51 protein-coding genes and 1 tRNA gene (1 of these 52 running past the window's edge) are annotated in these 57,671 nt (G+C 35.5%); 23 read left to right on the plus strand and 29 right to left on the minus strand.

Annotated features, from left to right (window positions below):
• The first annotated feature begins 134 nt into the window (after positions 1 to 134).
• The 3 genes from HGC4_RS05565 (at position 135) to HGC4_RS05575 (ending at position 2,745) form a co-directional block, all read left to right on the plus strand.
• Positions 135 to 971 (plus strand): class I SAM-dependent methyltransferase, encoded by an 837-nt coding sequence (locus HGC4_RS05565; RefSeq protein ID WP_050709143.1) that lies wholly within the window; start codon positions 135 to 137, stop codon positions 969 to 971.
• Positions 972 to 1,193: 222 nt separating this feature from the next.
• Complete coding sequence (locus tag HGC4_RS05570; protein ID WP_050709144.1) at positions 1,194 to 1,394, plus strand: hypothetical protein; 201 nt, start codon at positions 1,194 to 1,196, stop codon at positions 1,392 to 1,394.
• Positions 1,395 to 1,428: 34 nt separating this feature from the next.
• Positions 1,429 to 2,745 (plus strand): tetratricopeptide repeat protein, encoded by a 1,317-nt coding sequence (locus HGC4_RS05575; protein WP_050709145.1) that lies wholly within the window; start codon positions 1,429 to 1,431, stop codon positions 2,743 to 2,745.
• Positions 2,746 to 3,033: 288 nt separating this feature from the next.
• Here the strand turns inward: HGC4_RS05575 and HGC4_RS05580 are convergent, their stop codons facing one another.
• The 8 genes from HGC4_RS05580 to HGC4_RS05615 form a co-directional block, all read right to left on the minus strand.
• A complete protein-coding gene (locus tag HGC4_RS05580) occupies positions 3,034 to 3,648 on the minus strand; it encodes a TetR/AcrR family transcriptional regulator (RefSeq protein WP_050709146.1) in 615 nt (204 codons plus the stop codon).
• Between the two features lie 197 nt (positions 3,649 to 3,845).
• A complete protein-coding gene (locus HGC4_RS05585) occupies positions 3,846 to 5,306 on the minus strand; it encodes a tryptophanase (protein ID WP_050709147.1) in 1,461 nt (486 codons plus the stop codon).
• A 270-nt stretch (positions 5,307 to 5,576) separates the two neighbouring features.
• A tRNA-Pro gene (locus HGC4_RS05590) sits at positions 5,577 to 5,649 on the minus strand.
• A gap of 108 nt (positions 5,650 to 5,757) precedes the next feature.
• Positions 5,758 to 6,372, minus strand: a complete 615-nt coding sequence (def, locus tag HGC4_RS05595) for a peptide deformylase (protein WP_082204080.1) — start codon at positions 6,370 to 6,372, stop codon at positions 5,758 to 5,760.
• A gap of 95 nt (positions 6,373 to 6,467) precedes the next feature.
• Positions 6,468 to 7,241, minus strand: a complete 774-nt coding sequence (argB, locus tag HGC4_RS05600; RefSeq protein ID WP_050709149.1) for an acetylglutamate kinase — start codon at positions 7,239 to 7,241, stop codon at positions 6,468 to 6,470.
• A 93-nt stretch (positions 7,242 to 7,334) separates the two neighbouring features.
• Positions 7,335 to 7,943, minus strand: a complete 609-nt coding sequence (locus tag HGC4_RS05605; RefSeq protein WP_050709150.1) for a hypothetical protein — start codon at positions 7,941 to 7,943, stop codon at positions 7,335 to 7,337.
• Between the two features lie 259 nt (positions 7,944 to 8,202).
• Positions 8,203 to 8,892, minus strand: a complete 690-nt coding sequence (locus HGC4_RS05610; RefSeq protein ID WP_050709151.1) for a NigD1/NigD2 family lipoprotein — start codon at positions 8,890 to 8,892, stop codon at positions 8,203 to 8,205.
• A gap of 99 nt (positions 8,893 to 8,991) precedes the next feature.
• Positions 8,992 to 9,456 carry a GNAT family N-acetyltransferase gene (locus tag HGC4_RS05615; protein ID WP_050709152.1) on the minus strand — a complete coding sequence of 155 codons (465 nt, stop codon included), beginning with the start codon at positions 9,454 to 9,456 and terminating at the stop codon, positions 8,992 to 8,994.
• A 26-nt stretch (positions 9,457 to 9,482) separates the two neighbouring features.
• Here HGC4_RS05615 and HGC4_RS05620 point away from each other — a divergent pair, with 26 nt between their 5' ends.
• Positions 9,483 to 11,024, plus strand: a complete 1,542-nt coding sequence (locus HGC4_RS05620) for a helicase HerA-like domain-containing protein (protein WP_255349823.1) — start codon at positions 9,483 to 9,485, stop codon at positions 11,022 to 11,024.
• Between the two features lie 103 nt (positions 11,025 to 11,127).
• On the opposite strand, the gene HGC4_RS05625 is transcribed toward HGC4_RS05620, so the two are convergent.
• The gene (locus tag HGC4_RS05625; RefSeq protein ID WP_050709154.1) at positions 11,128 to 11,439 is read right to left on the minus strand and encodes a hypothetical protein; all 312 of its coding nucleotides are present in this window, start codon (positions 11,437 to 11,439) and stop codon (positions 11,128 to 11,130) included.
• Between the two features lie 148 nt (positions 11,440 to 11,587).
• On the minus strand, positions 11,588 to 11,833 hold the full coding sequence (locus HGC4_RS05630) for a hypothetical protein (RefSeq protein ID WP_050709194.1): 246 nt from the start codon (positions 11,831 to 11,833) through the stop codon (positions 11,588 to 11,590).
• A gap of 111 nt (positions 11,834 to 11,944) precedes the next feature.
• Here HGC4_RS05630 and HGC4_RS05635 point away from each other — a divergent pair, with 111 nt between their 5' ends.
• Entirely contained in the window at positions 11,945 to 12,370 is a 426-nt protein-coding gene (locus HGC4_RS05635; protein ID WP_050709155.1) for a hypothetical protein, read from the plus strand.
• Between the two features lie 98 nt (positions 12,371 to 12,468).
• On the opposite strand, the gene HGC4_RS05640 is transcribed toward HGC4_RS05635, so the two are convergent.
• From HGC4_RS05640 to HGC4_RS05655, 4 genes are all read right to left on the minus strand, one after another.
• Positions 12,469 to 13,530 carry a tyrosine-protein phosphatase gene (locus HGC4_RS05640; RefSeq protein ID WP_050709156.1) on the minus strand — a complete coding sequence of 354 codons (1,062 nt, stop codon included), beginning with the start codon at positions 13,528 to 13,530 and terminating at the stop codon, positions 12,469 to 12,471.
• 216 nt (positions 13,531 to 13,746) lie between these two features.
• Positions 13,747 to 16,407: a transglutaminase-like domain-containing protein gene (locus tag HGC4_RS05645; protein ID WP_050709157.1), complete on the minus strand. Its 2,661-nt coding sequence runs from the start codon at positions 16,405 to 16,407 to the stop codon at positions 13,747 to 13,749.
• Between the two features lie 134 nt (positions 16,408 to 16,541).
• Entirely contained in the window at positions 16,542 to 17,555 is a 1,014-nt protein-coding gene (locus HGC4_RS05650) for an FKBP-type peptidyl-prolyl cis-trans isomerase (protein WP_050709158.1), read from the minus strand.
• A 250-nt stretch (positions 17,556 to 17,805) separates the two neighbouring features.
• A complete protein-coding gene (locus HGC4_RS05655) occupies positions 17,806 to 18,852 on the minus strand; it encodes a bifunctional transcriptional activator/DNA repair enzyme AdaA (RefSeq protein WP_050709195.1) in 1,047 nt (348 codons plus the stop codon).
• Between the two features lie 502 nt (positions 18,853 to 19,354).
• On the opposite strand from HGC4_RS05655, the gene HGC4_RS05660 reads away from it, so the two are divergent.
• A complete protein-coding gene (locus HGC4_RS05660) occupies positions 19,355 to 21,187 on the plus strand; it encodes a DEAD/DEAH box helicase (protein ID WP_050709159.1) in 1,833 nt (610 codons plus the stop codon).
• 182 nt (positions 21,188 to 21,369) lie between these two features.
• Here HGC4_RS05660 and HGC4_RS05665 read toward each other — a convergent pair whose 3' ends face one another.
• From HGC4_RS05665 to HGC4_RS05700, 8 genes are all read right to left on the minus strand, one after another.
• The gene (locus tag HGC4_RS05665) at positions 21,370 to 22,053 is read right to left on the minus strand and encodes a helix-hairpin-helix domain-containing protein (RefSeq protein ID WP_050709160.1); all 684 of its coding nucleotides are present in this window, start codon (positions 22,051 to 22,053) and stop codon (positions 21,370 to 21,372) included.
• Positions 22,054 to 22,116: 63 nt separating this feature from the next.
• Complete coding sequence (locus HGC4_RS05670) at positions 22,117 to 22,701, minus strand: non-canonical purine NTP diphosphatase (protein ID WP_050709161.1); 585 nt, start codon at positions 22,699 to 22,701, stop codon at positions 22,117 to 22,119.
• The gene (gene gldN, locus HGC4_RS05675) at positions 22,701 to 23,759 is read right to left on the minus strand and encodes a type IX secretion system ring subunit PorN/GldN (RefSeq protein ID WP_050709162.1); all 1,059 of its coding nucleotides are present in this window, start codon (positions 23,757 to 23,759) and stop codon (positions 22,701 to 22,703) included. Before gldN ends, HGC4_RS05670 begins: the two co-directional genes overlap by 1 nt.
• A 114-nt stretch (positions 23,760 to 23,873) precedes the next feature.
• Entirely contained in the window at positions 23,874 to 25,412 is a 1,539-nt protein-coding gene (gene gldM / locus HGC4_RS05680; RefSeq protein ID WP_082204081.1) for a type IX secretion system motor protein PorM/GldM, read from the minus strand.
• Between the two features lie 137 nt (positions 25,413 to 25,549).
• On the minus strand, positions 25,550 to 26,722 hold the full coding sequence (gene gldL / locus HGC4_RS19035; RefSeq protein ID WP_050709164.1) for a type IX secretion system motor protein PorL/GldL: 1,173 nt from the start codon (positions 26,720 to 26,722) through the stop codon (positions 25,550 to 25,552).
• 105 nt (positions 26,723 to 26,827) lie between these two features.
• Complete coding sequence (locus HGC4_RS05690; protein WP_050709196.1) at positions 26,828 to 28,252, minus strand: T9SS ring complex lipoprotein PorK/GldK; 1,425 nt, start codon at positions 28,250 to 28,252, stop codon at positions 26,828 to 26,830.
• A gap of 64 nt (positions 28,253 to 28,316) precedes the next feature.
• Positions 28,317 to 29,261: a PorP/SprF family type IX secretion system membrane protein gene (locus tag HGC4_RS05695; protein WP_050709165.1), complete on the minus strand. Its 945-nt coding sequence runs from the start codon at positions 29,259 to 29,261 to the stop codon at positions 28,317 to 28,319.
• A 149-nt stretch (positions 29,262 to 29,410) separates the two neighbouring features.
• The gene (locus HGC4_RS05700) at positions 29,411 to 31,267 is read right to left on the minus strand and encodes a 4-hydroxy-3-methylbut-2-en-1-yl diphosphate synthase (protein WP_050709166.1); all 1,857 of its coding nucleotides are present in this window, start codon (positions 31,265 to 31,267) and stop codon (positions 29,411 to 29,413) included.
• 386 nt (positions 31,268 to 31,653) lie between these two features.
• Here HGC4_RS05700 and HGC4_RS05705 point away from each other — a divergent pair, with 386 nt between their 5' ends.
• The gene (locus tag HGC4_RS05705; protein WP_050709167.1) at positions 31,654 to 33,318 is read left to right on the plus strand and encodes a mechanosensitive ion channel family protein; all 1,665 of its coding nucleotides are present in this window, start codon (positions 31,654 to 31,656) and stop codon (positions 33,316 to 33,318) included.
• 68 nt (positions 33,319 to 33,386) lie between these two features.
• On the opposite strand, the gene HGC4_RS05710 is transcribed toward HGC4_RS05705, so the two are convergent.
• The 3 genes from HGC4_RS05710 to rpsO all read right to left on the minus strand — a co-directional run bounded on the left by HGC4_RS05710 (position 33,387) and on the right by rpsO (position 36,202).
• Positions 33,387 to 34,286 carry a hypothetical protein gene (locus tag HGC4_RS05710; protein WP_050709168.1) on the minus strand — a complete coding sequence of 300 codons (900 nt, stop codon included), beginning with the start codon at positions 34,284 to 34,286 and terminating at the stop codon, positions 33,387 to 33,389.
• A gap of 101 nt (positions 34,287 to 34,387) precedes the next feature.
• Positions 34,388 to 35,800 carry an MBOAT family O-acyltransferase gene (locus HGC4_RS05715; protein WP_050709169.1) on the minus strand — a complete coding sequence of 471 codons (1,413 nt, stop codon included), beginning with the start codon at positions 35,798 to 35,800 and terminating at the stop codon, positions 34,388 to 34,390.
• A 132-nt stretch (positions 35,801 to 35,932) separates the two neighbouring features.
• Positions 35,933 to 36,202 (minus strand): 30S ribosomal protein S15, encoded by a 270-nt coding sequence (gene rpsO, locus HGC4_RS05720; RefSeq protein ID WP_050709170.1) that lies wholly within the window; start codon positions 36,200 to 36,202, stop codon positions 35,933 to 35,935.
• A gap of 343 nt (positions 36,203 to 36,545) precedes the next feature.
• Here rpsO and pta point away from each other — a divergent pair, with 343 nt between their 5' ends.
• The 6 genes from pta (at position 36,546) to HGC4_RS05750 (ending at position 43,168) form a co-directional block, all read left to right on the plus strand.
• Entirely contained in the window at positions 36,546 to 37,556 is a 1,011-nt protein-coding gene (gene pta / locus HGC4_RS05725; protein WP_050709171.1) for a phosphate acetyltransferase, read from the plus strand.
• Between the two features lie 43 nt (positions 37,557 to 37,599).
• Positions 37,600 to 38,565 carry a 3-hydroxyacyl-CoA dehydrogenase family protein gene (locus tag HGC4_RS05730; protein WP_050709172.1) on the plus strand — a complete coding sequence of 322 codons (966 nt, stop codon included), beginning with the start codon at positions 37,600 to 37,602 and terminating at the stop codon, positions 38,563 to 38,565.
• A gap of 10 nt (positions 38,566 to 38,575) precedes the next feature.
• Positions 38,576 to 39,772: an acetate kinase gene (locus HGC4_RS05735; RefSeq protein WP_050709173.1), complete on the plus strand. Its 1,197-nt coding sequence runs from the start codon at positions 38,576 to 38,578 to the stop codon at positions 39,770 to 39,772.
• 233 nt (positions 39,773 to 40,005) lie between these two features.
• The gene (locus tag HGC4_RS05740; RefSeq protein ID WP_050709174.1) at positions 40,006 to 41,052 is read left to right on the plus strand and encodes an agmatine deiminase family protein; all 1,047 of its coding nucleotides are present in this window, start codon (positions 40,006 to 40,008) and stop codon (positions 41,050 to 41,052) included.
• A gap of 18 nt (positions 41,053 to 41,070) precedes the next feature.
• Positions 41,071 to 41,946 (plus strand): carbon-nitrogen hydrolase, encoded by an 876-nt coding sequence (locus tag HGC4_RS05745; protein ID WP_050709175.1) that lies wholly within the window; start codon positions 41,071 to 41,073, stop codon positions 41,944 to 41,946.
• Between the two features lie 67 nt (positions 41,947 to 42,013).
• Positions 42,014 to 43,168, plus strand: coding sequence for an MraY family glycosyltransferase (locus HGC4_RS05750; RefSeq protein WP_082204082.1), 1,155 nt, complete (start codon positions 42,014 to 42,016; stop codon positions 43,166 to 43,168).
• Here the strand turns inward: HGC4_RS05750 and HGC4_RS05755 are convergent, their stop codons facing one another.
• The 3 genes from HGC4_RS05755 to prmC are packed head-to-tail and all read right to left on the minus strand — an operon-like array spanning position 43,169 to position 45,169.
• Positions 43,169 to 43,861: a ComF family protein gene (locus HGC4_RS05755; protein ID WP_199327769.1), complete on the minus strand. Its 693-nt coding sequence runs from the start codon at positions 43,859 to 43,861 to the stop codon at positions 43,169 to 43,171.
• Complete coding sequence (locus tag HGC4_RS05760) at positions 43,830 to 44,324, minus strand: regulatory protein RecX (RefSeq protein WP_050709177.1); 495 nt, start codon at positions 44,322 to 44,324, stop codon at positions 43,830 to 43,832. The genes HGC4_RS05755 and HGC4_RS05760 overlap by 32 nt, the downstream gene beginning before the upstream one ends.
• Positions 44,321 to 45,169: a peptide chain release factor N(5)-glutamine methyltransferase gene (gene prmC / locus HGC4_RS05765; RefSeq protein WP_050709178.1), complete on the minus strand. Its 849-nt coding sequence runs from the start codon at positions 45,167 to 45,169 to the stop codon at positions 44,321 to 44,323. Before prmC ends, HGC4_RS05760 begins: the two co-directional genes overlap by 4 nt.
• A 183-nt stretch (positions 45,170 to 45,352) precedes the next feature.
• On the opposite strand from prmC, the gene ribD reads away from it, so the two are divergent.
• The 10 genes from ribD (at position 45,353) to HGC4_RS05815 (ending at position 56,921) form a co-directional block, all read left to right on the plus strand.
• Positions 45,353 to 46,414: a bifunctional diaminohydroxyphosphoribosylaminopyrimidine deaminase/5-amino-6-(5-phosphoribosylamino)uracil reductase RibD gene (ribD, locus tag HGC4_RS05770; protein ID WP_050709179.1), complete on the plus strand. Its 1,062-nt coding sequence runs from the start codon at positions 45,353 to 45,355 to the stop codon at positions 46,412 to 46,414.
• 78 nt (positions 46,415 to 46,492) lie between these two features.
• Positions 46,493 to 47,890: a DUF6242 domain-containing protein gene (locus HGC4_RS05775; RefSeq protein WP_050709180.1), complete on the plus strand. Its 1,398-nt coding sequence runs from the start codon at positions 46,493 to 46,495 to the stop codon at positions 47,888 to 47,890.
• Between the two features lie 61 nt (positions 47,891 to 47,951).
• Positions 47,952 to 48,674, plus strand: a complete 723-nt coding sequence (locus HGC4_RS05780; RefSeq protein WP_050709181.1) for a type IX secretion system protein PorG — start codon at positions 47,952 to 47,954, stop codon at positions 48,672 to 48,674.
• A gap of 102 nt (positions 48,675 to 48,776) precedes the next feature.
• A complete protein-coding gene (locus HGC4_RS05785; protein ID WP_050709182.1) occupies positions 48,777 to 49,514 on the plus strand; it encodes an isoprenyl transferase in 738 nt (245 codons plus the stop codon).
• A gap of 22 nt (positions 49,515 to 49,536) precedes the next feature.
• A complete protein-coding gene (locus HGC4_RS05790) occupies positions 49,537 to 52,203 on the plus strand; it encodes a BamA/OMP85 family outer membrane protein (protein ID WP_050709183.1) in 2,667 nt (888 codons plus the stop codon).
• A 94-nt stretch (positions 52,204 to 52,297) separates the two neighbouring features.
• Positions 52,298 to 52,813 carry an OmpH/Skp family outer membrane protein gene (locus HGC4_RS05795; protein ID WP_050709184.1) on the plus strand — a complete coding sequence of 172 codons (516 nt, stop codon included), beginning with the start codon at positions 52,298 to 52,300 and terminating at the stop codon, positions 52,811 to 52,813.
• A 61-nt stretch (positions 52,814 to 52,874) separates the two neighbouring features.
• The gene (locus tag HGC4_RS05800) at positions 52,875 to 53,372 is read left to right on the plus strand and encodes an OmpH/Skp family outer membrane protein (RefSeq protein ID WP_050709185.1); all 498 of its coding nucleotides are present in this window, start codon (positions 52,875 to 52,877) and stop codon (positions 53,370 to 53,372) included.
• Between the two features lie 105 nt (positions 53,373 to 53,477).
• A complete protein-coding gene (locus tag HGC4_RS05805; protein ID WP_050709186.1) occupies positions 53,478 to 55,097 on the plus strand; it encodes a DUF4836 family protein in 1,620 nt (539 codons plus the stop codon).
• Position 55,098: 1 nt separating this feature from the next.
• Positions 55,099 to 55,743, plus strand: coding sequence for an ATP-binding cassette domain-containing protein (locus HGC4_RS05810; RefSeq protein ID WP_050709187.1), 645 nt, complete (start codon positions 55,099 to 55,101; stop codon positions 55,741 to 55,743).
• Positions 55,740 to 56,921, plus strand: coding sequence for an FtsX-like permease family protein (locus HGC4_RS05815; RefSeq protein ID WP_050709188.1), 1,182 nt, complete (start codon positions 55,740 to 55,742; stop codon positions 56,919 to 56,921). Before HGC4_RS05810 ends, HGC4_RS05815 begins: the two co-directional genes overlap by 4 nt.
• Before the next feature lie 122 nt (positions 56,922 to 57,043).
• On the opposite strand, the gene corA is transcribed toward HGC4_RS05815, so the two are convergent.
• Positions 57,044 to 57,671 carry the 3' portion of a magnesium/cobalt transporter CorA gene (gene corA / locus HGC4_RS05820; RefSeq protein WP_050709189.1) on the minus strand. 317 nt of this gene lie beyond the right edge of the window, so only the last 628 of its 945 coding nucleotides appear in the window; the start codon falls outside the window, past its right edge — the gene reads right to left on this strand; the stop codon is at positions 57,044 to 57,046.

Raw genomic sequence — 57,671 nt, forward strand, 5'->3', positions numbered from 1 at the left:
AAGATACAATATTGTAATATTTATTTACTTTTGAAAACGATCTTAAATTTTAAATATATAAGATATAGCTGTTCTTTTTTAGCTTATTATTACGGATACAACGACGATAAATATTTACTAAACTTCTACAAATTATGAATGAGGACCTTGTAACGACTTATGACTTTAATTCGGATGAACTAGTTGAATTATTAGATGAACTACCTTTTTGGGCTGCCCCATTTGGTATTAAACTACTCGAAAACATAAAAATAAAAAAGCACAGTACTATTCTTGATATTGGGTTTGGAGCAGGATTTCCTCTTACCGAATTAGCCATGAGATTTGGTAATACAAGTAAAGTATACGGGATAGATCCTTGGGAAGCTGCAATTAAAAGGACTGAAAAGAAAATAGCTTTTTATGGAATAAAAAATATAGAAATTATTCGTGGTGTAGCCGAAAATATACCTCTTAGCGATCATTCAGTTGATTTGATAACAAGTAATAATGGCTTAAATAATGTATCCGATTTAGATAAATCATTGAGTGAATGTTCGCGTATTATGAAGAGTGGGGGACAATTTATTCAAACTATGAATTTGAATAGAACCATGATTGAGTTTTATGATATAATGGAAATTGTATTGAATAAATTGAATATGAAGCCAGAAATAAAGACTATGCGAGAGCAGATTTATACAATGCGAAAACCAGTGGACGAAATAACTCAACTAATTGAAAAACATGGCTTCTCGATAAATAGAATTATAGAAGATAAGTTTAGCTATACTTTTGCCGATGGAACAACTATGTTACAATACTACTTTATAAGATTAGCTTTTTTAGATAGTTGGAAAAGTATTATTCCCAAAGACAAACAAACTGAAGTTTTCGGAGCCATAGAAGAGCTAATAAATAGAGAGGCAGAGCGTAAAGGCTATTTTGAGTTAACTGTGCCTTTTGTTGTAATTGATTCCATGAAAATATAAGAATCTGCTCAATTGATTTTATAGTTTATATTAATCCTTAACTTTTAAGAGATAGAGTAGGGGGAAATAATTGTTTTTATAATTATTTCTCCCTATTTCGTTAAATGAATTTTCGTTCTTGTTGATTTATATTTTAAGTTTTATCTTTCGCTTACTTTATTATTTAAAGTATTTTATAATAGAACTTTATAACACACAGACATTTTACAAATCTAATTTATTATGAAACTTCAATACTTAATTTTATCCGTCATTTTATTTAGTTGCATTACTATTTTCTTTACTTCTTGTTCCGAAGATGAGATGGATCAAGGTGCTACTGCGGGGATGAAAGATCCTGATAGTGCTGTTCGGTCAACTAAAAGCCAGTCATGGACAGAATTAAATGATACTATTACTCCCCCCGACTTTACTAAAGACTAATAAGAGATTCTCTTTATAACCAAACTCTCTACTAATGAAAATTTTAACAAGCTTTCTTATACTAGTTTTTTTGTGTCTATTTTTTTCTTGTAAACAAGACACTGCTTCCGTCAATTTATTAAGACAAGCCCAAAATATAGCCGAAAGTAGTCCTTACGATGCTTTAATTCTTCTTGATTCCATTCATAATCCTGAAAATATGGATAAGGATAATTATATGCAGTATATTGTAGCCTCTGTACAAGCAAAACAAAGAGCGAAGCAGGATATTACAAAAGATACTTTGATTTTTGACGCAAAACGATATTTTGAGAAGAAAAATAATTCAGAACAATCAGCATTAGCTCATTATTATGCAGGTAGAATATATCGTACCCAAAATATACCTGATAAAGCTTTAAAATGCTTTTTACAAGCAACAACATATGCCAATCAATCGGGTAATAATACATTAGCAGGTAAAAGTTTACAAATTATGGGTAATTTATATTTTGAACAAGGAATTGTAGATACAGCTATTGTTTTTTATAAGAAAGCACTAGATTATTATAATAAAGAAGAAGAAACAGATATATATAAATTACAAGTTATTACTTCAATAGGAATCTCTTATGATGAAATTAAAAATATAGATAGCTCTTATATTTATTTTAAAAAAGGACTTGAAGAAGCAAATAGACTTGGAAATAATGAATTTAAGGCGGATTTATCCAATAACTTAGGATATACCTATTTTTTGAAGAAGGATTACGATAAAGCTTTATATTACTTGAATAGGTCACTGTTACAAACTTCAGATGTAAAGACTTCTACCAAAGCATACCTTACTTTATCCTTCTTGTATAATTCTAAAAATCAATTAGATTCAGCTAAATATTATATTAATCTTTCAGAGAAACAATTGGCTGAAATAACAGATAACCAAACACTGAAATATTTTTATACTAATTTCTTTAATTATTTCAAAAAAGCAGGCGACTATAAGCAAGCATTACATTATAAAGAACAGGAAGATTCAATTAAAGTACTGATTGCAAAAAATCAGCGCCCTTTATCCTTGTTAGATGCAGATAAAAACTTTTTTTTGGCACAGAAAGACAAAGAATTCGATCAAATACGTGTAAAAAATTATTTATTTTTAGGAATAGGAGCTATTTTAATTGTTGCAATATTTATACTAGTAGGAGTATTACTTTTTAGAAGTAATAAAAAAGACAAAGAGGAAATCAAATTGCAAGAAGCGAAATTCCGAAATATTAAAGATCAGCTTATTGCTATGGAATCAAGATACAAAGAAATAGAAGCCGAGATAGCTGCTATGCTGGAAGATGATGAAGACGACAATAAATAACGACCAATAATTAATAAAAGATAGGGCATAGTTAATCATTTAATTATGCCTTATTTATTTTAATAACTTGGTGATGATTTTATTTAGGAGTATGATTAAAAACACAGGTATCCGAATTTTTGTAATTCGAAATCAACTTTCTGAAATTGTTATTTATGCAAAAGGGTAGGAGGTAGTATCTCCTTTGGAGTATTTGAAGAAAGAGAAGGAGATCTATTCTGATAATTTAAAACCTTAGCAACCTCTCTTAAGATTATCGAATAGAGAACTTATCAGAGGATGTGTATTTTATATAAATCCAGGTTTTTTAAGCATACTGTAAAACCGAAGATAAGCCGTTCGTAAATCCTTTGTATTTATATTAATATAATTACTGAAAGCCGAAAAAACTCCCAATCCAAGTGGAATAGTCATAAAAGATTGTGCTACATAATCAAGATCAATATCCGATCTTATTTCGCCTGTTCTCATAGCTAATTGAATACAATTTCGCCATCCATTGAATTCTTTTTCCGATAATACATTTATCTTTTCAGTAAAGTCTTTACAATGTTCCGAAGCCTGAAAAATAAATTTGAAGAAATAAAAATCGACCAACTTAAATGAAGTTACTTCTTTGAGTAGGTTTATATGGCTTTGGCGGCTTTTAATGGATGCATATATCATATTTTGCAAAGACGATTTATCATCTTCCTGAATCATCGAATAGGTAGAAAATGCAGGTATAAGGTACTCGTTTACAATCTCTTCAAAAATTTCTTCTTTACTCTTGAAATGATGATAAATTGCTCCTCGTGATACACCCGAGGCATTTTGTATTCGTTGCATTGATACGGAGCTGTAACTTTCGGTGAGAAAGAGGTTAAATGCATTCTCCAGTATTTTCTTTTTAGAGGGATTCATTTATCAATTATGGGTTATATAGTGTGTCTACACTACAAAAATAAGAATTATTCAATAGAATACACCATATGTTAATTAAATCTGATTCATTAAAAATAGAATCAGGGCATTGATCGGATCTATAGTTTGAATGATAAAATAGAGAAAAGCATACCTTAAGTTGTGTAAGGCATGCTTTTAGGATATCTAATCTTCAATTATAGACTATCTCCAAAGTCTTGCCTGAATTTTGCCATTAGTTGTTGGGGCCAATCGTTGATAGGCTCGAGCCCTCCCATAAAGAAGCGGAGTACAGGTGGCTCATAAACAAATTTAAGTCCGCCTATTAAGTGACGGTTATCAAACAACCATGTGAGGCGATCTTCAACATATTTGATTTGCGACAGTGTAAATACTCGGCGAGGAACAGCCAAACGCAATAGTTCCATATCTGCATACGTTTCATTACCATATTCGTCACGCTGATTGGACACGGATCCTCGTTCCATACCACGTACACCCGAAATGAGAAAGAATGCAGCGGCTAATGCTCCTGCCGGATATTGAGATTGAGGAATGTGCGCACATATTTGCATTGCATCTACGTGACAACCCAATACTCCTGGAGGGGTAACTACAGGAATACCTTTGCTTTCTAAAGCGTTCACTAGATAAGCTATAAACTGTGGGCTTTGACAAATCATACTTTCGTCAAGCGTTTCGTATAATCCTACTGCAATAGCTTCTACTTCTCGTACCGACATACCTCCATAGGTAAGGAAGCCTTCGAAAAGAGGTACCAGGGGCTCTAATTCTCTATAAATAGCTTGGTTGTTGGTACAAATACCTCCACCTCGAGAAGAACTTAATTTACGAGCCGAAAAATAGACCAAATCGGCAAGATCGGTCATGCAAAGTAAAATATCAGCCATCGAAGCTTCTTTAAATTCCTCCTCACGTTGTTTTACCAACCAAGCATTTTCTCCAATCAAACTGGCATCCAATACTAAAGGTATTCCATATTTGTCGGCAATAGCACGTACACCACGCAGGTTTTCTATTGAAAACGGTTGTCCTCCAATTAAGTTTGTAGAAGCCTCCATGCGAATATATGGAATTCTGGCAGCAGTATGTTTCAAGATACACTCTTCGAGTTTCTCAAGATTCATATTTCCTTTAAATGGATGCTTACTATTAATAACATAAGCTTCGTCGTACAAAAGCTCTTCAATACGTCCACCGTATTGAGTTATATGTGCCATAGCTGTTGTAAAGTGGTAATTCATAGGTACTACACTACCTTTCTTTACATAAGCATTGGATATTATATTTTCGGCAGCACGTCCCTGATGTACAGGTAGCAGGTATTTTTTTCCTAAGACATCCAATACTGCTTTTTGAAAACGGACAAAGCTTTGCGATCCTGCATACGCATCGTCAGCCATCATCATGGCTCCCAATTGACGGTCGCTCATAGCATTGGTACCACTGTCGGTAAGCATATCCAAAAATACATCTTTAGTATCGAGTCTGAATGTATTGAATCCACCTTCATAAAGGGCTTCAAGACGGCGTTCGATAGGTACTAAATGCAGTTTTTGTACAATGCGTACTTTGTGCAGTTCAAGAGGAATATTTTCCCCACTATAAAATTTAATTTTCTCGTTTTCGTTTAGCATAGTATTATCTTATTTGATTCTTAGAATTTAGGTTTCGTAAACTTAAAAATAATTTGTGAATTGACAAAAAAGATACTTCCTCTAACAAAAAGAAAACTAATTGTTTATGAATAGTATGCCAATTAAATTTTATGAATAGAAAGTAGAGTAGAAAAATATATAAAACGAAAGATTATTATACCCTAATAATAGGGTAGCGTGTACGGTCTTTTTTTGTGTAGCAGATGTTGTTTTATGGTAAAGAAACCAATAAGAAAGTAGAAAATAGTGTCGGGATGAGACGACTCGAACGTCCGACCTCCACGTCCCGAACGTGGCGCGCTACCAACTGTGCTACATCCCGAAATATTGTAATACAAAAGTAAGGTCTCAGACCTTTTACTATTTTGGTGAGTATAACAATTATAGATTACTAAAGTTTCAATCTATTTTATGTTTATGGAAGATCATATTATTCTTTATCCTCAGGACAAAGCTTGTCTATAAAGAGAATCCCTTGTAGGTGATCAAATTCATGTTGAAAAATAATTGCTGTAAAATTACCTGTGCGCGAATATCCTTCTAGTCGTTCTTTTACCAGATTTCCGTTTTCGTCTGTGTATTCTACTTCAACCCACGGGTATCGGATCGAGTTTCCACTGATACCTGGAATAGATAAACAACCATCGCGCTCAAAACAGATAGTTTCTTCGGGATGCTTTACTATTTTGGGGTTTATAGCTACTGTAACAGGATAATTAGGTTGATCGATACGGGTAAAAAGAAATACATTTCTTGCTATACCTACTTGCGGTGCAGCAATGCCTACTCCAGATTCAGAAGCCATAGTTGCTTTTAGGCGATCAATTAATAATTTAAGATCACCTACATTATCTGTATTTTCAATATCAGAACATTTTTGTCGCAGAAAAGTAGAATCTTGCTGATCTGTAATTTTTAAAACTCGAAATGGAGTTTCCGATGTTCCATCGTTTATCAAATCTTTTTCGTATTGTGTAAATTGCGCCATACTTCTTGATGAAAATAACGTAAAACCTATTAGTAATATAGTTGCGAATAATTTCATATAGGTGGAGAGATTAGAATTTGATGTTGTGCCTTAGTAAAGTAATAACTAAATATGTTTGTTATACTTACACAAGCAATAGGAAATCTAAAATTTTAGATAATAGTAGTTCCTTTTCCTTTTCCAATTTCAGAAGCTTGTGTGATTACAACTTCACTTACGCCTTTTTCTATTGATCTGAAAGCATTCTCCAGCTTAGGAAGCATTCCTCCTTGGATAATTCCATCCTTCACATATTTTTGATAGCTAGCCTTGTCTAATTGTGGTATTACACTATTATCGTCGTGCTCATCCATCAATACACCTTTTTTCTCAAAGCAATATACCAAGCTTACATCATAGTATGCCGACATTGCTTGAGCTGTTTCGGCTGCCATAGTATCGGCATTAGTATTTAGCATATTACCTTGCCCATCGTGTGATAGAGGTGCTATAATAGGTACAATATTCTGGTCGATCAGTAGTTTCAAAACATCTGCCTTTACTTTCTTTACATCACCCACAAAGCCATAATCAATGTCTTTAACGGGGCGTTTTTCGGAACGGATTATATCCATATCAGCTCCTGTCAATCCCAAAGCATTTACTCCAAGAGATTGTAGGCCTGCTACAATATTTTTATTAACCAATCCGCCATATACCATGGTAACCACTTGTAGAGTGTCACTATCGGTGATGCGCCTTCCATCTACCATTTTACTTTCTATGCCAAGACGTTCGGCTAATTTGGTCGCAGATCTGCCACCTCCGTGTACTAGTATTTTAGAGCCTTGTATTGTAGAAAAATCGTGAAGTAGTTGCTTAAGTGTATCTTCTTCTTCAACTATTTTACCACCAACTTTTATAATTGTAAGTTTATTTAATGACATATTTCGATGTATAAATTTATTTAAATAATGTATTCGTAAAGTTATGCCTAACTGCGTTTCTTTTATGCTAAAGCCGAGAAAGGTCTGATACTCTTATCTTCTGATATTTACCATGTTGGTTTTAGGCAGTAATCCGTCCATAGCCTCAAAATAATCAAAAGTTCTTTTTATCCCTGTTTTAGTTTGCTCGCTTATGGTGAAAGAAGAGCCATCATTTAATATCACCTGACAGTTTTTCCCACTGCTAAGAGCTTGTAAGAATTTTAAATCTTTATTTTTCACATCATTGTCGTACCAACTTAATGATGCTCCTTCTACAAATCGGTTATCAGAACCTTTCGAGCGGTTTGCTTTATATGTGTATGATTCTCCGTCCACCGTGAATTTGTATATACTGGCATCCCCATATTGAATACGTACTCTTAGGTTTCTGGCAATATCGTCGGGTGCTTGAAAATAAACATATATACCTGCCTGATCGGCAGAAAGTGTATTTTTAATCTGAATCCATTCACCTTCTCTATCAAAGTAATTAGCTAATGATTCTTGTGATGGCTTGTCTATTGTTATTGTATCTTTTTTGTCCTCTACTGTTGAAAGTGAGTCTTTTCCCGACTCTGTTGTTGATATATCTTTAGTTTGAGCATTGTTACATGCAAATCCTACTAATAATATGGCAAATGAAATGATAACCTTTTTCATAATGATATTTTAGGTCTTAGACCTCCTTTTATTGTGATCGTAAATTCTTATTACACTTACAAATATAATAAGTCAGTTTGTAACTTTAAAAATATAATTACAATTTAGGTTATAAAGGGTACAACAGCCAATATGATTTTCGCCTCTAAATGCAAAAAAGAGATCTCTTCACAGGGATCTCTTTTTCAGGAAAATCAAAAAGTAATTATCAAAATACCTGTCTTATTTCATACAGATAAATTTGCAATTTGTTTCTTTCTTAATATTTATAAGTTATCGGGTACTCTTTAGTTTCACCACCGAAGTCTAATACTTTGATGATAAATTTTAGAGAGTCTTTGTTTTCTGTTCTAAAAGGTTTCAAATCGAAAGCAACGTAGTTGTTTACTCCGTATTTTTCGGGATCACCATTTTTATTATGTCTGAATTCTAAAGTAATCGTTCCGTCTTTAGATACAGATGTCTCATCTAATTTATTTTTGACAAGATTAATAAAATGAGCTTTCTCTCCTCCCGTATTATATCCATAACGGATGTTTAAAAAGTTATCTCCAGTCCATAAAGACAAAACCTTTATGGGGTCATTACCTATTTCTTCTTTATTTTCGGGAGTTAAATCAACTACATTTTTAGTAAGTATATTCTGTATTTGATTTATTCTCGCATAGTGGTCGTATTCTCCTATTTTATCAGATAATAAAGTGAAGTCTACAATAACTCTCTGATTATTTTTAGGTACAAAATACGAAGTCGAGCTAACGGGCCATAGAGTCTCGCCATTGTCTAATGTAAGATAATAAGTTCCGGCAACACTATCTATTGGAGTAACCGTAGCTATTTCTACCATGTATTTATCTAAACTATAACCATCGTCATTTGTACATGAGTTGAAGGCTAAAGTTGTAAATAAACCGACTAAAAAAACTAAACTATATTTTACTGTTTTCATTATCTAAAATCCTCCTTATTTTTCTTTTCTATTTTTTAGATGCATTTAATTATAGATTGTTGCATTCAATATATGTGAAAAACCTATAAAAATGTCAATTTAGCTTACTTTTTGCATAAGCATTATCATATGTTTGGCTTGAATACCATTTTCGAAAATGGGTTCGTTGTAATTCTCTATAAAAAAATCTCTTTTTATCTCATATATTTCAAAACCATTTTTTTGATAGAGTGATAGCTGACTTATACTACTATTGGCTGTTCCTATTATCAATTGTAAATAGCCTTTTAAAACAGTTTCTTTTTTAGCGTGGTGTAATAGAAGGGTTCCAATTCCTCTTTTATGAAAATCTTCTGAAACAGCTATGTTTTTTATTTCCATAGTTTGTTCGTCAACAGGGAAAAGAACATAAACACCTATTAATACGTTATTGATGTATGCTCCATATATCAACGATTTATAAAGATATTCATTGATATTGTTTTGTGATGGATCGGCAAGTAAAAGCAACGCAAATAAGTCTTCGGAATAGAGTGTGATAGCTTTTATAATTGGTTCATTCATGAATTTATTCAGAATATTTATTTAATTTGAATTCAGAATTTATAACAAATTGCGACAAAGATATGTTTGATAATGATAAAAACGCGCTAATAGCTCTATCGGAAGGCAAAGAAATTATATTGAACTCTAAAATGGCTAACCGCCATGGGTTGATTACGGGTGCAACGGGTACAGGTAAAACCGTAACACTCCAAAATCTGGCAGAAACATTCAGTAGAATGGGTGTTCCTGTTTTTGCTGCCGATATTAAAGGAGATTTATCGGGAGTTTCAAAACCGGGAGGAAATAAAGAAAGTGTAGTAAAGAGAGTCGAATCTTATCATTTAAAAGAGAAAGGTTTCGATTTTCAGGAATTTCCAGTTCAGTTTTGGGACGTATTCGGTGAACAGGGAGTGCCTGTTCGTGCAACTGTGTCTGATATGGGAGCACTTCTTTTTAGCCGTTTACTATCACTTAATGATACTCAGAGTGCCGTTTTAAGTCTTATTTTTAAAGTAGCTAAAGATGAATCTTTGGAGTTAATCGACTTAAAAGATTTACAGAAGATAATTGAATATGTTGGTAATAATAGCGCAGCCTTTACAACCAACTATGGTAATATATCAACAGCAAGCATAGGAGCCATACAAAGAGGCCTACTTCAACTGGAACAAGATGGCGCAGATAAATTCTTTGGAGAACCTAATCTCAATTTAGATGATTTGATCCAAACCAACGGAAATAAAGGTGTCATTAATATACTTGCTGCCGATAAATTGATGAATGCACCTAAAGTATATTCAACTTTTTTACTTTGGATGATGACTAAATTATTTGAAGTTCTTCCCGAGATAGGGGATCCCGAGAAACCTAAATTGGTATTCTTTTTTGATGAAGCGCATCTGCTGTTTAGTGATTCTCCTAAAGCATTAGTGGATAAAGTGGAGCAAGTAGTAAGACTTATCCGTTCTAAAGGGGTAGGGGTGTACTTCGTTACCCAGAGTCCGGCAGATATACCCGATTCTATATTAGCTCAATTGGGTAATCGTATTCAACATGCCTTAAGGGCATACACACCAAAAGATCAAAAGGCTGTGAAGGTAGCAGCGCAGAGTTTTAGAGCTAATCCTAAATTTGATACAGAAAAAGTTATTTCGGAATTGGAAACCGGCGAAGCTCTCGTTTCTTTCCTTGATGAGAAAGGAGCACCACAACCTGTTGACAGAGCATTTATACTTCCTCCTGAAGGTCAGATAGGACCTATTACTGCAGAGGAAAGAAAAGCGTTAGTAGAGGGGTCGCTATTATATCGTCACTATGGTGAGACAATTGATCGAGAATCTGCTTACGAAATACTTTTAGCTCGTCTTAATAGTGTTCAGCAGGAAAAAGATGCAAAAGAGCAGGCTAAAATAGATGAACAGGCTCGTAAAGAGCAAGAGAAGGCACAACGAGCTCAGGAAAAAGCCGATCAGCAGGCTTCTAAGCAGCGCTCTAAACTTTGGGGGGCATTGGCTACAACTTTGCTTGCACCTGTTGTAAGAGAGGTTGCTAAATCGTTATTTGGAGGAAAAAAAAGCAGGAAATAATCGTAATAATAATTATAATTATATAAAGAAAAGCTACCTGAATATCATTGGGTAGCTTTTCTTGTCATTAATTGATATATAAATAAAAAGTAGTAGTCGAAAATTATATGAGATCTAATTCTCTAAGTAGATCTGAGAATATTTTTATCATTTTTTTGTCAGAGTATCCCGGTTGAGGAACCAAAAGAATCCTATAAACATCGTACTCCGAAGAATACCGTGTAAAATCAGAATCAACCTTTACTATACCCGTTGACTCTATACTATCAATCACATCATAATCAGGCTTAAAAAATAATTCACAAGGGATAGGGTAGCCTTTTGCTGCACATCGGTGATCGAATGAGATAAAGGTCTTAGATGAGTCTACAATAGTAGATGCCTCATTGTATATGATTTGAATTTGAGATCTCATAAAATAGTAGTTTTGTGTTTTAAGGATATTCCTTTAGCAATTTTTATCCTATATAGAGTGTTGAATATCATGTAAATAGTTAGCCATCTTATTGTACTTAAGTATAGCTATAGTATGTCTCTCAAATTTTAGAATGGATAGGTTAATCTCATTTCTCAGAATCTTTTATTTCCCAGATTTTATGGAGGTCATTTATATTGTACTTGTTGAATATAAATTCGATCCCCTCTTTAATATGAGCAGGAATATTTATGTAACAAGCTCTTTTTCGGTAGTAGTCTTGTTTTGAACATCCTAAAAAATCAATAATCTCACCTTGAATCTTACTATAATCAGATTTTGATAGCAGTTCGAGTCCTGGAGTAAAAGAGTAGTATTTCTTTTCTATTGCCATAATATTCACGAATTTGGTTACTTTTGTAACATGTAAAGTTAATGATAATGCAAATTTAGGAAAATTACCACCAATAATCAAATAAAGTGAAAATTTTACGAAAATAATTTTATGACATTTGGAGAAAGACTAAATTCTTTGATAATTGCTTTGGAAGCGAAAAATATAACATCTTTTGAGGATCGGGTAGGAGTCTCAAGAAAGATCTTTTCGAAAGTAATTAAAGAAGGAACTGATACAGGTTGTAAAAATGTACTTAAAATATGGGAAAATTTTCCGAATGTAAATTTGCATTGGCTACTTACAGGTAGTGGTGATATGTTTATTGATGTATCGGATGCAACTAAGCCTTATCCTGAGAATGTGGCTACTCATTCGGTTGTTGCAGAAAGTGATTCTTCTGATTATTTTAGAGAAGAATATATCAAAGAATTGAAAAATCACATTAGTTCTCTTCAATCCGAAAATAAAGATAAGCAGAGTATTATTGAAATGTTTAGAAATGGAGAGATTATCATGGCTCCCAGAGATAAATAATAATTCGATTATCTTTCTATACTTCTATTTGTATTGCAAATCAATTGCTTGTAGTTATCATTGAACAGAAAAATTGCAAAAAGGTATCGTACTACACCTTACTTATAGAGTAATATGGCTCTTAATTTTTCTTTCTTAGCCTCTGTCAATCTAAGTTCTTGCTCCATATATTTATCTACAGAACCACTCTTATTTTCCATACACGATATTGCATATCTTAAGTAAGATATATCGGCTTTGCACACCACAGTAGCAGCTTCCTGCATTTGTTCGGGTAAGTATCTGGCTTCACCCATCACCATTTGTTCGCTGATATATAGATTCGACAATAGGTAATCGTCTTCGTTCGCATCGTTAGGTATACCCAAAGCTCTTAGCAAAAAATAGCTGGCAAGCCCTGTGCGGTCTTTGCCTAAGAACCCATGATAAAGTATAGGGTAATTGTTTTTATCGCTAAGAACCTCAAAGAAACGTGCATATTCTTCCGAATACTTTTCTATCATAGTTCTATACATATCTTGAGTAAAGAGAATGGCATCTCCTCTATAAAAGGTTCCATCCAGAATTTTATCTCTTATATAAGCTCTGTTACCCGAAGCTATGGGAAAATGAATCATATTGGGAGCTGTATATAAATCGGGCGAATTTTCATACTCCCCAATATCTCTGAAATCTATAATCGTTTTTATACCCAGAGATTCAATAATCTTGTAGTCCTTGTTTGTAATTTCAGCTAAATCTCCTGATCGGAATATTTTACCCCATCTAACTTGCTGCTTCTCGTTAGTAAAATATCCACCCAAATCACGCAGATTCTGCATATTATCCATTCTAAAGACGTGATTAGAGATAATACCCGAAAATGTTTTATTTACTTTTAGACGGAAGAATTTTCTTGTTAATGAGTCTTGTACAGGTATATGTGCTACATAATCGCTAACCATAGTTTCCATCACAGGAGGCTCCGAAAATACAGAATCGTTGTCCGACATGTATATCTTGATCTTATCTTCCGGTGAAGTTGGCGATACCTCCCACTTTAAAACATAGTTACCTGCCCTATCCCTATCGCAATAGTAATAGATATCAGGATGTTTGGTACATCCTGTGGTAATTAGCAGGGAGCTAAATATAAAAAATGAGGTTATATCTTTAATCATGCTTCTGTTTACTAACTCTAGGGTCTCAGACCCGTTTTATTCTCTATCCAAGGGTAAAAGCGACTATCAGCTAGTTTCTGAAAGGCGGCATTTCATACTTTCCGTTATCTACTAGGATGCCAATTTATTAAAAAATAGAGAAGGATGAAAGCTTAATGACCTTCATCCTTCTTATTTTATGATTATTTAAAACAACGCTGTGCTTTTCTATAAATCTTATGGATTTTTAGTGGCTGCTTCAGCATTTATTGTTTTCAATATATTCTCCGGAATGCCAATTTGATAGCCTTCGGAAGAATATAAAATACCTCCTATGTCGGATAAATAAATTGTTAAAGGGAAATTGTTCGAAAACTCTATTTGTAAGGCATTTGTTGTAGCATTTAACAATCCACGATTGTTATCAACGCCCCAAACCGATTGGTTGGGTAAATTCTTGAATACCGATGCATCAAAAGCTTTACTAACCTTATCATCGGGTACTATGAAGAGTATTCCTCCGCCCCATTCGTTCAATTCAGCTTGTTGATTAGGAATGTCTTGAAGAACGTGCTTGGTTGGTTCTTTATCGGGGTCTGCAAAACAGATGATGATACCTTTGCCATTAGCTATGTCTTTCAGAGATGTTTCGATTCCGTTTGCAAGCGTTATGCGGCTGTTCATGTCTACAATACCTTGTACCTGAATGCGACCTTCTGTTTTTGGCAAAACTATGTCTAATGCTTTTGTTTCACCTTCATTCAATGAGAAGTATTTAGTTTCTACTGTAACCGATCCGTCATTGGCACGGCTACCTACTATTAAGCGATAATATCCTGCGTCGATAGTAACTTGTCCCGGAAGAGTTTTAAGAGCTGCATCACCTTCAAAATCGAGTGTTACAAAATCTCCATCTACAAATTTGGCTATTGTATAATGGGTAGAATAAGCAGGTTTAACGATGTTAGACGCTGCATTATTAAATATTACTGTCCCTTTTGGATATTGTGCTTCAGAGTCGTCATTTAAGTTTACATTGATCCATTCTCCGTTAGTATAATATTGAGGACGTGATGTTGCTGATTCTATACGGGCAGCAATACCTTCTGCACGGCAGATAGCCACAAATAATGCATTGCGTGAGTCTTTATCAGCACGACCTAGTTCAACAGCTCCTTTAGGAGAAATAGGGCATTTGTAATAGTTCTGAATATCATCAAGAGTAACATTGCTGTTAATGTAATTGATAATTTGGTCAATAGTAGCTCTTTCTTCTTTAGAATATTGAGCATCCATTTTTAATTTTAAGAAAACTCTCCAAGGTCTTATTAGTTCTCTTGATATGCGTGGTGAAAATACCGAACCTGCTACCATATCCTGAGGTATAGTTGACTCAAAGCCTCCTTTTTCTCCAAAGCTCAAGTGGTTTATAAGGTATTTGTAAGGGGTATCGCGTAAATCTTTTGCTGTAAGCGAAGCCAGATAGGGGAACAAATAAGTACTGTTCTTTTCTTGTTGCATGAAATCTTTCACATCGCGCCAGTTACCTTGCGACATTTCCAGATATTTCCATGTATCATCTGGATTTAGACCATTGTCAGCAGCAAATTTACGAGCATCTACTTCGTTTATGAAAGTTTTCATGTAAGCGTTTCTCACTGAATCCTCATAAGCAAGGCGGATAGCATTGGCTGCTATTTTTTCAGGAGAAAGTTCTTTTATTTTTTGAGGAACAGGAGGATTCATTACGAATGTTTCTTCATAAGTTTTGCCTGCTGTTTTATCCAGTACAATTGTTAATTCGGGGCTGTTAGCTTCCGATTTTACATAACCGTAATTAGTTCCGTCGGTTGCCCATACAAATACATCTCCCTTTCCGGTGATAACCGATGCTTTACCATCGGCTGTAGTTTTAGATGAGGTTATCGGGTAAAATTCTGCATAGTTATATACATTAAACTTAACAGTTGCATTTTCTACCGCTTTGCCATTCTTGTTAACTACTTTTACTGTAGCTGTGCGGGTATCTGTATAATTAGATAAAAGGTTGATGATAGAATAAAGGTCTGTTTGAAGATTTTTTTCTTCTTTCCCATTATATACTCCAAATACATTGGTATGTACCATCATGGCTCTTTTGGCAGGTCCGCTAAACCATCCTACATTCAATTCGGGTTCGGGTTCGCAAGCACCCAGATAGTTCCACTTACCATCTATCCATACTTCTACCCAAGCGTGATTATCATCGGTATGTGCCCAACGTGGGGTATAACATTGGCGGGCAGGAATACCTACCGAACGCATTGCCATGGTAGTGAAAGTAGATTCTTCACCACAACGTCCCCATGCTGTGCGTACCAGAGCGAGTGGGGCAGAGGTGCGTCCGTCTGTTGCACGATAGTTTACTTTCTCGTGACACCAGTGGTTTACTTCCAAGGCAGCTTGCTCCATAGTCATGCCTTTAACTCTATCTTTCAGCTCATCGAAGAATACTTCACGAGCGTTATCTAAATCTTCGTTGTTTACTCGGTATACCAATACAAAGTGGCGAAATACGTCTTCGGGTATAGTTTTACCCCAATCGAAATAATCGCGAGCTTTAAATGCTGTGCGTACCTGATTTAAGTAAAACTCGCCATCGTAATCAGCCAGATCCGATAATGGCATATATGCATATAAAAACTCGAGAGCTTCTTTTTCCTGAGAAGTGAGTTTTTGATTGAATACATCAAATAAAGCCTGATTGCGGCTTGCAGCTAATTTCTTTCTTGCTAAAAACTGTTTGTGTACTTGCTGAGAATACGCAGGGTCGGATGTTTTATCATTTGTTGTTTGACTAAATGATGAACAGACCAATGCAAAGCTTAAAGCAAGTGCACTAAAAATTCTTTTCTTCATGAGTATCTATATTGAGATGAATAAGTTAACTTTTCGGATTCTATAGAGAGTCTATTTAAGAATCACTTTCATTTATTGGCAAAGGGTGTATAATTATACACCCCTTACTAAAGCTATAAAAAAGGTCTGAGACCTTATTTTTCTATACCAAGAAGTTCTACTTCAAATATCAGATTCGAGTATGCAGGTATAGGTCCTCCATCTCTGTCTCCGTAAGCAAGGTCGTAAGGAATATAAAGCATCCATTTAGAACCTACAGGCATCATTTGTAGAGCTTGGGTCCATCCCGGAATTACTTGTGTAACACCAAATGTGATAGGTTCGCCACGATCTACACTGCTGTCGAATACTGTTCCGTCAGTTAAAGTTCCGTGATAGTGTACTTTAACTTTGTCTTCGGCAGTAGGAATAGCTCCTGTACCTTGTGTGATTACTTTATATTGAAGTCCATCAGGCAGAGTTACAACACCATCTTTGGTTGAGTTTTCAGCCATAAATTTCTCTCCTGCTGCAATTTTTTCTGCGTTTACTTGTTTCTTTTCTTCTTGCTCTTTTTGTTGTAGAGCATTTATTCTGTTTTGAACCATTTCGTTGCTATTAGCAATAAGTATAGGTTCTTTTTTAATAGCATTTGTTAAACCTAGCAGAATTGCTTGTTTATTTAGTTCTACCGATTCGTCATTACCCAATACTTGTTTCGAAAATTCGGCAGTCATTCTATTTAGTTGATCACCAACTTCCAGACCTTTGCCATATGCGAAGTTTTGTTCTGCTGCTTGAAGACGTTCTCCGATACCTTTAAGAAGCATTTCTATGTTTTGAGTATTGCTAACAAGAGCAGAATCTAATTTAGAACTCAATTCGTTATTTAACCTTACTTTTTCTTCAGGAGTAGCAGCATTAGCTATCAAGGCATTGTACTTTGAGCTTATTGCTGTAGTATCAGTTATTACGTTCAATTGTACCAGATATTGTTCAAGACCTTGCTCGGCAAGGCTTACTCCATAAGCATATAAAATAGAGTCGTTTGCTGTTTGTAAAGAAACCGGGTTTATTTGTTTAACCGCTTCTTTTTTGTTTTTTTTCGCATACACTACAGAAGTGCTTATAGATGCTAGTAGTAAAGCTGATAGAAAGATCTTTTTCATTTTGAATGATTGAGTAAAGTATAACTATTTATTGTTAAATTATTTAATTATAATGTGCTTCGCCGAATGTAGAGACGAACCATTTTTAATTTAGAAAATAAAAATAGATATTTTTTATCAACTATTCTATTTATTAGTTCAAAATAAGGTATTCTTAAGATTGTAAAGCTCTTTTGTTATGTAGATAAATCTTATAGGCACATAATATTATTGCATGCCTATAAATATAATGATGAATGTTTTTATTCTCTTATTGGGGCGACGAGCTTTTAGTCTCCAAATCCAATAACCTTTTCTTGCGCCACAAGCCTCCTCCATATCCTGTTAGAGAGCCATCTGTACCTATTACTCTATGACAGGGGATAATGATAGAAATCTTATTCATACCATTTGCATTAGCAACAGCTCTTACAGCTGCGGGTTTGCCAATGGCTTGTGCTTGTTGCTGGTAAGATACTGTACTTGCATAAGGTATTTTCATAAGCATTTGCCAAACCTCTTTCTGAAAGTCGGTTCCTACTGGATCAAGAGGAATGGTAAACTCTTTTAGGTTTCCTTCAAAATATTTGGCTAACTCTTCTTTCAGTAATTCAAAATGTTGGTTGTGTCCTTGTACGATAGTTGCATTTAAAGATTTTGCCAAATGTTTTAGTTCTGTTTCTAGCATTTTCCGGTCGGTAAATTCTAGGAGACAGATGCCCTTATCGGTGGCACAAGCAACCATTGTTCCCAATGGAGTCTCAATTCGCATTATATCAACAATACTTTGACTCTTACTTTTTGAAGGAGATACTCCAAATACTTTTTTGAAAGACTCATTAAATCCGCTTAGCGACTCGTACCCTGAATCGAAAGCTGTATCTGTAACACTTGTTCCGGTTTGGAATTTTTTAAATGCTGTATTTAGTTTATGCAACCTTTGATAAGCATGGAAAGTAATCTGATGATTTTTCTGAAACCATCGACGAATGGTACTTGGTTCTATTCCCATCTGTCTCAAATCATAATCCTTTAGTTTGATGGATGGATTTTTATCAAGCATTTCCATAATCTCATTTATGTATTCGGGGGTGTCTCCTAAGTTTTCCATCGGGTGGCATACTTTGCAAGGTCTGTATCCTTTTAAGATGGCGTCTTTGGTTGTAGCAAAGAATTCTACATTTTCTTGTTTAGGTTTACGGGCGGTGCAAGTAGGTCGGCAAAATATTCCGGTTGTCTTTACTCCGACAATAAATATTCCTTCGAAAGATTTATCTTTCTCGATTAGAGCTTTATAGTATATATTATCATTGTTCATTGTTGCTATTTTTTCTTGTTCAAAAATATAATTAGAAAATGAAGCAGGCAACCGAAAAATTGACAACTATTTTTCAGTCGCAGATCTTTTTATTGATCTGGTAGTTATAGCATGGGTGATTATATGTCATTATAAAGAATATCATTTTTCATCCTATAACTTATTTTAGGAGTCTGTATACGATTATATATCAAAGTTATGCGTAAATCAAAATAAATTACTACCTTTGCAGCGTTTTAGACGAATAAAGATTCTTTCAATTTACTACAAAGAGAATCGTAAAACAAAATTATCTATCACAAAGATAACAGGGCTAAGGGTCTATATTCCGTTAAGAACGTAATTGAAGGAAAATTTAAACTTGTGAGAGTGGATGGCTTTCCTGATAGGAATATGAATTAAAACATGGGGATCAATTATTTCTCTCTTTTCTTAGTCGTATGTAAAATGGTGGCAGAGGACAGAATAATTGCTTCCACAGCAAATTTTCTAAAAATATTTAATGAAGACATTTGAAGAATTAGGTGTTGCTCCGGAAATCCGTAGAGCGATCGAAGAAATGGGTTATGAAAGTCCAATGCCCGTACAAGAGGAAGTGATTCCTTATTTATTGGACGAGGTTAGAGATGTTATAGCATTGGCGCAAACAGGAACAGGTAAAACAGCCGCTTTTGGGCTTCCTCTCCTACAAAAAGTAGATGTAAAGAAAAATGTACCACAAGCATTGATATTAGCTCCTACTCGTGAACTTTGTTTGCAGATAGCGGGTGATCTTGCTGATTATTCTAAATATATTGACAACTTGAGAGTACTTCCTGTATATGGAGGTTCAAGTATTGACAGCCAAATTAAGACATTGAGACGTGGCGTACAAGTTATTGTTGCGACTCCGGGTCGTCTTATCGACTTGATTAACAGAAGAACTGTTGATCTTGAAAACATCAAATATGTAGTATTGGATGAGGCTGACGAAATGTTGAATATGGGATTCACCGAAAGTATCGACGAGATTCTTTCTAAAGTTCCGGACACTCGTTCTATGTTGCTTTTCTCGGCTACTATGCCTAATGAAATTGCAAAAATTACGAAAAAATACATGCGCGAACCTAAAGATATTACGATTGGTCGTAAGAACGAAGGTTCGGTCAATGTAAAGCATATGTATTACATGGTACATGCGAAAGATAAATATCTTGCATTGAAACGTATTGCCGATTATAATCCAAGTATATATGGTATCGTTTTCTGTCGTACTCGTCGCGAGACTCAAGAAATTGCAGACAAATTGATCCAAGACGGTTATAGTGCAGATTCATTACACGGAGATCTTTCTCAATCACAACGTGATTATGTAATGCAAAAATTCCGTATGCATAACATCCAATTATTGATTGCAACAGACGTTGCAGCTCGTGGTTTGGATGTGGATAGCTTGACTCACGTAATCAATTATGGTTTACCTGACGATATCGAATCTTATAACCACCGTAGTGGTCGTACAGGTCGTGCCGGAAAAACAGGTATATCGATTGCGATTGCACACGTAAAAGAAAAAGGAAAAATTCGTGAGATCGAAAAAATAATGAACAAGAAGTTTGAAGCAGCTACAGTTCCTTCGGGAGATGAGATCTGCGAAAAACAATTGTTAAGCTTTGCTGATAAGATCGAAAAAGTAAAAGTAAACGAGGACGAAATTGCTCGCCTTTTACCTTCAATATATCGTCGTTTAGAATGGCTTGAAAAAGAAGATATTATCAAACGTGTTGTTTCAATGGAATTTAATCGTTTGATCGATTATTACCGTGAAGCAGACGAAATAGAAGCTCCATCTGACAGATATAACAGTCGTGATGATAGAGGTATGTCTCGCAATAGCAGAAGAGGAGAAGATCGTTTCGAATCAAGAGGCAATGGCGGATCTCGTTCAGCTGAAAAAGGATATGCTCGTTTATTCATCAATTTAGGACGCATGGATAATGCTAATCCTGCAACATTGATGGGCTTGATTAACGATTTTGTTCCTGGAAAAGTTAGAATCGGTCGTATCGATTTACTTCCAAACTTCTCATTCTTTGAAGTACCAGAAGGTGATGCTCAACGAGTAATCAGCGGATTGAAAGGCCAAGAGCAAAACGGACGCCGTATTTCGGTAGAAGAGGCTCAAGGTGGTGCTCCAGCAGAACGTCGTGAAGGTAGCAGAAGACCTTCTTTCGGTGGCAGTGGCGGAGACAGAGCTCCGAAGAGACGCGAAGGTGGTAACCCTTCTTATGGAAGTGGTGGTGATGCAGGTAAAAGAGAACATCGTAAAGGTGGTCGCAAACCTAAATTTTCGTAACTAGAAAATAGAAATCATATATAAAAACAGGTTGTCATGTAAATGGCAACCTGTTTTGTTTTGATGCAAATTATATATCATTCTTAGTGAACATAGGGGATAAATTGTTGTATCCTATGTTTTTATTTTAGTCTTAAACGCAGAGATCTTAATAACTTTTAGAGAGAAGAGATAAAATCTCTTTAGTCGAAACTTAAATAAGCAGATAATCGTTCGATATCTCTAGAACTGAAATTTTCGTTGTCAGATAAAGCTGAGATATCTTTAATCTTATTGACTTTTCTTAAGTCGATAATCGTTTGTATCTGTTTTTCTTCAAAGTAGGGGTGACTGATAAGCTGCTCTTCCGGAATTTTGTTTATCCGGATCAGTTTATGTTTCTTTTGCATTACTAAGTAAGGTAATACCTTGCTGAATTTGTTAATTGTAAAGCCTTTTATCTCGTATAATTGCTCAAGAGAAGTAAATCCTCCCAAGGAGTTGCGATATTCGATTATACGCTCTGCAAATGTATTTCCTATTGTGGGGATTCGCATAAGGGTGGTTGCAGATGCTGAGTTAATATCTATAGTTTGACCTAGCTCTAGTTTCTGTTTATTAGTTTTTGGAGACTTTGTGGGAGTGTGCATTCTATTTTCATCTGATCTTTCCTCTTCAATAGCTGGAATCCGCTCCATATCATTTTCGAATTGTACAAAATCCTTTTGCATTTCTTCGTTCTGATCTTGGTAGACGGCATCAGTAAAAGTAAGTTTATTCATGTATATAAAAATACCTCCACTAATAACTATCAAATTTAAAAGGAGTATAATGGCAATTCTGTCGCCTTTCGAAAAATAAAAGAAATCCTTCTTCCATTTCCACATACAAGTTTGTGTTAGGTAGTAAATTGGTTGCTATCCTTAATAGATAACAAAAGGTCTGAGACTTTATTTTCTCAGAAATAAAACCAATTGTTCTACGGCTTTAGCTCTATGGCTTATTCTGTTTTTATCTTCAAGGGTTAATTCTGCAAAAGTTTTATCGTATCCGTTGGCTTGAAAAACAGGGTCATATCCAAAGCCGGATGTTCCTTTTGGTGATGTTGTAATGACTCCTTCTATTGTACCCTCGAAAAGATAACGCTTTCCATCTAAAATGAGAGCAATTACGGTTCTAAATCGTGCCTTCCGATTGTCCTTACCTTCTAATTCTTTAAGAAGTTTCTCTACATTATCTTCCGAGCTTTTGTGTTCACCGGCATATCTTGCAGAATATACTCCTGGAGCATTATCCAAAGCTTCTACTTCTAAGCCTGTATCGTCAGCAAAACAGTTCTTGTGATAAGTATTCCACAAATAGTCTGCCTTTATCATGGCATTTTCTTCCAATGTATCGCCTGTTTCTGGAACATCGGCATCGTCGCCAAGATCTTTTAGACTTAATATATCGTAGTACTTGCCTAGTTTGGCTCTTACCTCTTCGAGTTTATGCTCGTTATTTGTCGAAAATATAAGTGTCTTTATTCTTTTCATTAGTTTCTCTTTCTGTTTCTCATACTACGTGAAGGAGCCGATTGAGATTTTGCCTCTTTCTGAACAGTTGCTCTGGTAGTACTTGTTGTGCTGTTGGCTGTTGGAGCATTCTTTATGCTTGGACCTTTGCCTTTGTTGTTAGCTTGGGTGGCAGCATTATTTGCTGCAATAGAATCATTATACACCCACAGATTATCATTAAATTCTTTCAGCTGAGCTTCGATTTTCTTTTGTGCTTCTTTTCTTTTTGCTTCATCCGGATATTGCTGAGCCAAAGTTAGATCACGCACATTAGTAGTTTTCTCGATAGTCCCATCAAATAGGTGTTTGATGAAGTAATCGTTGATAGTCATGGTTGTTGCATTATTCAGACTCGATAGCATGATAGGCATACGTGATGTATAGGGTCTTATGTTTTCATAAGGAATCCAGAACATCGGATAACGACTTCTATCAACACCAAAATCATCTTGTCTGACAATTACAGGGCATATAGCCAGTGTTTTTATATCTACAATAGAATTATTTTTGTCGAAATACCAAGCTTCTTTTACATAATAACCCAATACTTCGTTGCTAGGCACATCTACATCTTCCACAAGATACTTTCCGTTTTCTTGTTGATGCATTATTTCGAAACGTTCTAATACATCTTTAAAAGTTTCCCTATTTTCTTCATCGAAAACTTCAGTACCATATGGTTGATATTTATAGACAGAGATGTCTCCATCTTGAAGGTGTCTGAATATCAAAGTAAATAGATTGGTACGCTCTCCAATAGGTGTTACAGGATAATAAAGAGTTGCATTTTTTTCTTTTTCTAAGTCGATAAATCGATAAATCTCACGTATCCAAGGAGCATTATCTATCTCCTGAGTTTGCGATTCGTTCATTATTTGGGCTCTGACAGTCAATGGAGGTTTCCCCGAATTGTTCTGCTGATTTTGTCGCTTGGCAATACGCTCACGCAACGACGACTCCTGCTCTTGTGCAGAAAGTGTCTGAGTGATTAGCAAACCACATAGCCCTATAGTAATTGTTAGAAATAATCTTTTCATATATTTTTGTTCTAATCGAATTCCTGTCTTTAAGGTCTGCGACCTTCTTGTATAAATAAAATTTCGCTAATTCTGGTTATTATATCCAGCCGAAACAATAAAAGGTTTGCAACTTTAGTTAATCCTTACCTCAATAGCTGTGAGGTCTCTTTCTACACCGTCTTTTCCTCTTACTTTTACCTCAGTTATAAAAAAGGTTTTTCCTCTCGCCAATTGTCTGATCTGAGTTTTTTGTCTTTCAGAGAAATTACTTCCATCAGATACTTCACGGACAGCATTTCCCATGGCATCAATAAGTACAGTAGTAAATTTCAACACGGCAAATTGTCTGTCCAATAATCCGTCATCAATAGATGCTTTTACTCCGGTAGCATTTACGATAACCGATTTAGAGATTCTACCTCCTTTATATCTTTTCATGTTTCCATCAGCATCGGCATATTCTATGTACGGAGTAGGGTCGGGTAGGAGACGTACTCTGAATTCCTGATCACTTACAAAAGTACTTCCGTTAAATACTGATATTTTCATATTGGTTCCGGCTTTTGCAGGCTTTGCAATCCAGTTCTGTCCCGATTTAGTAATCGCTCCGTTAGTTGCTGTAACACGTAACTGATCGTTTGACATACCCGGAACGGATATCGTGAGCTTATTATCTTCTCCCTGATACAATACATTCGCCTCGGCTACTTGTATAGTAGTCATACGTGGTACAACGTGGTATTCGCTTTTAAACGGACGGGTAATAACCTCTCCATCGGGTGTACTGAGCGTAACCATCCCTGAGAATACTTTATTGATACCAACGCCTCCTGCTCCAATTTTAAATTCACCATTCGCATTAATCGAGGGTAAACTGAATGTTGGACGTTTGGTAGTATCTATTGCAGTAAGTACTACACGACCTTCGTATGTTCCTCCCTCCATTATGAATTCCGATTTGGGAACAACTTCTGCTTGTAAACTATTTACACGAAAATCTTTTGCTCCTATCTGATTATAAAGGTCAGCTAATACTTCGCCTTGTGTGGCGCGTATATCGCTTTGTATTTTAGTTAGCATAGTAACTGTAACTGAAGTAGGCATTTGTTCGAATAATGCTTCTTCCCAGTTTTTATTGTCCAGATTACCCCTTTTCGGATTATCTGTGTTAAGTCTGCTTTTTATAATGTCTTTTCTGGATGTTCCAGTGATTAGATTGATAGCTTGCTCACGATATAGATCTATTGATGATTTCAGCTTTTTAGCCTCATTATCTATACCTACCAGCATGATATCGGTTGAGGCATCAATATTTTCTCGGTTGATTATATTATTCAAATCCCCTTTTTCTCCGTCAGCTTTTTTTACAATACGGGTCTTTAAGTCTTGAATATGGTTATATAATAGATCTGATTGTTGAGAAAATTGAGCAGCAGGAAGATACCATTGTTCTGCTTTTACGGGATTCTGGTTGTTTATATCTGTGAGGCTATTAAAAACGAGTTGGTTTTGAGCCTCCGAACTTTTTATAGTTTGGTTCAATCCTTCGTCTACCATGTCGAAGCCATCAAGTACCTCTTCGGGTAAGTTGATAGCAAGCATAGCGATAAAAACCAGATACATCAGGTTTATCATTTTTTGTCTTGGAGACCTTGGATTAGTTGAAGCCATATAATATTGTTATAGAACGAATATTCTTTGTTGTGTGAAATATAAATAAGGTCTTAGACCTTTTTATTGCTTTGTTTTGCTCTGATTACCTGAGATAATCAAAGCCATAAAATGTTGCAATAATGTTGTTGACATTATCAAGGTTGAGGATCGTTACCTATTGTATTAGGATTAAAGCCTCCGCCCATATTCATGTTACTAGTCATAGCTTGCAGCAAACGTGCATATACCTTGTTCAGTTCGGTAAGTTGCTGAGCCATTTTTTCTGTTTCGTTTTTAAATATAGAGCTATCTACAAGTGATCCTCCATATAATTTTTTGATACGGTCTAAGCCTGCATTAATCTCTTCGATTGTATGAATCTGACCACTTACTCCCTTCAACTGTATTTCGTATATAGTATTTAATCCCGAAATATTACGATTGAGAGTTTCCATTTGAGTAACATATCCTTGAGTATTTGTTCCGATGCCATCCGAATTATCTATAATGGTTTGGAATGAACCTAACAGAGACTCAGATATTTTACCCAACGACTCGGTTACTTGTGCAAACTTAGCCATGTTATCAGACATGTGAGACATTTGATCAACATACTTTGCAGAAGCTTCCACAACATTGGCTCCATCAAGAACCACAGCCCCACCAGTAACTATTGTACCGCCGGATACTGATCCTCCGCCCGTGCTTGAACCTGCTGGTGCATATTGATTTCCTCCGGATACGTTTGAAGAAGTTCCCGAAGAAACAGTACCGTCACCACCTATTATAGTTGTGCCGCCACCTGAGTTTCCTCCTCCATAGTTATTATTTCCACCACTATTTCCACCGCCACTATTACCACTTTGAGGCATATTGTTGTTACCGGTGTTATTGTTGTTATTATTATTAACAGAATTACCCGAGTTTACAGCATTACTTCTGCCACTATTGTTAGTAGAGCCTCCGTTGCCTCCTTGTTGTGAAGGTGTAGATGTTTGTTGTATGGCTGGTCCACTTTGTTGTTGTATTTGTGCTCTTTCGGCTTTTGGGATAAAACCCTCTTCATCCACCAAAGCAGGATACACTTCTTCCCATTTGTATTCCTTAGCAGGTTTTTCGAATGCCGACAATAAGAATACAATAGCCTCGGTTATCATACCGAACATAAGCATCTGATTACCGAAAGGAAGGTGAAGAATCTTGAACATCGCACCCAGAATAACGATAGCAGCACCTACACTATAAACGACATTGAAGAAGCGTTTACCGTTGTTACTGTCTAAATATTTTTCAAGAAAGTTTTTATATCGTCTGTACTTTTTACCCATGGTTGTACTGTTTTTAAGCAAAAGAAAGTATTTAGTTATGTATTTAAATTATAACAGTTTATTTCTGTTATAGTTGATCAAGTAATAAACAGGTATGAAACCTTATTATCTTTTTGATCTGGCAAATCCTATTTGAGTTCTCACACAGCGGAATCCGATGTAGGAACGAGGCTGATTCTGAAATTCAGAATCTCTCATATCACCACGAATAAACCTACCTACATCTTTCCATGAACCTCCTTTTATAACCTTTTTCTTAGCGGCATAAGGGTCTTCTATGGCTGCGTTATATCTATATTGAGGATTAAGATCATTCATTACTTTACTTCCGGCTTCGTTATAAGTTGTAGATGTCCATTCAGAGACATTTCCAGCCATATCGTACAAACCAAATGCATTGGGTGAATAGCTACCCACGCGAGAGGTTATAAGATTACCGTCTTTAGTATAATTACCCTCTCCCGGTTTGAAGTTGGCCATAAAGCATCCTTTTTCGGATTGAGTACTTTCGGAATCCCAAGGATACTTGTTTTCTGATTTTCCACTTCTGGCTGCAAATTCCCATTCACCTTCGGTCGGTAATCTATAAGGTTCTATACTACGTCCTCTGGTTCCCATTCCCATTTTAAAGAACATGGTTCTCCATTCGCAAAATGCCGTAGCCTGCTCCCAAGTTACACCTACTACCGGATAGTCGTTATAACCCGAATGAGAGAAATACATACGCATATAAGGCTCGTTATACGCATTGTTAAAATCGTTCACCCAAACAGTTGTATCGGGGTAAATGTTAACGATTTTGGTATTTAGGAAATCGAATAACGAACTAAGGGGACGGTTGATTGTCATATTAACAGGTTTTCCGTTTTCATCAAGAAAAGCAGTATCCTTAGAAATCATAATCATTTCATTCGGATCAACCTGTATATCAGTATTCAAAACACGTTGAGCAGGGTTTAATCTATTGCGGCGTTTTGCAGCCTCTGTATGATCAAACCATTCGTATCTGAAATTAAATTGTTCGGGATCAAGACCTCTTTCTCCTGTGATAGGATTTACTTCGGTCAAACTCAATATCGCACGTTCTTCGTCTTCATTAGGACGTTTAGGGATTGGTCTTTTCCAATTGAGGTATGGCTTTACAGGGTCTCCATAACGATCTTCTGTAATTTTGTAAGTTTCATCACCTCCGAATGCAGGGTCAGCCAAACGTTCGCGAAGAATGGAGTCACGTACCCAATATACAAACTGACGGTATTCGGAGTTCGTTATCTCTGTGTCGTCCATCCAGAAAGCATCAACCGATACTCCTTTGGCGTTGGCAGTTATACCCCATAAAGAGTCACTGTCGGCAGGTCCCATAGCAATAGAACCACGTGAAACCAGAACCATTCCATAAGGACTGGATTCTGCCCATGATGAACTTCCGATGCCTACCAGTTCACCTCCTACGCTTCCCGCACCTCCCGGTTTCCCGCAAGAGGTTGTAAGCATCAGGACGGCGATAGATGCAAAAAGTAAATTCTTCATATAATTTATTGAGAGTCCGGATCTCTTTGTCATAAAAGTCTTGTTTCTGTATTAGTTATAATCACTAAAGTATTCTCACACTTTTGTGACTGTTTTGTCCACTTTTTGTAAGTTTGATAGGCATGGCATAACGAACAAAAAACTCATGACTTCCTCCACTGGCTTTCGCTATATCGGAATTTGAAAGGTCATAAGCATATCCTGCATCTATACCAAAGATATTTATTCCCAGCAAAAATACAAAACCATCGTCTTTTCTCCAAGTTACGCCTCCGTTAAACATCTTATTGTATACAACTCGTGCTGTTACATCATATTTTACAACTACATTATCGGTTTTTACCAATACCGAAGGTTGCAGTTCATACATCGGATTGCGTAATCTTATATTATATCCTGCTGTAAAATAGTATATTCTAGCGATGGATGTCGCGCCACCTTCATCAATTTCAAAACTAGGTTCGGTGATGTGTGTTGACGACACTCCTATATAATACTTGGGTGCCACCCACGCCAGTCCGATGTTGCCATCAAAAACCTTTGTCTGCTCTGTAGCCGAAGGTATATCTCCCATCTCGCCTTTTTGACCCTCAGGAATACGTATTCCTGAGGCATCGAAGCCAATACTTGTAAATCCTACTTGTACACCTACATTAAGGACATTTTTCTTCCAACGTTTTTTATATACGTACTGTCCGCCTACCGATGCATTCTTAAATAGACCGACCGATTCTGTCATTGCCAATATTCCTACACCATGCTTCCGTCCTAAAAAATTGAGAGGCATGTCTGCCGACATTATAAATGTTTTGGGAGCGTGTTCTACTCCTACCCATTGCTGACGGTGCATAAGGGTTGCTTGTATCGAATCTTTTTCGGCGGCAAAGGCAGGATTAAAAAAAGTTTTAACTTTCCAATATTGACTTACTTGTCCATCCCATTGAGCTTTTAGATCCAAAGAGAAGCAAAAACTAATAAGTAACGCCAGTAAGATATAACCAAATTTCATCAATACCTTTTATAAATCAAATATTTAGCTCGGCAAAAGTACATTTATTATTTAGTATGCCCCAAAAATATGAATAAATCTTAATTCTTTTTCACAATATGCGTGTTAAATAATCACATATAATAAAACACAAATTAAAAATAATTTACTTAAGCCTCGGTTTCTTCGGGTTCTACCCAGTCTCCATGAGATTTGATCAGTTCTACTAATCTTTCTACAGCTTGCTCCGAAGGAATATTTTTCTCTATGAGATCTTGTCTTTTATAGAGTGATATTTTTCCTTTTTCAGCACCTACATATCCATAATCGGCATCAGCCATTTCACCGGGACCATTAACAATACAGCCCATTACTCCAATCTTTAGGTGTTTGAGGTGAGAGGTCGACTCCTTTACTCGTGCAACAGTAGATTGCAGATCAAATAATGTACGTCCACAACTAGGGCATGAGATATATTCGGTTTTGGTTGTACGAACACGTGCTGCTTGCAATACTCCGAAAGTATAGGCGTCGATGTTTTTCTGAGGAATAGTTCCTTCATTTTCTATCATAGCACCATTTCCAAATCCATCAAGAAGTATAGCTCCAAAGTCAATACCTGCTTTTATCTGTATATCTTCTTCTTGATTTTCGTTGTATTTGCGATTGAGTACTATGGGTGTTTTACAATCGTTATTCATCAAAGTATGGATGAATGCACGCTGTTCTCCCACTCCATTTTTATGGTCTGTGGTTATAATAACAACAATACTTTGATCTGCCTTCAAAATAGATATAACCTCGTCCGATAAATCGGGGTAACCTAGTTGAAGAAATTTAATTGCTGCCTTATTATCTTTTATTTTATTGAAATTATCTCTATTGAATAGAGGATAAGTATTCTTTTCTTCTTTCCAACCATCAACATCTATAATTACAGAAATAGATCTTGGAGCTTCGGCTGGCAACTCTTTACCTACATATATATAATCGGGTAAGAAATGAACATTAAACTCGAAATTGCCATTCGACCTATTCGAAATCACAATAGGTAATTTGTCTCCTCCTATATTTTCTACACTATAAGTTTTACGTTTTAAAGTAGAGAATGGTGAGAAATCAGGATTAACAGTTGCTTTTATTTCGGGATGATTGGCACGTTCTAAAACATAATTTACCATCTTTTTGGCAACGGGAACTTCAAATTCGGGGTCTTCACTTAATGATACACGTACCGTATCACCAATGCCGTCCGAAAGTAATGCGCCAATACCAACAGCCGATTTTATACGTCCGTCTTCACCGTCTCCGGCCTCAGTTACTCCTAAGTGTAGAGGGAAAGCCAAACCTTCTTCGTTCATTTTCTGCACCAATAGGCGCACCGCTTTAGTCATCACAATGGTATTGGATGCTTTCATCGATATAGCTATATCAGTAAAATTCTGTTCGAGGCAGATACGAAGAAATTCCATGCACGACTCTACCATACCTTCGGGAGTATCTCCATAGCGAGTTAGAATACGATCTGATAATGACCCGTGATTCACTCCAATGCGAACAGCTGTGTTGTGCTCTTTGCAGATGTTGAGGAATGAGGTTAATTTAGTTCGTATCTTTTCTATTTCGATAGCATACTCTTCGTCGGTAAATTCTTTACCTTCAAAAACTTTTGCTCCATCTACAAAATTACCGGGATTGATACGTACTTTTTCTACGTGTTTTGCTGCAGCTTCCGCTGCACGGGGGTTAAAGTGAATATCTGCAATAAGGGGAGTATTGTATCCTCTTTTGCGGATTTCGTCTTTTATGTTTTTTAGATTTTCGGCTTCGCGGACTCCTTGAGCCGTTAGGCGTACATAATCTGCTCCTGCTTCAATGATGCGAATGGTTTGTTCTACACTATTTTCAGTATCATTGGTGTTGGTGCTTGTCATCGATTGTATTCTGATCGGATTATCGCCACCCAGAGGGGTATTCCCTATTTTTGCTATAGACGATACACGTCTTTTATAATTGAAAAAATCCATTTGAAGTTTTAATTAGTTGAATTAAACTTTAACAAAGGTAGATATTTTTTGTTCTCTCTATTTTATATCTAATGCTAAATAAATGATTCTCTTTTTCTAAAACACTATTGCATACTCTATTGTTGTATATTACAGTGATAAATATATCAAAAATAGTAATAAAGAAACCGTATATATGAATAAACCTTATTTATTGATGCTATTAGGTTGATTCTTATTTGTCTAGATTTTCAGTTTAAAGAGTGTAGCGAGGTTCTTTAATGCTCCGAATTTCTAGATATCCGAATTTAATTATATTTGTATGCTAAGTATTGGCTAATCTTTATTCAGATTATGCGATTTACTGAGTAGAATAACAAAACTTTGTCCTTTATATTTTACAAAATATGCATAAAAGATATTCAATCTCGTACCGCTTAGTCTTTTTGCTGGCATTGATCGTATGCGGAACCTCTGTATTTGCTCAAAAAAAGAATACCAATAAGAAAAAAGCTGTTGAAGTAGTTACCATAGATACTATTCAGATAGCCAAATTGTTTCCGAGAAAAGCTCCGGTAGTGCCTTTCCGCGATACTATATTCTATATATATGGTAGCATGGGATCTTTTACTTCAGAACAAAGAGCCAATGCAATAAGTGAAAGAATAAGAGCCTTATATGACGATCCTCGTTTTGATGACGATTCTATAAAGTTGATAGATATTGATGATAATATCAAGCTTGTATATAAAAATGAGTTGATTGTTAGTGTAGATACTTTGCAGGCTGCATTGGGAGAGAAAACAAAAATAGCACTGGCACAATCCTTTAGAGAGAAGATTATAGCATCTATTCATAAACATCAGGAGGAAAATAGTTTAAGGCGGATTGCTATTCAAGCAGGATGGGTAGGATTAATATTGCTGGTAATGTTTTTCCTGCTAAGAGGTATTTTCTTTGTATATCGTAGGGCTAAAATATTTATAAGGCTGCAAAGAGGAAAACGGATAAAGGGAATCTTTGGGCTTATAGATGCTGATAGGGAGGTACATCTCTTTATCTTTTTGCTTAAACTTCTACGGTTCGTTTTGATAATTATGTCTCTTTATTTGGGTATTTGGGCATTGTTCAAAGTATTTCCTAATACAACAGATCTTTCGGACCGATTATTGGACTATGTTCTTTCTCCTTTAAAATCGATAGCTCGTAGTGTGATCGATTATTTGCCAGAGTTCTTTACAATTCTGGTGATTATGGTTATATTTATGTATATCCGTAAATCTTTCCGCTTTGTTGCCCAACAGATTAGTACGGGTAAGATAACTATCAAGGGCTTTTATCCCGATTGGGCTACTCCTACATATAATATCCTGAATGTGATATTGTATATCTTTATGTTTATACTCATATTCCCTTATTTACCAAAGTCGGATTCTACAGTTTTTCAAGGAGTATCGGTATTTGCGGGTATTATGCTTTCGCTTGGGTCAACCTCTATAATAGGAAATCTTGTTGCCGGATTGGTTATAACGTATATGCGTCCTTTCAAAATAGGAGATCGTATTAAGATGGACGATTGCTTGGGGGATGTTGTCGAAAAAACTGCACTTGTAACACGGGTAAGAACTCTCAAGAATGAGATTATAACAATACCCAATTCGAATGTGATGAACACTAAGACCCTTAACTATTCGGCTTCTGCACGTGAATATGGTTTGATTTTATATATACATGTAACAGTTGGTTACGAAGTTCCATGGGAGCAGGTGCAAGAACTGCTTTTAACCGCTGCTTCGAATACTGATAATCTGATGAAGAAGCAGAAACCCTTTATATTACAAACTTCATTGGATGAATTCAATATAGAGTATCAGTTGAATGTATATACAAAAGAGGCTGGAAAGATGAGTGCAATATATTCTGATTTACGAAAACATGTGCAAGATGCATTTAGAGAAGCAGGTATAAATCTTGTTTCGCCTCATTATATTATAAATCAGAATTTCGATGGGGATAAAAATCAGACGGAAAATGTAGTTGAACCTACTCCTTCTAAACCTTCAGATAAGTAAGGGGCTATTATTAAATATTTCTCTAAAATAAGTCGTAAACCACTGATTTAATAAATAAGTTTGTGACATTACTTTATACTATCCATTTGCTCTTTAAAAAAGAGGCTATACTTTTCAGCGGACGTTCCATCCAGATGAAGACCGTCTGTTGTAGTATATCCGTTACAATCGGGCATATCAATATACTGATACTGATCTCGAGAAAATGTTTTGTAAAATTGATTGCGTATAGCTGTCGGTTTATTCAATCCGCATAATTCATGTTGAATAGGCATTTCAAAAAATACCACAGTTGCGTTGTTTCTTTCAAGAATGTCAACATAATGTTTGAGAAGTTGAATATCTTTCTCCAAGTCTGAGGCATTGGGGATTTGTGATTCTTCTTCTAACAATCGTGGTAAAATTTTAGCAAGCATATCTACTTCTTCTGTTCCATTCTGTTCTCTAGTAACTATTTTTCCTGCAATGGTGTGTAGTATGGTTTGGGAAATATATAATCCATAAGCCGTAACCTTTTCGCCATAGGGTATTGCTATGAATCCCATAGGCTGTTTGCCATCGCGAATAGGCATAAAATACTTACGGAGAAAAGTCATTACTGGATTATTCAACGAAGTGGTAAAGTCAACAGAGGCTTTCCTATCGACCTTATTCATTTCAATAAAAACCTTTTCGGGGTACACTCCTTTTTTAGTTATGGTTTGCAATCCGTCAAAAATACCAAGCCCTCCCATAGATAGATTGTAGACATCGGGTAGATAGCCAATAATAAGTCTGTCTGCTAATGACGATCCTACAATAATATTTTCAACCGAATCGGTATTTGAGTATAGATATTCTTGAGCTTTTATCTGATTATCCTGCCATTGGTGTTCCGATACAAATCGATGAGGATCTGCTACATATGTTACTATAACTGTATAAGCTATAAATATAAGGAGGAATGATAGTAAGGTTTTTTTTACCATAATCCCGATATTTTAAGAAAATAAAAGTACTTGATAATATATTCTAGAGTCATAACAGTCTATCGTTTTGTACCTGATAAGTATAAAATAGGTATGAGACCTTAAAATTGAAAATAAATAAATGAACCACTCGTTCCTGAATTTGTAATTACAAAAAATAAAAGAATTGCATAAAGTATATATTCTTTCTTTTTTAAGATGAACCAAAATTTACTATCTCTATATAAATACAACATATGGTAAATGATAACAGGAATTGAATATAAAATAATATACATATTCAGTTTTACATTACTTTGTATAAAGACATTGTTTGCCATCGACTCAAAGTATTTGATAACATGGCTAAAGTCGGGTAATTTAAATAGTAGCCAAGCCAATGTAACCATCGTAAATACAAAGAATCCTTTAATTACAAGAAGAAATCGGGGGAGCTTTATTTTGATATTGTCGTTTGTAAGTCTTTCTATTGCTAACATTCCTCCATGGAATGCACCCCAAGTAGCGTAGCTCCAACCTGCACCGTGCCAAAGTCCGCCAAGTATCATGGTAAGTAATAGATTGAAATAAGTTCGCCATTTTCCTTTGCGATTACCACCCAAAGGGAAATATAAATATTCCATCAAGAAAGTAGAAAGAGAAATATGCCATCGTTTCCAAAACTCCTTGAAAGATGTAGATATATAGGGGAAGTTAAAGTTCGTTTGAAAATCGTATCCGAATAGTTTAGCCAAGCCTATTGCAATTAATGAATAGCCTGCAAAATCGGCAAAGATCTGGATAGAATATCCAAATAACATTGTAGATAGATCGATTGTAGAATATTTTTCAAAGAAAGGATAACTGATCCAAAAAGTAAAATTCTTAAGATTATCTGCAACAACCATCTTTAAGAAGTATCCAACGATGAGGTTTTTAACCGCACTTTCCCAATTTATCTCTTTGAAGCGTTTATCCATTATTTGAGGATAAAAATCATGAGCCTTCAAAATAGGACCTGCTATAAGGTGTGGAAAGAATGAAATGAAAAACAAAGTTCGCTGAGCGTGTTGTAGTAGCGATGAAGGGATGAATGTTTTAGACTTTTCATTCGCATCTTTATCTCTCCATACATCTATCAATAAGCTTATTCCCTCGAAAGTAAAGAATGAAATACCTATAGGAAGCGGAATCATAAGTAGGAAATGTCCTACTGAGCTATCGGGGGTGAAAAGCGTGGCTGATATTAATGGGCTATACTTGAAGAAAGCCAATCCGAGAACATTAAGAATAACACCTGTTGTAGCAACTACTTTTCTTTTCTGTGGATTACCATATACTACATAATAGCTGGTAGCAATATTCAGTCCCGCAGAAAAAAGTAAAAGGAGTGTAAACCAGGGTTGATCGTATGCATAAAAGATCAAACTGGAAATCACCAATATAGATACCTGATGTTTAGATACCTTGGGTAAATAATACAGGATAAAAGTTATAAGGAATAGAATGAGAAAAGGTACACTTGTAAATAACATTTATAGCGATTGATAAATGATTGGGGTGTAAGTCAACTAAAATATAATAGGCTGTAGTGTGAGTATACTATTAAAGAAAAAAAGTTACTACTCAATTGCTGAGGAGTAACTTTTATGCTTTTGGAAAAGATTTTATTTTCTGATTCCAAGCTCTTTGATGATAGCACGATATCTGTTGATATCTACTTCAATTAGGTAATCTAATAAACGACGACGTTTACCTACCAACATTTTAAGAGCACGTTCAGTGTTATAATCTTTGTGATTTGACTTTAAGTGACCAGTCAAATGCGAAATACGGTACGAAAACAATGCAATCTGCGCTTCAGGTGAGCCAGTATCAGTGTTAGACTTTCCGTATTTAGCGAAGATTTCTTCTTTCTTTTGCGAATCTAAATACATAATTCGTTTTTTATTTTGATTAAAAATTCGGTGCAAAGATAGTAGTTATTTTCTGTCAAACAAATGTTTATGATATTTTTTGCCCCAATAAAGACTGTTTAGAAGAGAGTTTTTATATTTAGTTGGGCTGTGGGAATGAGATATATTCATCAGTTTACTCAACTTTCAAAGCAAAACATTTAATGTTTATTAAATAGAGAATAATTTTGTTGTTTAAAATTGTAAAGTCCATGTTACAATTCACTATATTTGTGTTAACAAAAAAACTAAATAAAAAGATTGATGTTATAACATTCAAAATTAAGTTGTATTCAATCTTTTAAAGACTAATATATAGTAGACTATGGATCTTATTAATGAAATCATTGCCAGAGCAAAAGCAAACAAACAACGCATTGTTTTGCCCGAAGGAACAGAAGAAAGAACAATAAAAGCAGCAGATCAATTGCTTGCTGATGGTGTTGCCGAAATTATTCTGATAGGAAATCCTACCGAAATAAAAAATCTGGCTGTAAAATTTAATTTAACTCATATTGATAAGGCTCAGATAGTTGATCCTAAAGATAATGCAAAGAAGCAAGAGTATGCCGATTTACTTTTCGAATTACGTAAGGCTAAAGGTATGACTCCAGAGCAAGCAGTGACATTGGCAGAAGATCCATTGTATTTGGCTTGTTTGATGATTAAGAATGGCGATGCTGATGGCGAAATTGCAGGAGCTCAAAATACAACCGGAAATGTATTACGTCCGGCATTACAAATTATAAAAACTGCACCAGGAATAAGTGTTGTTTCGGGAGCATTTATGATGTTTGTAAAAGACAACGAATATGTACCTAGTGGAGTATTGGTATTTGCAGACTGCGCTGTAACACCAAACCCAACAGCACCTCAATTAGCAGAAATTGCAATAGCATCAGCACATACAGCAAGAGCTCTTGTTGGTGAAGAGCCACGAGTAGCTATGTTGAGTTTCTCAACAAAAGGAAGTGCAAAAGATCCTATGGTAGACAAAGTAGTTGAAGCTACGGCTTTGGCGAAAAAAATAGACCCAACTGTAGAAATTGACGGAGAGTTACAAGCTGATGCGGCATTAGTTCCATCGGTAGGAAACAGTAAAGCTCCCGGAAGCTTGGTTGCAGGTAAAGCGAATGTGCTTGTATTCCCTACATTGGAGGTAGGTAATATCAGTTATAAGTTGGTACAGCGATTGGCTGGAGCCGAAGCTGTAGGTCCTGTTTTACAAGGTATGGCTGCTCCTGTTAACGATTTATCAAGAGGATGCTCGGTAGACGATATTTATAAAATGGTAGCTGTAACTGCTAATCAGGCAATAGCTGCGAAAAAGAAATAAAAAGTACATACCCTTAATTATTGAAGTTTAAATAACACTAAATATGGCTGAAATAGTAGAACCGATAGAAGGTTACGGATTAAGTAAAAAGGATCAGGAGAGAGCATTATTCTCGAAGATAGGTGTTGTCGGTTGCGGTCGTGATGGACGCAGTATCGTTAATCTGACGGCGCAATCGGGTATGGAGGTAGTATTTATCGAAATATCAGAAGACAAAATACAAGATGCTTTAAGAGAAATAGAGCATAGTTTAGATACAAAAATAGAAAACTGGGGACTGACTCAAACCGAGAAACGTGGTACAATGGGACGTATCACTGGTTCTTTGGATTATTCAGACCTTAGAGATTGCGATTTTGTAATAGAGTGTATTCGTTACGAAGCAAATGGCGAACGTAGTACAACACTGCGTAAAGAAGTATTCAAGAAACTGGAAGAAGTTCTTTCGCCCGATGCTATTATTGCAACCAATGCAACCACAGTTATTATCAGTGAGCTTTCGGCTGACTTGAAATATAAAGAGCGTTGCGTGAGTTTGCATTTTCCTATTCCTCACAGCGATGCAAGATTGCTCGAAATTGTAAAAGGAACGTTTACTTCTCCGGAAGTAGTAGAAAAAGTAATTCGTTTCTCAAACCTAATCAAACACCTGCCAATAGAAGTTCGCGAGAGTAGCGGCTTGGTTAGTATGCGTTTGATGACGGTTATGTTGAATGAGGCGTGTCATATATTAATGGAGAATTTGACTTCGATGGAAGATATCGACAAAGAATTCACTGTTATTTATGGACAACGTTACGGTATATTCGAATTAGCAGATCTTTTGGGTATTGAAAAAATTGTTATGTTGATGGAAGACATGTTCAATGAATATGGAGATCGTAAGTACAAAGCATCGCCAATTTTGTGGAGATTGTATCATTCTAAACAATATGGTGTGCAAACAGGAAGAGGTTTCTATATTTATGATGAAGCCGATAAACGAGTGTCACCTAACAATTTAATTTAAGCAAAAGATCATGAAAATATTAGTACTGAACTGTGGAAGTTCGTCCATAAAATACAAGCTTTTCGATATGGAAAGCAAAGAAGTAGTTGCTCAGGGAGCTATTGAGAAAATAGGATTAAAAGGTTCTTTCTTGAAGTTTCCTTTCAAAAATGACAAAGTTATACTCGAAGGTGAGATTTTGGAACACAAATCGGGTATAGAATATATATTAGGAGTATTGACCAGTGAAAAATATGGCTGTATTAAATCTTTAAGTGAGATTGAGGCAGTAGGTCATCGTGTAGTACATGGTGGTGAAAAGTTCAACAAAAGTGTGCTTATCACTGATGATGTAATGGCGAAAGTGGTAGAGTGTATAGATATTGCACCTCTTCATAATCCACCAAATTTAGCTGGTATTAATGCTGTTAAAGACTTGATGGGTGATATCCCTCAAGTAGCGGTATTCGATACAGCATTCCATCAAACAATGCCTTCAAAAGCATATATGTATGGTTTACCTTATTCGTTGTACGAAAAATATGCAATTCGTCGCTATGGTTTCCATGGTACAAGCCATAGATATGTAACCCGTCGAGCATGCGAATTTTTAGGAGTTCCCTACGAAAGCCAAAAAATAGTATCGGCACACATTGGTAACGGAGGTTCTTTGGCTGCTGTTACAGAAGGAAAATCTGTTGACACAAGTATGGGAATGACTCCCGTTGAAGGTCTATTGATGGGAACTCGTTCGGGTGATGTTGATGCAGGCGTTTTGTCTTTCATCATGGAAAAGGAAAATGTAGGACCTCAAACCATGTCTACTATCGTTAATAAATTTAGCGGTTTGTTGGGTATTTCAGGATTGTCATCTGATATGAGAGATATACGTGCCGGGGTAGATAAAGGCGATAAGAGAGCCGAGCTTGCATTCGATATGTTCACTTATCGTATAAAGAAGTATGTAGGAGCTTATGCTGCCGCTTTAGGTGGTATGGATATACTTATATTCACTGGAGGTATTGGCGAAAACCACTCTATAACAAGAGAGATAGTATGTAAAGATCTCGAATTTATGGGAGTTAAATTAGATTTTGATAAAAACAACGAGATTCATGGGGATGAAGCTGTTATTAGCGCTCCTGATTCGAAAGTTAAGATTGTAGTAATTCCTACAGATGAGGAATTTATGATTGCTTCCGATACAATGGAAATCGTAAGTGCTTAATATGATACTTTCTTATATATAGAGATGCTATGAACTGAATAAGTTAAGTAAAACTTAAAACAAGCCACAATTAAATATTTAATTGTGGCTTGTTTGCATAAGATGCTGCAAAATATGTAATTTTGCATCTCAAATCTAAGTAAACAAAGGTAATTACTGAGATGTTTAAATACATAACAGTTTATCATTGTTATGCTTGTCAAAATTTTAAATAGGTCTGAGACCTTAGGATAATGAAAAAAGAGAAAGAAAAATCATACACTTTGCCCGCAGAGTGGCATCCCCAAAGTGCAATTCAGTTAACATGGCCTCACTATGGAACAGATTGGGATTATATGCTCGAAGAAATAACTACATGCTATATAAACTTAGCACGGATAATTCTTCAATACGAAAAACTAATTATTGTTTGTCGTGATGATGCGGCTGTAAAATTGAGATTGAATGTTGACGAAAGTCTTCTTCAAAATCTTATTTTGGTAGAACTACCAACAAATGATACTTGGGCGCGCGATCATGCAGGGATTTCGGTTTTTGACGAAAACAATAAAAAATACGTATTAGATTTTACATTTAATGGTTGGGGACTTAAGTTTCCATCTAATTATGATAATCAGATAAACAGAGGTTTGTTTGTTACTAAAACTTTTCAATCTGATGTAAAATACGTCAATAAAAAAGACTTTGTACTAGAGGGAGGAGCTTTGGAATCGGATGGAAAAGGCACATTGTTGACAACTTCCGAATGTTTATTATCTCCCAATAGAAACTCAGCCTTCACCAAAGCTGAAATCGAAAATTATTTGATTGATATTTTTGGTCTAGAGAGAGTGTTGTGGCTGGATCATGGATATTTAGCAGGAGATGATACAGATAGCCATATCGATACATTAGCCCGTTTGTGCGATGAGCATACCATTGCTTATGTAAAATGTGAGGATCAGGCTGATGAACATTATGATGCTCTTTTAAAAATGGAGAAGCAGATTAAGAAGTTTCGTGATCTTGAAGGGAATCCTTACAAGTTAATTACATTACCTATGGCTAATAAAGTTATTGTAGATGGACAACGTCTCCCTGCAACATATGCCAATTTCTTAATAATGAATGAGATTGTACTTCTTCCATTCTACAATACAGACAAAGATGTAGTGGCTCTAGAGCAATTGCAAAAGGCTTTCCCAAATCGAAAAGTAATAGGGGTAGATTGCTCTGCTATCATCAAACAGCATGGGTCATTGCATTGCATTACTATGCAGTATCCTGAAGGTTTTGTGTAATCTTAAATAATACGAAAAATGAAAATAGGAATAATACAACAATCGAATACTTCGGATATAGAAGTTAATATAGATAAACTAAAAAATAATATTAGAGATCTTGCTGTAAAAGGTGCTGAACTGATAGTATTGCAAGAATTACATAACTCACTTTATTTTTGTCAAACAGAGAATACAGATGTTTTTGATCTGGCAGAAACTATACCAGGTGCATCGACTGATCAGTTTGGATTGTTGGCTAAAGAATTAGGTGTTGTATTAGTTCTTTCTTTATTCGAGAAAAGAGCTCCCGGGTTATATCACAATACAGCGGTAGTTATAGAAAAAGATGGTTCGATTGCAGGTAAATATCGTAAGATGCATATACCGGACGATCCTGCATATTATGAGAAATTTTATTTTACTCCTGGAGATTTAGGGTTTCAACCTATTGAAACGTCTTTAGGTAAATTGGGTGTTCTTGTTTGTTGGGATCAATGGTATCCTGAAGCTGCACGTTTAATGGCATTAGCAGGGGCAGATCTCCTTATTTATCCGACAGCTATTGGTTGGGAGTCAACAGATTCAGACGACGAAAAAAACAGACAAAGAGATGCATGGGCTATCTCTCAACGCGGACATGCTGTTGCAAACGGTTTGCACGTGGTTTCTGTGAACAGGGTAGGACACGAACCCGATCCGTCAAATCAAACAAATGGCATTCAATTTTGGGGAAGCAGTTTTGTTGCAGGTCCTCAAGGTGAGATACTTTGGAGAGGATCAGATGATAAAGAAGAGAATCAGCTTATAGAGATAGATATAAAAAAATCGGAAGATGTACGACGCATTTGGCCTTTTTTTAGAGACCGTCGTATAGATGCGTTTTCAGAGATCACAAAAAGATTTATTGACTAAATCAACACCAGATTACAATATTTGCAAGATCTGCGCGTTTTTCTTTTGCAGAGCTTAATATCATGTCATGGAAGAAATAAAACTATATAATATCGTAATCATAGTAATTGCGTGTGTAATTGCGATTATCATCGAAATGATGTTATTACCCAGAGTAATTTATATTGCTAAGAAGAAACGTTTATTCGATTTACCTGATAAGAGGAAAAAACATAGTTGTCCAATACCTCGTTTAGGAGGAATTACATTTACTCCCGTAATTCTTTTAGTGGCTTTATTTTCTCTTTTCTTACGATTTAGATTTCAAATTTGGGACGAAGAGCTGTTCTTTTATAGAATACCCGAAATATTACTTCTTGTCTGTGGTTTGCTAGTCATATACTTATTAGGTGCTAAAGACGATTTAGTGGGTGTTGGCTTTAAGAAGAAATTTGCAATACAGTTTGTAGCTTCCCTTTGTATAGTTGGTAGCGGTGTCTATATTGATAATCTATATGGCTTGTTAGGTATATATGAAATTCCAGATATTATAGGAGTTTTATTAAGTATCGGGCTAATCATGTTCACCACGAATGCTATAAATTTAATTGATGGAGCCGATGGTTTAGCTTCAGGAGTGAGCCTTGTTGCTTTAGTTATGTATGGCATATTGTTTGGTCTCTATGGTATGTGGACATATGCAGGCATAGCCTTTATAATGATAGGACTATTGATGCCTTTCTTTTATTATAATTTTTTCCATCCCACTCGTAAAATATTTATGGGAGATACTGGCTCGCTAACATTGGGCTATATGCTTGCTTTTATGATATTGAGATTGGTTAAGTATCCTCCAAGTGTAGATGTTGTGCCATCCGGTTTATTGTTGTTGGTTTTGGTTGCTTTGTTTATTCCATTGTTCGATGCTTTAAAGGTGATGTTTGTTCGTATATCTATGGGTAGAGCTCCTTTTTCTCCTGATAGGAATCATATACATCATAAATTGATTGATCTGGGGATTTCTAAAAAGAGAACTGTATTTGTGATTGTTTTAACTAGTACCTTTCTTATAGTGAGTAATTGGGTTTTACTCAGTTATCTGAACTGTAATATTGTTCTTGTACTCGATTTGGGCTTAGGTCTATTGATAAATATGTTTATTTATAGACGTACCAGACAGATGCAGCAAGTAAAGGGAGACGTGGTTGAGATTGAAGCAGAACAAGTGCTTGAAAAAGAGTAATTATACAGCAAACCCGACAGTAAATATACTTATTTTAGCCTCTGGACATGATGTGATTAGTTTTGCACACACCTCTAATGTTGATCCAGTTGTGATGACATCATCAATGAGTAGGATGTGTTTATCCTTAAATTGATCTTCGTCTTTTATTCCAAATATACCTTCTGTATTTTTCCATCTTTCGAATTTTGAATTCTTAGTCTGAGACGGATTGTCTATAATACGAATCAAATTATCTGTGTTTACGGGAATATTTGTTTGTTTTGATATTCCATTTGCAAGCATTAGAGCCTGATTATACCCTCTGGTTTTTAATCTGTTTTTGTGTAAAGGTATAGGAACTATAAAGTCTACATCTTCAAAATAACTACTTTTTAGAATCTCTCTCCCACATATTTCACCTACATACACAGCTAAGTGAGGATTGTTTTTGTATTTGATTTCGTGAATAATTTTTTGGATATCTCCTCCTTTTACAAAATAAGCGAATGAAACTATACGGACAAAAGGGAAACGTCCGGCAAAAAATACTTCTAATTTGTTATCGGCACTTGTAAGATGGTTTGTCTTGGGTAGTTTGTGTAGACAATTCAAACATATAAATTTTTCACTACTAACAAGCCTTTCTTCACAACAAACGCATAGACGAGGAGAAAAGAGTTCAAAGAAATGATTCAAAATAGTCTTCACCATCGGTATCCAATATTTTTGATAAACATTTCTTTATTTGATCGAAAGAATAGCCTCTGCCCATTGCGAAACGGACTAGTTTAGTCCATTTTTCATAATCGTTAGAAGCCTTTACACTTTTGGTTTTGGTGATGAGTATTTTCATAAGAGGAGTCTCAAAATCTGAACCTTCTATCTCTTCGAAGCAGGTATTGATTGTAGATTCTGAAATACGTTTTTTCTTCAACTCAAATACAATTTTCACCTTGCCCCATTTATTAAATTGTATCTTATCTTTTATGAAACTTCTGCAATAACGTTCTTCGTTCAGAAAGTTTTCTTTTTTTAATCGAGCTACAATTCTTTCACAACTCTCTTCTTCTAATTCCCATCCTTGAAGTTTTTTACGGACATCAGATTCTGCTCTTTCAGCTTTCGAGCAGTAAGCAGCAATCTTGGGTAAAGCTTGGGTTTCGGAGTATCTCATTCTACTTTATGATATTCCGCTTTTACAATGCGGTTGTTACCTGAAATATCCTTAATCAGTTGGGTATTAGAGAAGCCCCTGTCTTCAAGCATTTTTACTGTTTCTTGTCCTTTCATTCTATTTATTTCAAAATAGAGTTTACCGCCATTTGTTAGTAGTTGTGTAGCCACATCAGCTATCCGATTATAAAATACCAAGGGGTTGTTGTCTGCTACAAAAAGAGCTGTATGAGGCTCGTATTTCAATACATTAGTATGCATTTCAGATTTTTCTGAATCCAATACATAGGGAGGATTACTTACAATTATATCAAAAGTTCGTTGATTGGGATATTCGCCAAGTATATCAACTTGAGTAAATAGGACGTTAGCAGAATTGTTTTTGCTATTTAAATTAGCGACTTCTAGCGCTCCTTTTGAAATGTCCCATCCTTCGATAATACTCTTAAGGAGATATTTCTTTAGAGATATTGCAATACAGCCACTTCCTGTTCCTATATCCAGAATTCGGGGTTGATCTGTTTTATTTTCTTTCAGAATAAGTTCAACAAGTTCTTCCGTTTCGGGACGGGGAATAAGTACATTTTCATTTACGACAAAAGGTAATCCGTAGAATTCAGTTTCTCCCAATATGTACTGTATCGGTTCAAAATTTTGTAGACGTTCTACAATCTTGTCTATTTTTAGAAGCTCCTCTTCTGTTATTTTCTTACTTTTGTCTGATAAAAGAGCTGGAATTGATGATTTAGTTACATTTTCGATCAATAGTCGGATAAGTCCTGAAATTTCAGTATCAGGATAAAAATCGGATAGTGATTTTCGGATATTTAGGATTATATCTTGCATAACGGCAAAATTATATAATTTAGAGTAAAAGGCAAGTTTACTTGATGGCTTTCTTATATTAAGGAAATAAAAAATATAAAGAGAGTCATTTAAAGTTGGAGGAGGATATAATGGTTTACTTGCTAATGTATTATATAGGCTTGCAGTTCTAAATAGTATTGGATTTCTAGAAATAATAAAGAGATGTTTACAGACGACAAATATATGAAACGATGCTTGCAGTTGGCTTCCTGCGGAAAAGGGTATGTTGCTCCTAATCCGATGGTTGGCGCTGTGGTTGTACATAATAACAAAATAATAGGAGAAGGCTATCATCGTCAATATGGAAAGGCGCATGCTGAGGTCAATGCTATTAATGCAGTCGAAGACAAAAGCTTATTAAAAGAATCGACCATTTATGTGTCTTTAGAGCCTTGTTCGCATTATGGTAAAACTCCTCCATGCTCACAGTTGATTATAGACTCGGGTATTCCACGTGTTGTAATAGCAACTCTCGATCCATATCACAAGGTATCGGGTAGAGGAGTGAAGATGCTGGAAGAAGCAGGCATTGAAGTTGTAATAGGAGTGTTAGAAAAAGAGGCTCAATATTTAAACAGGGCATTTTTTGTTTCGCAAACTCAAAACAGACCATATATATACTTAAAATGGGCACAGACTAAGGATGGTTTTATTGATAAAAAGAGAGAAGATGGAGTAGTGGCAGAGCCAACCCCAATTTCTAATAACTTAACAAAGACTCTTGTGCATAAATTGCGATCGGAGGTTTCGGCTATTATGATTGCAACAAATACAGCGGTAAACGACAACCCTTCGCTTACAACACGTTTGTGGTTTGGTAAAAATCCTGAAAGAATAGTTCTGGACAGAACCGGACGAATTCCTCGAAATTATCATCTTTTTGATAACAAAGTAAATACAATCGTTTTTACGGAAGGATCAGAAATTGTGCATGATAAAACAAACTTTGTACATGTTTTGTTCGATCGAGATCTCATCCCATCCGTCTTGAAAGAGTTAAATAAAAGAAAAATAGACTCTCTACTTGTTGAAGGGGGAGCCTCTCTATTACAAAGCTTTATTGATAGCGGAGCTTGGGACGAAGCCTATGTAGAAGTTGCTGACAAACGCTTTGTGGAGGGAACAAAAGCTCCCAATATACAAGGTGAAATAGTTGATGATCGAAAAATCATAGACTCCCATGCTATACATTTGATGAACACTCAGAATTATAAAATATTATAAATATTATGTTTCTTCGAGTTTTAGTGGAAAATCTTTCTATTTTTGCACACTGATACTGTATAAAACCGTATAAACAAAATGAATATAAAGTATATAACTTATCTATTTTCGGGTTTACTCCTTTTTTTATTATTTCCCTCTTGTAGTGATAACGACACCACCACAGACTATACTTCTTCTGGATCGAAAGACGCTCAAATTTATTCTTTTTCGATAACAGCAATTGCTCCTATAAGTAAAGATTCTGTTCAAAGAGCACAAGATTCTATTCGTTTTATACGAGTTGGGAAAACTAAATTTGCTATTGACCAAGTAGCTGGAGTTATTTATAATCCGGATTCATTGCTTTATGGTACAGTACTCGATTCGGTAAAAGTTGCTATAACATTTAACCCAAGTTATCAGCCAAGTAAGGTCTTAGTGACTACTCCCGACTCAATCAATGGTTATGTTTGGAACTTGACAGACTCTATAAGTTTTGCTAAACTGCCTGTTACATTTACTGTTACATCGCCAAGTGGAAATCTAAAAACTTATGATATTGATATTCGCACTCATAAGATCGATCCTGATACTATGTTGTGGCAGAAAATGACCTCATACCCAAGTGTTTTTGGAGAATCAAAAACTTTATTAAAAGATAATAGTTTTTACACCTATGCAATCAGCGGCAATTCGACTCTATTGTATTCGAGTGATAAATCTTCGACTTTAAGTTGGGCAAAACAAACTTTATCAGGATTTCCAGCTAATGTGAAACCTGAAAGTATTTTTCTGTTGAATGGAGTTTTTTATGCTTTAGATCAAACAGGAAATTCTTATAAGTCGGCTAATGGTAAAGATTGGACAAAGCTAACGAGCGGAAAAGTGTTAACTTCAATTTTGGGAGTTTTACCGGCAGATGACAGAGCGAATGACCAATTATTGGTTACCTATTATAGAGGGGATGGGTATTATTTTGGAAAGACTAAGGATTTAATCACTATATCAGAGGTGGCAAATATTAGTGTATCTCCTTATGATAATAAAGTTCCATCTAATTTTCCTTTACAAAAAGCCGCTTCTTATACCAGTTTTACAACCAATAAGAATAAGAGAATGCTAATCTTAACCGGTGGTGCAAGCATTACTGGTACAGAGTTGGCTTATACTTGGCTTATTAAAGACTCGAATGATGGATTGGAGATGTCTCCATTTATAAAGAATACTCTTTTTAAAGGAGCGGGTCTTTCTAATTTTGTTTATGGAGATAATTTATACGCATTGAGCAATAACCAGTTTTATATATCTGCTTTATGGGGCGAATCGTGGGTGATAGCTCCCAATAAACAGAAATTTGATTCGGCTATTACAGCACGAACAGGACAAACGGCTATTGTTGATAGCAATAACTTTATCTGGGTATTCGGAGGAGTATCAGCGAACAAAGGAGTATCAGATGTCTGGAGAGGACGTCTAAATAGCCTTATACGTTAAATGTAAGCTGCCTTAAAGAAAATAGAGTTATTCACATATTTATGTAGAACAAGATTATTTGATGAGAAGACGTAAGCATGAAGATAGAAGCAAGATATATATTCTCCTGTTAGTTTTCATGGGACTGATTTCTTCTGCGAATAGCTTTTCTCAAGAGTATCAATACGAAATAGGAGGTATGACCGGAATATCTTCGTATATGGGAGATGCAAATAAGACTAACCCATTTCAGAATCCTAATTTTGCACTTGGAGCAGTATTGAGATATAATAAAAACTTCAGATGGGCTTACAAGGGGAATATTCTGATTGGCGGCGTTTCTGGTGATACCCGTAAATCGGGCAATGTTTTTCCGAATCAGCAAAATACTTCGTTTAAAAGAACGTTTTATGAAGTAGGAGGGCAGATCGAATACAACTTCTTCCATTATAGTGATAAATATCAGTATCTTGGAACGAGGCGGTTTTCTCCTTATATTTTTACAGGATTGGGACTTACGGTTGGTTCGGGAGACGAAACTTTTTTGGGGATGAATTTGCCATTGGGCATGGGCCTTAAATATAAATGGAAAGATCGCTTAAATCTAGGATTTGAATTTTCGTTCCGAAAACTATTTGGTGACTCGTTTGATGTAACTTCTAAAGATGGAGGTTTATCTTTAGATGATCCGTATAATATAAAGAGTAGCTTTTTCAAGAATAAAGACTGGTATATTTTGACTATGTTCTCAGTCACTTGGGATTTTGGTGTACGTAGCAAATCGTGCGTAGATAGTTTATATTAAGTATTTAACGGTACTATTACTTAATACAGCTAAGGGGGCGAATTACTAATAAAAGCATTAAAAAGGTTTAAGACCTTAATTCATATATAAAGAGAAAAATAGATGTCGCTTTTAGAGAAAATAAATAAAGATCGATTACCACAACACGTAGCCATCATTATGGATGGTAACGGACGTTGGGCGAAGCAACGCAACCTTGATAGAACATTTGGGCACAAAGAAGGAGCTGTATCAGTTCGAAAAGTGATAGAAACAGCAGCAAAACTAGGTATCTCATATATTACATTATATACATTTTCGACCGAGAACTGGAATAGACCTGCCGAAGAGGTGGAAGCTCTTATGTCTCTTTTGATTGAATCGGTATCAAGAGAAACACCTGATCTTCTTAAAAATAATATAAGACTACAAGCTATCGGAGATTTAGATCGATTACCGGCTCAAACTCGTGCAGCTCTCGATGGCAGTATTAAAGAAACATCTGTAAGTACTGGTCTTACGCTAGTATTAGCTTTGAGCTATTCTGCGCGATGGGAAATAACAGAAGCTACAAAAAAGATAGCTGCGGCTATAAATTCAGGGGAATTAACTGATGTTGATGAATCTACAATTAGTGATTTTTTGACAACAAAAGGTATTCCCGATCCCGATTTGTTGATTCGTACGGGAGGAGAACTCCGAATAAGCAACTTCCTACTATGGCAGGCGGCTTATTCTGAATTCCATTTTACAGAGACTCTATGGCCCGACTTCCGCGAAGAGGCATTATATGAGGCAGTAGTAGATTATCAATGCCGTGAAAGACGTTTTGGTAAAACAAGTGAACAAATCAACAGTTAATAGAATTAAACAAAAAAAGAATATGCTCAAAAGAGGTTTATTTGCTTTATTATTATCATCTTTTATTTTTAAAATTGACGCACAAGTCCAACAAACGGATAGTGTGGCAATAAAAGCTGTGAATGAAGCAATAGCGAATTCAACTAGTTCTGTTGATAATGGTCCACTTCCTGTAATAACTTATAGTCTTACTCCCAAAAAGTATCAGATAGCAGATATAACAGTGTCGGGTGTTAAGAATTCGATGTATGAAGATTTTGTACTTATAGGGTTTTCCGGATTATCAGTTGGTGATAACATTGAGATACCCGGTTCTGAAATAACAAATGCTGTAAGACGTTTTTGGAAACAAGGACTTTTTTCGGAAATTAAAATTACTGCCACTAAAATAGTTGGTGATAAAATATGGTTAAATCTTGAATTAAAAGATCGTCCTCGTATTTCTGATATCTCTTATGAAGGAATAAAGAAAGGCGAAAGAGAAGATATTGAAAGCAAGCTGGGCATGGTGAAGGGTAATCAGATTACTCCTAATATGGTAGACGGCGCCAAGAAGATAATCAAAAGATACTTTGATGATAAAGGATTTAATAATGCTGTTATTACTATAACACAAGTTGAAGATTTATCGAAAGAGAATCAGATTATTCTGAAAATTACGGTAGATAAGAAAGAGAAAATTAAAGTATATGATGTTACCATAGATGGTAATACTGAGGTTTCTGATGAAACGCTCGAAAAGGCGATGAAGAAAACGAGACATAAACATACTATGTCTGCTAAGGTTCGAAACTTCCTTCGTTCAACAAATTATGTACCCGAAAATTATGAAGCAGATAAACAAAATCTGATTGCTAAATATAACGAATTAGGATATCGTGATGCTCGTATTCTATGGGATACAGTATATAAGTATAACGATAAAAAAGTCCAAATAGATATTAAGCTTGACGAAGGGCAACAATATTTCTTACGTAATATAAATTGGGTTGGTAATACAGAATTCTCAACAGATCAATTGAATGCGGTATTGAATATGAAACCCGGAGACACGTATAATCAAAAGAAATTATCGGCTCGTTTAACAGGAGATGATGATGCTGTGGGTAATTATTACTATTACAACAATGGTTATATATTCTATCAGGCAGATCCAGTAGAGATAAATATTGATAAAGACTCGGTTGACCTTGAAATACGTATTTTTGAAGGACCTAAGGCTACAATACGAAAAGTAATGATTTCAGGCAATGATCGTCTATATGAAGATATTGTTAGACGTGAGCTTAGAACTAAACCGGGAGCATTATTTAGCCGTGAAGACTTGATGCGTTCGTTACGTGAGGTTGCCCAAATGGGACACTTTGACCCTGAAAAGATACAACCGGATGTTCAGCCAGATAGAGAGTCGGGAACTGTGGATATAGCTTATCCGTTGGTTTCTAAAGCCAATGACCAAGTTGAGTTTTCAGCAGGATGGGGACAAACAGGTATATTAGGTCGTCTGAGCTTGAAGTTTACAAACTTCTCTTTGAAGAATTTATTAAATCCAGGATCGTATAAAGGTATTATACCTCAAGGAGAGGGACAAACCTTACAATTGAGTGGACAAACGAATGGTAAGTACTACCAATCTTATTCGGTATCATTTACCGACCCTTGGTTTGGAGGTAAGCGTCCTAACTTCCTTTCAGTTGGAGCATACTATTCTATCCAAACAGGTGTAAACAGTAGTTTCTTCAACAATAGTTATTTGAATAATTATTATAATAACCAATATAACTCAGGATTTTCGGAGTCGTATCTGAATAACTCTCTTGACCCTGATAAGTCTATTAAAACCTTTGGTATATCTGTTGGTTACGGAAAACGTTTAAATTGGCCGGATGACTACTTCCAATTAGAAGGAGGTTTATCATACCAATTATACAGTATGAAAAACTGGGATTATTTCTTGGTTCGTAATGGACAAAGTCACAATATTAGTGCATCTGTAACACTGTCTCGTAACTCTATCGATAACCCTATATATACTCGTAGAGGTACTCAGTTTTCGTTAAGTGTACAAGCAACTCCTCCTTATTCTGCATGGAATGGAGTAGATTATGCTGCCATGGGTAATGATGTTGAAGGGGTTGATGCAGGAGAGAAATACAGATGGGTAGAGTATCATAAATGGAAATTTAAATCTAAGACATTTACATCTTTGATGCCTTCTATACAAAAGACTCCAGTATTGATGACTCGTGCTGAATATGGTTTGGTTGGATATTATAACAAACACAAGAAATCTCCTTTCGAAACATTCTATATGGGGGGTGATGGTATGTCTGGAGCTTCTTCAGGATATGCGACTGAAATCGTTGGACTTCGTGGATACGAAAATGGATCTATCGGATATTATGCAAGTGCATATACTCGTTTAGCTCTAGAGCTTCGTTACCCATTGATTCTTGAGCCATCATCAACAATCTATATCTTGTCATTTGTGGAAGCAGGTAATGCTTGGAGTGATATTAAAGATTTCAATCCATTTGATCTTAAACGTTCAGCAGGATTTGGAGCACGTATCATGTTACCTATGATCGGACTTATCGGTATCGATTGGGCTTATGGATTTGATAAAGTCAACAATAGCCGTCAGTATGGAGGAAGCCAATTCCACTTTATTATCGGTCAAGAGTTTTAATAAATGTTGATTTTAACACTATTTACGTGTTGTGCAGTAAACTAATTAGAGAAATAGTTGTCTTATATATGTATGAAATAAATTTTGAGACATTATGAAGAAATTTATTTTATTATTCGGATTATTTATTGCGTTTGCAGCAAGTGGCTATTCGCAAAAGTTTGCACTTATTGATATGGAGTATATATTGAAAAATATAAGTAGCTACGAAACGGCCAATCAACAATTGGAAGCTATATCAAAAAAATGGCAAACAGAAGTGGAGACCTCTCAGCAAGAAGTACAGAATATGTATAAGACTTATCAGTCAGAAATAGTATTCTTATCAGCAGATCAAAAAACGAAGAGAGAGAACGAAATTGTTGAAAAAGAGAAAGCCGTACAAGAACTTAAACGAAAATACTTTGGTCCCGAGGGCGAAGTTTTCAAAAGACGTGAGGCTCTGATTAAACCTATACAGGATGATATTTATAATGCAGTAAAAGAAATCTCAGATACTAAGGGATATCAATTGGTATTGGACAGAGCATCAGCCACTAGTATTATTTTTGCCTCTCCACGTATAGATATCAGTAATGAAGTTTTATCTAAACTCGGATATTCAAAATAAATTATATACATTTGCGATCAAAGAATTAAAAAAACAATAAAAACAAAGAAACCGAAGCATTATGTTTAAAAAATTAGTAATCCTTTTTCTTATTGTTGCTCCAGTAGGAGTGTACGCACAAGATAAACTAGCCTATATTAATACTCAGGAAGTATTTACTCAAATGCCTGAGATTAAAGATGTAGAGACAAAATTGTCTGCTAAACAAGAAGAAATTCAAAAGAATTTGGCTGCTATACAAGCTGAGTATGATAAAAAACTGGAAGAATTTAAAGCTTCTACTGCAGAAGTAACAGAAGCAGTTCTTACAGATCGTCAAAAACAAATTCAACAAATCCAAGAAAGATATGAAACTTATCACGAAAACAGTGAAAAAGAGTTTCAAGATCTACGTCAACAACAATTGGCTCCTGTTCAACAAAAGTTGCAACAAGCAATCAAATCTGTAGGAGACAAAAACGGATTTACATATATTATCGAAGTAGGAGCAGTTCCTTACGTTTCTACTAGTGCAGTAGATGCAGGTAAATTAGTAAAAGCAGAATTAGGTATCAAATAATTAGATACTGATTGTCTCAAAATATAGGAAGGATGGCTTATCAATTATGCCATCCTTTCGTGTCTTTAATTTAAGAGATTATTTTTTATAAATTATAAATATACAATGACTAGTAAGAATGTATTTTTTGCTGTTTTAATGACTTTGTTCATCTTCACCTCATGTAGCGATTCTAAAGATCCGATAGATGCTATTCCGGCTGGTGCAAATTATGTGGTTTGTGTAGATGCTAAAGCATTGGTAACAAAATCGGAATACGATATTTTTGCCAACCCAATGGTTCAACAGGTTATTGGAATGTATAAGGTTACATTGAAAGATGAATCTGCTGTAAAATTATTGGATAGCTTTCTGAGCGATGCCAATTCTTTAGGAATAAACCTTAAGAACGATTTGTATTTCTATACAGACTATAAAGTTTATGGAGTTGTAGTAGGTGTGAACAATGCTGAAAAAGTAAAAGAAGCACTGGTGAAATTTTCTTTGGTGCAAGAAGAGGATATTAAGAAAGATGGAGGCGTATATACTGTTGCCCCTGAATCTCAAACCTGCTTGGCTTGGAACGGTAATAAGCTATTGTTGTTAGTTGACATTGCTTCGGCATACGGTAATGGTAATGAAGCTGGGGAACCTCTTAATTTAGCTGAACTAGCTAAAGAGCAATTGAAGCAAGGAGCTGATAAGAGTATTAATTCGAATGCAGCTTTTACTGAGTTTTTGAAAAGCAAAAAAGATATTTCTACTTTCTTTTCAATGAAAGGTCTTGATAAATCTCTACCTGATTTAGCAGGTTTAGCTAAAGCAACAGAAGTGACTATTCCATTTAAGAAATTTTTGGCTGATATAGATGGTGTGTCTACAGGCATATATACTTCTTTCGAAAAGGGAGAAGTGAAATTTGAGAATAAGTATTTCTATGATAATGCTGAGGCTGAAAAGAAGTTTAAAGACCTACTGTCTCAGTTGAGTGGTAATATAAAAGGAGATCAATTAAAATACATTTCTAGCGACCCATTATTCTTAGCATCGGCAAATGTAAAAGGAGAAGGTGCTTATTCGTACTTGGAGAAATTAGGGTTTATCGAACTGTTAACGAAAGAACTTCCTGAGAGTGTAGAGCCTGACGAAATCCAAAAGATATTAAAAGATTTGAATGGTGATATAACTCTTGCTATCACATCTAAAACTGCAACTAAAAAGCAAGACGATATTTTTAGCGATATGGGAGCTCCAACTCCTGAGTTTGTTTTCTTTGCAGATATTTCTAATCCTACGGAGGTGATCGATTTTATTAAGCTGCAATTGGCTGGTGGTGAACTTAAGTATACTGAACTATCTCCATCAAACTTTAAGATAAGTAGTAATAATGTAGATGTTTATTGGGGTGCAAATGGTAATACATTCTTCTTCACCAATAATGAGGTTGTGTATAATAACATGAAGGCTTCGAATCTTGCTAATAACTATTCGGAGATCATCAAAGATAAATCTATCGTGATGTTTGGCGATTTGCAGGTTCTGCAATCTTACACGGCAAATAACATTGCGTTCCAATCTTTTGGACCATTCTTAAGTGAGTTTGGTAAATATGAATTTGCAAGTGCAAGTGATCTAACTGGAGTTGGTAAACTAGAGTTGGCTACAAAAGACCAAAATAGTTTGGCTGTTATTTGCAAACAACTAGATCAGTTAATCTCCAGCTTTGGAGGACTATTTGTTAGATGAGATGAATAAAATAACTTTCCGGAATACACTTCCCCTTATTTTTGCTGGCGAAAGAGACTTACAATCGGATATCTGGTTGCAGGATTTTAGTTTGGAAAAAGGCAACAATTATTTGATAGAAGCCAATTCGGGTACAGGAAAAAGCTCGCTCTGTAGTTATATCTATGGCTACAGAGACGATTATTCGGGAGATATTATATTCAACAATGTAAATATCCGCAGATTTAAAGCAAGGCATTGGGATAAAGTGAGGAATACCGAAATAAGTCTCTTATTTCAGGAGCTTTGCCTCTTTCCCGAATTAACAGCTTTTGAAAATGTGTTATTGAAAAATAATCTGACTCGCTACAAAGAGAACAGACAAATTCATGAGATGTTCGATTTATTGGGAATTGGTAATAAAAAAGATTCTTTAGTCGAAAAAATGTCGTGGGGGCAGCAACAGCGTGTAGCTCTTATTCGTTGTTTGTGTCAGCCATTTGACTTTTTAGTGCTTGATGAGCCCATTAGCCACCTTGATGATGAAAATGCTTCTATTGCCGCTGTATTGCTTCAGAGAGAGGCTTCTCAGCAAGGTGCAGGTATTATTGCCACATCTATTGGAAAAGAACTGCCATTGGAGTACACAAAAACATTTGCTCTATGAAACTGATCTGGAAATTATTGCGTGAAAATATAAGTAAATCACAACTGATTGGTTTTTCTATTACGAGTTTGATCGGGATGAGTATTGTTTTACTGGCATTCCAGTTTTACTTCGATATTAATCCGATTTTCTCAGGTAAGGACAAACTGTTAAAGGAAGATTATTTAACCATAACTAAAAAGGTCGGGCTATTAAGTGGGCTTTCATCTAAATCGAATGGCTTTAGCCAAAGCGAAATAGATGAGTTGAAGAGTCAGCCTTTTATAAAACATGTAGGAGCTTTTACTCCTTCTCAATTTAATGTGTTTGGAGGCTTCAATAGTCAAAAGCTGGGTATTGCATTTAATACAGAGATGTTTTTTGAGTCGGTACCCGATGAGTTTATAGATGTAGTATCTAATAGTTGGAGATTCTCTCCAGTGGATAATACTGTACCTATCATTCTTCCTAAAAATTATCTGGATTTGTATAACTTTGGTTTTGCAGGAGCTAGCTCAATGCCGCAGATTTCGGAACAATTGATTGGGTTGATTAATCTGGATATAACTATAACTGCAAAGAATGGCGAACGTCAGCAAATGAAAGGCCGTATTGTAGGCTTTTCTAACCGACTAAATTCGATACTTGTGCCTGAGCCTTTTATGGAATGGGCAAATCAGCAATTTGGAGGAGGATCAACGCAACCTTCACGGTTGATTGTTGAGGTGTCTAATATAGCCGATCCTAATCTTTCAGGATACTTTAAAGACCGAGGGTTCGAGATTAGTGGAGATAATACTACTGCCAGCAGGATTTCTTTTTTTCTAAAGATTATAATAGGGATAGTTATTTCTGTTGGGGTTGTAATCTGTATCTTGTCTTTCTTTATCTTGATATTGAGTATCTATTTGCTGTTAGAGAAGAACATGAACAAATTGCGTACTCTGCGGTTGATTGGTTATCCAAAATCTGCAGTGGTAAAGCCTTATGAATGGCTCATTGTTAGTCTCAATCTGATTATTCTGCTTATATCTTTATTGATAACTTTTGTCGCAAGAACAAAATATCAGGAGTTTATAGGTAAAATGTTTCCTATAAACGAGGCTACTTTTTCTATATATACAATTCTAATAGGAGTAGGCATATTTCTGTTCCTATCGGTATTAAATATTGCCATTATAAGAAAGAAAGTAAAGTAGCAATTGTATGTATTGCTTCGAAAATAAAAAAGGGCTTTGGTTAAATTTCAACCAAAGCCCTTTTTCTGTATATATTAGCGTATATGGGTAGACGCTTTTTCACGCAATTTAATTATAGAGCGTTATAGCCACCTTTTTCTCTTGAAGTATACAAGTATACCTCCCGAAGAGGCTAACATGAATACAATAGCTACAATATAGCCATATTCCCATTGCAATTCGGGCATGATAGCAAAGTTCATCCCATAGATGCTTGCAATAAGGGTAGGGGGCATAAAGATGACCGATATAATGGTAAATATCTTAATGATCTTATTCTGTTCGATATTAACAAACCCGAGGAATGTATCTTGTAAATAGTCAAGTCTGTCGAAACTAAATTTGATGTGTTCGAGTAGCGAATTTATATCTTTTACAATGATGGTAAGTTTGCCATGTAGCTCTCTGTTGATTAATTCGCTTTTCAACATACTTGATACGGCTCGTTGCTTTTCAATAATATTTTCACGAAGCATCATCGTCTTTTCCTGAAGGTCTTTGATTTCCATCAAAAGCTCTTCATCGGCTTCCTCCATGGTAAGGGTATTACTTAAGGTGGTAATCTTTTGAGTCATTTCCTCAATCATGTCAGCATCTACTTCAACACGTGTTTCCAACAGGGCAACAAATACATGGTAGCCTGTAGGATAATTGCGCGGATTGGCTGATATTTTTTTTACAGTCTCCTGAAATGAAGTTAGATCCTCGTCA

It is taken from the genome of Dysgonomonas sp. HGC4, from assembly GCF_001261715.1.
Lineage (GTDB): Bacteria > Bacteroidota > Bacteroidia > Bacteroidales > Dysgonomonadaceae > Dysgonomonas_A.

Excerpts from the sequence above, each read along its gene's own strand:
- HGC4_RS05565 (WP_050709143.1), top strand. The coding sequence starts at position 135 with ATGAATGAGGACCTTGTAACGACTTATGACTTTAATTCGGATGAACTA.
- HGC4_RS05570 (WP_050709144.1), top strand. The coding sequence starts at position 1,194 with ATGAAACTTCAATACTTAATTTTATCCGTCATTTTATTTAGTTGCATT.
- HGC4_RS05575 (WP_050709145.1), top strand. The coding sequence starts at position 1,429 with ATGAAAATTTTAACAAGCTTTCTTATACTAGTTTTTTTGTGTCTATTT.
- HGC4_RS05580 (WP_050709146.1), bottom strand. The coding sequence starts at position 3,648 with ATGAATCCCTCTAAAAAGAAAATACTGGAGAATGCATTTAACCTCTTT.
- HGC4_RS05585 (WP_050709147.1), bottom strand. The coding sequence starts at position 5,306 with ATGCTAAACGAAAACGAGAAAATTAAATTTTATAGTGGGGAAAATATT.
- def (WP_082204080.1), bottom strand. The coding sequence starts at position 6,372 with ATGAAATTATTCGCAACTATATTACTAATAGGTTTTACGTTATTTTCA.
- argB (WP_050709149.1), bottom strand. The coding sequence starts at position 7,241 with ATGTCATTAAATAAACTTACAATTATAAAAGTTGGTGGTAAAATAGTT.
- HGC4_RS05605 (WP_050709150.1), bottom strand. The coding sequence starts at position 7,943 with ATGAAAAAGGTTATCATTTCATTTGCCATATTATTAGTAGGATTTGCA.
- HGC4_RS05610 (WP_050709151.1), bottom strand. The coding sequence starts at position 8,892 with ATGAAAACAGTAAAATATAGTTTAGTTTTTTTAGTCGGTTTATTTACA.
- HGC4_RS05615 (WP_050709152.1), bottom strand. The coding sequence starts at position 9,456 with ATGAATGAACCAATTATAAAAGCTATCACACTCTATTCCGAAGACTTA.
- HGC4_RS05625 (WP_050709154.1), bottom strand. The coding sequence starts at position 11,439 with ATGAGATCTCAAATTCAAATCATATACAATGAGGCATCTACTATTGTA.
- HGC4_RS05630 (WP_050709194.1), bottom strand. The coding sequence starts at position 11,833 with ATGGCAATAGAAAAGAAATACTACTCTTTTACTCCAGGACTCGAACTG.
- HGC4_RS05635 (WP_050709155.1), top strand. The coding sequence starts at position 11,945 with ATGACATTTGGAGAAAGACTAAATTCTTTGATAATTGCTTTGGAAGCG.
- HGC4_RS05640 (WP_050709156.1), bottom strand. The coding sequence starts at position 13,530 with ATGATTAAAGATATAACCTCATTTTTTATATTTAGCTCCCTGCTAATT.
- HGC4_RS05645 (WP_050709157.1), bottom strand. The coding sequence starts at position 16,407 with ATGAAGAAAAGAATTTTTAGTGCACTTGCTTTAAGCTTTGCATTGGTC.
- HGC4_RS05650 (WP_050709158.1), bottom strand. The coding sequence starts at position 17,555 with ATGAAAAAGATCTTTCTATCAGCTTTACTACTAGCATCTATAAGCACT.
- HGC4_RS05655 (WP_050709195.1), bottom strand. The coding sequence starts at position 18,852 with ATGAACAATGATAATATATACTATAAAGCTCTAATCGAGAAAGATAAA.
- HGC4_RS05660 (WP_050709159.1), top strand. The coding sequence starts at position 19,355 with ATGAAGACATTTGAAGAATTAGGTGTTGCTCCGGAAATCCGTAGAGCG.
- HGC4_RS05665 (WP_050709160.1), bottom strand. The coding sequence starts at position 22,053 with ATGTGGAAATGGAAGAAGGATTTCTTTTATTTTTCGAAAGGCGACAGA.
- HGC4_RS05670 (WP_050709161.1), bottom strand. The coding sequence starts at position 22,701 with ATGAAAAGAATAAAGACACTTATATTTTCGACAAATAACGAGCATAAA.
- gldN (WP_050709162.1), bottom strand. The coding sequence starts at position 23,759 with ATGAAAAGATTATTTCTAACAATTACTATAGGGCTATGTGGTTTGCTA.
- gldM (WP_082204081.1), bottom strand. The coding sequence starts at position 25,412 with ATGGCTTCAACTAATCCAAGGTCTCCAAGACAAAAAATGATAAACCTG.
- gldL (WP_050709164.1), bottom strand. The coding sequence starts at position 26,722 with ATGGGTAAAAAGTACAGACGATATAAAAACTTTCTTGAAAAATATTTA.
- HGC4_RS05690 (WP_050709196.1), bottom strand. The coding sequence starts at position 28,252 with ATGAAGAATTTACTTTTTGCATCTATCGCCGTCCTGATGCTTACAACC.
- HGC4_RS05695 (WP_050709165.1), bottom strand. The coding sequence starts at position 29,261 with ATGAAATTTGGTTATATCTTACTGGCGTTACTTATTAGTTTTTGCTTC.
- HGC4_RS05700 (WP_050709166.1), bottom strand. The coding sequence starts at position 31,267 with ATGGATTTTTTCAATTATAAAAGACGTGTATCGTCTATAGCAAAAATA.
- HGC4_RS05705 (WP_050709167.1), top strand. The coding sequence starts at position 31,654 with ATGCATAAAAGATATTCAATCTCGTACCGCTTAGTCTTTTTGCTGGCA.
- HGC4_RS05710 (WP_050709168.1), bottom strand. The coding sequence starts at position 34,286 with ATGGTAAAAAAAACCTTACTATCATTCCTCCTTATATTTATAGCTTAT.
- HGC4_RS05715 (WP_050709169.1), bottom strand. The coding sequence starts at position 35,800 with ATGTTATTTACAAGTGTACCTTTTCTCATTCTATTCCTTATAACTTTT.
- rpsO (WP_050709170.1), bottom strand. The coding sequence starts at position 36,202 with ATGTATTTAGATTCGCAAAAGAAAGAAGAAATCTTCGCTAAATACGGA.
- pta (WP_050709171.1), top strand. The coding sequence starts at position 36,546 with ATGGATCTTATTAATGAAATCATTGCCAGAGCAAAAGCAAACAAACAA.
- HGC4_RS05730 (WP_050709172.1), top strand. The coding sequence starts at position 37,600 with ATGGCTGAAATAGTAGAACCGATAGAAGGTTACGGATTAAGTAAAAAG.
- HGC4_RS05735 (WP_050709173.1), top strand. The coding sequence starts at position 38,576 with ATGAAAATATTAGTACTGAACTGTGGAAGTTCGTCCATAAAATACAAG.
- HGC4_RS05740 (WP_050709174.1), top strand. The coding sequence starts at position 40,006 with ATGAAAAAAGAGAAAGAAAAATCATACACTTTGCCCGCAGAGTGGCAT.
- HGC4_RS05745 (WP_050709175.1), top strand. The coding sequence starts at position 41,071 with ATGAAAATAGGAATAATACAACAATCGAATACTTCGGATATAGAAGTT.
- HGC4_RS05750 (WP_082204082.1), top strand. The coding sequence starts at position 42,014 with ATGGAAGAAATAAAACTATATAATATCGTAATCATAGTAATTGCGTGT.
- HGC4_RS05755 (WP_199327769.1), bottom strand. The coding sequence starts at position 43,861 with ATGGTGAAGACTATTTTGAATCATTTCTTTGAACTCTTTTCTCCTCGT.
- HGC4_RS05760 (WP_050709177.1), bottom strand. The coding sequence starts at position 44,324 with ATGAGATACTCCGAAACCCAAGCTTTACCCAAGATTGCTGCTTACTGC.
- prmC (WP_050709178.1), bottom strand. The coding sequence starts at position 45,169 with ATGCAAGATATAATCCTAAATATCCGAAAATCACTATCCGATTTTTAT.
- ribD (WP_050709179.1), top strand. The coding sequence starts at position 45,353 with ATGTTTACAGACGACAAATATATGAAACGATGCTTGCAGTTGGCTTCC.
- HGC4_RS05775 (WP_050709180.1), top strand. The coding sequence starts at position 46,493 with ATGAATATAAAGTATATAACTTATCTATTTTCGGGTTTACTCCTTTTT.
- HGC4_RS05780 (WP_050709181.1), top strand. The coding sequence starts at position 47,952 with ATGAGAAGACGTAAGCATGAAGATAGAAGCAAGATATATATTCTCCTG.
- HGC4_RS05785 (WP_050709182.1), top strand. The coding sequence starts at position 48,777 with ATGTCGCTTTTAGAGAAAATAAATAAAGATCGATTACCACAACACGTA.
- HGC4_RS05790 (WP_050709183.1), top strand. The coding sequence starts at position 49,537 with ATGCTCAAAAGAGGTTTATTTGCTTTATTATTATCATCTTTTATTTTT.
- HGC4_RS05795 (WP_050709184.1), top strand. The coding sequence starts at position 52,298 with ATGAAGAAATTTATTTTATTATTCGGATTATTTATTGCGTTTGCAGCA.
- HGC4_RS05800 (WP_050709185.1), top strand. The coding sequence starts at position 52,875 with ATGTTTAAAAAATTAGTAATCCTTTTTCTTATTGTTGCTCCAGTAGGA.
- HGC4_RS05805 (WP_050709186.1), top strand. The coding sequence starts at position 53,478 with ATGACTAGTAAGAATGTATTTTTTGCTGTTTTAATGACTTTGTTCATC.
- HGC4_RS05810 (WP_050709187.1), top strand. The coding sequence starts at position 55,099 with ATGAATAAAATAACTTTCCGGAATACACTTCCCCTTATTTTTGCTGGC.
- HGC4_RS05815 (WP_050709188.1), top strand. The coding sequence starts at position 55,740 with ATGAAACTGATCTGGAAATTATTGCGTGAAAATATAAGTAAATCACAA.